The organism is Chryseobacterium sp. MFBS3-17 (assembly GCF_020687745.1).
GTDB lineage: Bacteria > Bacteroidota > Bacteroidia > Flavobacteriales > Weeksellaceae > Marnyiella.
The window spans coordinates 115,344-173,014 of the sequence record NZ_JAJEWK010000006.1; the positions used below are offsets into that span (position 1 = coordinate 115,344).

54 protein-coding genes and 1 riboswitch (1 of these 55 only partly in view) are annotated in these 57,671 nt (G+C 43.9%); of the genes, 40 read left to right on the plus strand and 14 right to left on the minus strand.

Translation table 11 applies throughout. The annotated features are described in order from the left end of the window. From LKO26_RS04100 to gldG, 20 genes are all read left to right on the plus strand, one after another. Positions 1-461, plus strand: partial view of an SDR family oxidoreductase gene (locus LKO26_RS04100; RefSeq protein WP_227586572.1) — the 3' portion only. The gene continues 250 nt to the left of window position 1, outside the view; the window shows 461 of its 711 coding nt (coding positions 251-711); its start codon lies beyond the left edge, outside the window; the stop codon is at positions 459-461. A 121-nt stretch (positions 462-582) separates the two neighbouring features. Next, positions 583-1,329, plus strand: coding sequence for an electron transfer flavoprotein subunit beta/FixA family protein (locus LKO26_RS04105; RefSeq protein WP_227586573.1), 747 nt, complete (start codon positions 583-585; stop codon positions 1,327-1,329). A 31-nt stretch (positions 1,330-1,360) separates the two neighbouring features. Beyond that, complete coding sequence (locus LKO26_RS04110; protein ID WP_227586574.1) at positions 1,361-2,308, plus strand: electron transfer flavoprotein subunit alpha/FixB family protein; 948 nt, start codon at positions 1,361-1,363, stop codon at positions 2,306-2,308. A 325-nt stretch (positions 2,309-2,633) separates the two neighbouring features. After that, positions 2,634-3,227, plus strand: a complete 594-nt coding sequence (locus LKO26_RS04115; protein ID WP_227586575.1) for a bifunctional nuclease family protein — start codon at positions 2,634-2,636, stop codon at positions 3,225-3,227. A gap of 17 nt (positions 3,228-3,244) precedes the next feature. Further along, a complete protein-coding gene (locus tag LKO26_RS04120) occupies positions 3,245-4,579 on the plus strand; it encodes an MFS transporter (RefSeq protein ID WP_227586576.1) in 1,335 nt (444 codons plus the stop codon). Positions 4,580-4,743: 164 nt separating this feature from the next. Beyond that, positions 4,744-5,268 carry an RNA polymerase sigma factor gene (locus tag LKO26_RS04125; protein WP_227586577.1) on the plus strand — a complete coding sequence of 175 codons (525 nt, stop codon included), beginning with the start codon at positions 4,744-4,746 and terminating at the stop codon, positions 5,266-5,268. Further along, positions 5,246-5,947 (plus strand): hypothetical protein, encoded by a 702-nt coding sequence (locus LKO26_RS04130; RefSeq protein WP_227586578.1) that lies wholly within the window; start codon positions 5,246-5,248, stop codon positions 5,945-5,947. The genes LKO26_RS04125 and LKO26_RS04130 overlap by 23 nt, the downstream gene beginning before the upstream one ends. Before the next feature lie 89 nt (positions 5,948-6,036). Then, positions 6,037-7,119, plus strand: coding sequence for a PorT family protein (locus tag LKO26_RS04135; RefSeq protein WP_227586579.1), 1,083 nt, complete (start codon positions 6,037-6,039; stop codon positions 7,117-7,119). A 90-nt stretch (positions 7,120-7,209) separates the two neighbouring features. Then, positions 7,210-8,391, plus strand: coding sequence for an acetyl-CoA C-acyltransferase (locus LKO26_RS04140; protein WP_227586580.1), 1,182 nt, complete (start codon positions 7,210-7,212; stop codon positions 8,389-8,391). A gap of 106 nt (positions 8,392-8,497) precedes the next feature. Further along, entirely contained in the window at positions 8,498-9,988 is a 1,491-nt protein-coding gene (locus LKO26_RS04145) for an MFS transporter (RefSeq protein WP_227586581.1), read from the plus strand. Between the two features lie 106 nt (positions 9,989-10,094). Next, positions 10,095-11,021 carry a mevalonate kinase gene (locus LKO26_RS04150; RefSeq protein ID WP_227586582.1) on the plus strand — a complete coding sequence of 309 codons (927 nt, stop codon included), beginning with the start codon at positions 10,095-10,097 and terminating at the stop codon, positions 11,019-11,021. Positions 11,022-11,065: 44 nt separating this feature from the next. After that, complete coding sequence (locus tag LKO26_RS04155; RefSeq protein ID WP_227586583.1) at positions 11,066-11,956, plus strand: UbiA family prenyltransferase; 891 nt, start codon at positions 11,066-11,068, stop codon at positions 11,954-11,956. 56 nt (positions 11,957-12,012) lie between these two features. After that, on the plus strand, positions 12,013-13,182 hold the full coding sequence (locus LKO26_RS04160) for a proline dehydrogenase family protein (protein WP_227586584.1): 1,170 nt from the start codon (positions 12,013-12,015) through the stop codon (positions 13,180-13,182). A gap of 98 nt (positions 13,183-13,280) precedes the next feature. Beyond that, positions 13,281-15,725, plus strand: a complete 2,445-nt coding sequence (priA, locus tag LKO26_RS04165) for a primosomal protein N' (RefSeq protein ID WP_227586585.1) — start codon at positions 13,281-13,283, stop codon at positions 15,723-15,725. A 162-nt stretch (positions 15,726-15,887) separates the two neighbouring features. Continuing rightward, positions 15,888-17,360, plus strand: coding sequence for a D-alanyl-D-alanine carboxypeptidase/D-alanyl-D-alanine-endopeptidase (gene dacB / locus LKO26_RS04170; RefSeq protein ID WP_227586694.1), 1,473 nt, complete (start codon positions 15,888-15,890; stop codon positions 17,358-17,360). Between the two features lie 92 nt (positions 17,361-17,452). Continuing rightward, on the plus strand, positions 17,453-19,375 hold the full coding sequence (locus tag LKO26_RS04175) for a M1 family aminopeptidase (RefSeq protein WP_227586586.1): 1,923 nt from the start codon (positions 17,453-17,455) through the stop codon (positions 19,373-19,375). A 63-nt stretch (positions 19,376-19,438) separates the two neighbouring features. Beyond that, positions 19,439-20,632 carry a glycine C-acetyltransferase gene (kbl, locus tag LKO26_RS04180; protein WP_227586587.1) on the plus strand — a complete coding sequence of 398 codons (1,194 nt, stop codon included), beginning with the start codon at positions 19,439-19,441 and terminating at the stop codon, positions 20,630-20,632. Positions 20,633-20,721: 89 nt separating this feature from the next. Next, positions 20,722-21,267 (plus strand): CopD family protein, encoded by a 546-nt coding sequence (locus LKO26_RS04185; protein WP_227586588.1) that lies wholly within the window; start codon positions 20,722-20,724, stop codon positions 21,265-21,267. A 39-nt stretch (positions 21,268-21,306) separates the two neighbouring features. After that, a complete protein-coding gene (locus LKO26_RS04190; protein WP_227586589.1) occupies positions 21,307-22,035 on the plus strand; it encodes an ABC transporter permease subunit in 729 nt (242 codons plus the stop codon). Positions 22,036-22,045: 10 nt separating this feature from the next. Next, positions 22,046-23,701 carry a gliding motility-associated ABC transporter substrate-binding protein GldG gene (gene gldG, locus LKO26_RS04195; protein ID WP_227586590.1) on the plus strand — a complete coding sequence of 552 codons (1,656 nt, stop codon included), beginning with the start codon at positions 22,046-22,048 and terminating at the stop codon, positions 23,699-23,701. Between the two features lie 6 nt (positions 23,702-23,707). Here the strand turns inward: gldG and LKO26_RS04200 are convergent, their stop codons facing one another. After that, positions 23,708-24,136, minus strand: coding sequence for a DUF4268 domain-containing protein (locus LKO26_RS04200; RefSeq protein WP_227586591.1), 429 nt, complete (start codon positions 24,134-24,136; stop codon positions 23,708-23,710). Positions 24,137-24,242: 106 nt separating this feature from the next. On the opposite strand from LKO26_RS04200, the gene LKO26_RS04205 reads away from it, so the two are divergent. Then, positions 24,243-24,536, plus strand: coding sequence for a putative quinol monooxygenase (locus LKO26_RS04205; protein ID WP_227586592.1), 294 nt, complete (start codon positions 24,243-24,245; stop codon positions 24,534-24,536). A gap of 19 nt (positions 24,537-24,555) precedes the next feature. On the opposite strand, the gene lipB is transcribed toward LKO26_RS04205, so the two are convergent. Continuing rightward, the gene (lipB, locus tag LKO26_RS04210) at positions 24,556-25,287 is read right to left on the minus strand and encodes a lipoyl(octanoyl) transferase LipB (protein ID WP_227586593.1); all 732 of its coding nucleotides are present in this window, start codon (positions 25,285-25,287) and stop codon (positions 24,556-24,558) included. 51 nt (positions 25,288-25,338) lie between these two features. Beyond that, on the minus strand, positions 25,339-25,905 hold the full coding sequence (locus LKO26_RS04215) for an anthranilate synthase component II (RefSeq protein WP_227586594.1): 567 nt from the start codon (positions 25,903-25,905) through the stop codon (positions 25,339-25,341). A gap of 169 nt (positions 25,906-26,074) precedes the next feature. Here LKO26_RS04215 and lysS point away from each other — a divergent pair, with 169 nt between their 5' ends. From lysS to LKO26_RS04235, 4 genes are all read left to right on the plus strand, one after another. Next, on the plus strand, positions 26,075-27,772 hold the full coding sequence (lysS, locus tag LKO26_RS04220; protein WP_227586595.1) for a lysine--tRNA ligase: 1,698 nt from the start codon (positions 26,075-26,077) through the stop codon (positions 27,770-27,772). 195 nt (positions 27,773-27,967) lie between these two features. Next, a complete protein-coding gene (gene gyrB / locus LKO26_RS04225) occupies positions 27,968-29,902 on the plus strand; it encodes a DNA topoisomerase (ATP-hydrolyzing) subunit B (protein WP_227586596.1) in 1,935 nt (644 codons plus the stop codon). Positions 29,903-29,977: 75 nt separating this feature from the next. Beyond that, entirely contained in the window at positions 29,978-30,787 is an 810-nt protein-coding gene (locus tag LKO26_RS04230) for an RsiV family protein (RefSeq protein ID WP_227586597.1), read from the plus strand. A gap of 36 nt (positions 30,788-30,823) precedes the next feature. Then, complete coding sequence (locus LKO26_RS04235; protein WP_227586598.1) at positions 30,824-31,681, plus strand: diacylglycerol/lipid kinase family protein; 858 nt, start codon at positions 30,824-30,826, stop codon at positions 31,679-31,681. Here LKO26_RS04235 and LKO26_RS04240 read toward each other — a convergent pair. The 5 genes from LKO26_RS04240 to LKO26_RS12805 all read right to left on the minus strand — a co-directional run bounded on the left by LKO26_RS04240 (position 31,678) and on the right by LKO26_RS12805 (position 36,320). Beyond that, on the minus strand, positions 31,678-32,172 hold the full coding sequence (locus LKO26_RS04240) for a DUF4199 domain-containing protein (RefSeq protein WP_227586599.1): 495 nt from the start codon (positions 32,170-32,172) through the stop codon (positions 31,678-31,680). The two genes, LKO26_RS04235 and LKO26_RS04240, sit on opposite strands and share 4 nt — an antisense overlap. A gap of 38 nt (positions 32,173-32,210) precedes the next feature. Continuing rightward, positions 32,211-32,567: a hypothetical protein gene (locus LKO26_RS04245; protein ID WP_227586600.1), complete on the minus strand. Its 357-nt coding sequence runs from the start codon at positions 32,565-32,567 to the stop codon at positions 32,211-32,213. Between the two features lie 120 nt (positions 32,568-32,687). After that, the gene (locus LKO26_RS04250; RefSeq protein WP_227586601.1) at positions 32,688-34,589 is read right to left on the minus strand and encodes a TonB-dependent receptor plug domain-containing protein; all 1,902 of its coding nucleotides are present in this window, start codon (positions 34,587-34,589) and stop codon (positions 32,688-32,690) included. A gap of 96 nt (positions 34,590-34,685) precedes the next feature. After that, a riboswitch (cobalamin riboswitch) is annotated at positions 34,686-34,872 on the minus strand. A 107-nt stretch (positions 34,873-34,979) separates the two neighbouring features. Then, the gene (locus LKO26_RS04255) at positions 34,980-35,459 is read right to left on the minus strand and encodes a cytidine deaminase (RefSeq protein WP_227586602.1); all 480 of its coding nucleotides are present in this window, start codon (positions 35,457-35,459) and stop codon (positions 34,980-34,982) included. 633 nt (positions 35,460-36,092) lie between these two features. Then, complete coding sequence (locus LKO26_RS12805; protein ID WP_410681498.1) at positions 36,093-36,320, minus strand: relaxase/mobilization nuclease domain-containing protein; 228 nt, start codon at positions 36,318-36,320, stop codon at positions 36,093-36,095. On the opposite strand from LKO26_RS12805, the gene LKO26_RS04260 reads away from it, so the two are divergent. The 3 genes from LKO26_RS04260 (at position 36,295) to LKO26_RS04270 (ending at position 38,060) form a co-directional block, all read left to right on the plus strand. Further along, positions 36,295-36,612 carry a hypothetical protein gene (locus LKO26_RS04260; protein WP_227586603.1) on the plus strand — a complete coding sequence of 106 codons (318 nt, stop codon included), beginning with the start codon at positions 36,295-36,297 and terminating at the stop codon, positions 36,610-36,612. The genes LKO26_RS12805 and LKO26_RS04260 overlap by 26 nt on opposite strands. Before the next feature lie 119 nt (positions 36,613-36,731). Beyond that, positions 36,732-37,778 carry an NADPH dehydrogenase NamA gene (namA, locus tag LKO26_RS04265; protein ID WP_227586604.1) on the plus strand — a complete coding sequence of 349 codons (1,047 nt, stop codon included), beginning with the start codon at positions 36,732-36,734 and terminating at the stop codon, positions 37,776-37,778. A gap of 12 nt (positions 37,779-37,790) precedes the next feature. Then, complete coding sequence (locus LKO26_RS04270; protein ID WP_227586605.1) at positions 37,791-38,060, plus strand: DUF2752 domain-containing protein; 270 nt, start codon at positions 37,791-37,793, stop codon at positions 38,058-38,060. Positions 38,061-38,108: 48 nt separating this feature from the next. On the opposite strand, the gene LKO26_RS04275 is transcribed toward LKO26_RS04270, so the two are convergent. Beyond that, positions 38,109-38,633 (minus strand): DUF4136 domain-containing protein, encoded by a 525-nt coding sequence (locus tag LKO26_RS04275; RefSeq protein ID WP_227586606.1) that lies wholly within the window; start codon positions 38,631-38,633, stop codon positions 38,109-38,111. Between the two features lie 7 nt (positions 38,634-38,640). Next, a complete protein-coding gene (locus LKO26_RS04280) occupies positions 38,641-38,817 on the minus strand; it encodes a DUF5522 domain-containing protein (protein ID WP_227586607.1) in 177 nt (58 codons plus the stop codon). 39 nt (positions 38,818-38,856) lie between these two features. Here LKO26_RS04280 and LKO26_RS04285 point away from each other — a divergent pair, with 39 nt between their 5' ends. The 4 genes from LKO26_RS04285 (at position 38,857) to hemL (ending at position 42,635) form a co-directional block, all read left to right on the plus strand. Beyond that, the gene (locus LKO26_RS04285; RefSeq protein ID WP_227586608.1) at positions 38,857-39,186 is read left to right on the plus strand and encodes a hypothetical protein; all 330 of its coding nucleotides are present in this window, start codon (positions 38,857-38,859) and stop codon (positions 39,184-39,186) included. A 135-nt stretch (positions 39,187-39,321) separates the two neighbouring features. Continuing rightward, entirely contained in the window at positions 39,322-40,236 is a 915-nt protein-coding gene (locus tag LKO26_RS04290) for a 1-aminocyclopropane-1-carboxylate deaminase/D-cysteine desulfhydrase (RefSeq protein ID WP_227586609.1), read from the plus strand. A 13-nt stretch (positions 40,237-40,249) separates the two neighbouring features. Further along, on the plus strand, positions 40,250-41,311 hold the full coding sequence (locus tag LKO26_RS04295) for a glucosaminidase domain-containing protein (RefSeq protein ID WP_227586610.1): 1,062 nt from the start codon (positions 40,250-40,252) through the stop codon (positions 41,309-41,311). A gap of 40 nt (positions 41,312-41,351) precedes the next feature. Then, a complete protein-coding gene (gene hemL / locus LKO26_RS04300; RefSeq protein ID WP_227586611.1) occupies positions 41,352-42,635 on the plus strand; it encodes a glutamate-1-semialdehyde 2,1-aminomutase in 1,284 nt (427 codons plus the stop codon). 176 nt (positions 42,636-42,811) lie between these two features. Here hemL and LKO26_RS04305 read toward each other — a convergent pair whose 3' ends face one another. From LKO26_RS04305 to LKO26_RS04315, 3 genes are all read right to left on the minus strand, one after another. Then, a complete protein-coding gene (locus LKO26_RS04305; protein WP_227586612.1) occupies positions 42,812-43,195 on the minus strand; it encodes a hypothetical protein in 384 nt (127 codons plus the stop codon). A gap of 189 nt (positions 43,196-43,384) precedes the next feature. Beyond that, a complete protein-coding gene (locus tag LKO26_RS04310) occupies positions 43,385-44,545 on the minus strand; it encodes a hypothetical protein (protein ID WP_227586613.1) in 1,161 nt (386 codons plus the stop codon). Positions 44,546-44,584: 39 nt separating this feature from the next. Continuing rightward, the gene (locus LKO26_RS04315; protein ID WP_227586614.1) at positions 44,585-47,125 is read right to left on the minus strand and encodes a TonB-dependent receptor domain-containing protein; all 2,541 of its coding nucleotides are present in this window, start codon (positions 47,123-47,125) and stop codon (positions 44,585-44,587) included. A gap of 192 nt (positions 47,126-47,317) precedes the next feature. On the opposite strand from LKO26_RS04315, the gene LKO26_RS04320 reads away from it, so the two are divergent. The 8 genes from LKO26_RS04320 (at position 47,318) to LKO26_RS04355 (ending at position 56,424) form a co-directional block, all read left to right on the plus strand. Next, complete coding sequence (locus tag LKO26_RS04320) at positions 47,318-47,995, plus strand: response regulator transcription factor (RefSeq protein ID WP_227586615.1); 678 nt, start codon at positions 47,318-47,320, stop codon at positions 47,993-47,995. 32 nt (positions 47,996-48,027) lie between these two features. Next, positions 48,028-49,092: a sensor histidine kinase gene (locus LKO26_RS04325; protein ID WP_227586616.1), complete on the plus strand. Its 1,065-nt coding sequence runs from the start codon at positions 48,028-48,030 to the stop codon at positions 49,090-49,092. Positions 49,093-49,185: 93 nt separating this feature from the next. After that, a complete protein-coding gene (locus tag LKO26_RS04330) occupies positions 49,186-49,770 on the plus strand; it encodes a plasmid pRiA4b ORF-3 family protein (RefSeq protein WP_227586617.1) in 585 nt (194 codons plus the stop codon). Positions 49,771-49,845: 75 nt separating this feature from the next. Then, entirely contained in the window at positions 49,846-51,201 is a 1,356-nt protein-coding gene (locus LKO26_RS04335; RefSeq protein ID WP_227586618.1) for an alpha-amylase family glycosyl hydrolase, read from the plus strand. 8 nt (positions 51,202-51,209) lie between these two features. Beyond that, positions 51,210-51,650, plus strand: coding sequence for a GreA/GreB family elongation factor (locus LKO26_RS04340; RefSeq protein ID WP_227586619.1), 441 nt, complete (start codon positions 51,210-51,212; stop codon positions 51,648-51,650). Between the two features lie 34 nt (positions 51,651-51,684). Continuing rightward, on the plus strand, positions 51,685-52,479 hold the full coding sequence (locus LKO26_RS04345) for a thymidylate synthase (RefSeq protein WP_227586620.1): 795 nt from the start codon (positions 51,685-51,687) through the stop codon (positions 52,477-52,479). Positions 52,480-52,554: 75 nt separating this feature from the next. Next, positions 52,555-53,871, plus strand: coding sequence for a serine hydrolase domain-containing protein (locus tag LKO26_RS04350; protein ID WP_227586621.1), 1,317 nt, complete (start codon positions 52,555-52,557; stop codon positions 53,869-53,871). Positions 53,872-53,913: 42 nt separating this feature from the next. Further along, the gene (locus LKO26_RS04355; protein WP_227586622.1) at positions 53,914-56,424 is read left to right on the plus strand and encodes a M1 family metallopeptidase; all 2,511 of its coding nucleotides are present in this window, start codon (positions 53,914-53,916) and stop codon (positions 56,422-56,424) included. Between the two features lie 183 nt (positions 56,425-56,607). On the opposite strand, the gene LKO26_RS04360 is transcribed toward LKO26_RS04355, so the two are convergent. Beyond that, positions 56,608-57,588, minus strand: coding sequence for a PLP-dependent cysteine synthase family protein (locus LKO26_RS04360; RefSeq protein WP_227586623.1), 981 nt, complete (start codon positions 57,586-57,588; stop codon positions 56,608-56,610). Between the last annotated feature and the right edge of the window lie 83 nt (positions 57,589-57,671).

The window sequence follows — 57,671 nt, forward strand, 5'->3', positions numbered from 1 at the left end:
TAATTGCCAATGCCGGTCTCGGAATATTTGCTCCGGTAGATGAGCTGAGCCTGGAAGACTGGAACACCATGATGGATACCAATGTCACCGGCGTCTTTCATTCGCTGAAAGCATCTGTAGAAGAACTGAAGAAAACCGAAGGCTACTACATCACCATCTCCAGTCTGGCCGGGACCAATTTTTTTGGAAACGGAAGCGGATACAACGCTACAAAATTTGCCGTTACCGGATTTACTCAGGCTGCGATGATTGATCTGCGTCCGTACAATATTAAAGTCACTACCATCATGCCCGGCTCCGTTGCAACCTATTTTAACGGGAATATTCCTTCTGATGATGATGCATGGAAAATTCAGCCGGAAGATATGGGAAATCTGGTACTGAATGTCCTGCAGATGAACCCGCGGGTTCTGCCCAGTAAAATAGAATTCCGTGCCACGCGCCCAGATTTAAAATCCTAGGAATTGCACACCTTTGAAGTTTTTCATAATTTTAATGCCTTAAATAGTAATTCCCTGTAATTATTATGCATGCATAGCACTTTTTGACTATCTTTAACAAAATTATAAACAATACATCAGAATGAAAATATTAGTTTGTATTAGTAGTGTTCCGGATACTACTTCCAAGATTAATTTCACAGCAGATAAATCTGCTTTTGACAAAAATGGAATCCAATGGGTAATCAATCCGCTGGATGAATTTGCCCTGACCAAAGCAGTAAAACTGCAGGAATCTGCTGGTGCTACAGTTACCGTGCTGAATGTGGGAGATGCCGCTACAGAACCGGTAATCCGCAAAGCACTGGCCATAGGTGCCAATGATGCCATCCGCATCAATACCGAAGCAAAAGACAGCTACACTGTGGCGCAGGAAATTGCAGCGGTAGCCAAAAACGGAGGATATGATTTAATTCTTTGTGGTAAAGAATCCATAGATTACAATGGTGGTGCTGTACCGGGAATGGTAGCACAATTGCTGGATCAGCCTTTTGTGAATGCTTGTGTAGGACTGGACGTAAACGGTGCAGAAGCAACAGCCGTACGTGAAATTGAAGGAGGTAAAGAAACCATTTCGGTGAAACTTCCTGCAGTCATTGCCGGCCAGAAAGGAATGGTAGATGAGAAAGACCTGATCATCCCGAATATGAGAGGAATTATGAGTGCCAGAACAAAACCGCTTCAGGTGCAGGAACCGGTAGCATCTGATGCCAGAGTGGTAGGAGTGTCTTATGATGCAGTGCCGCCAAGAGCAGCGGTAAAAATGGTTACCCCGGACAATCTGGACGAACTGGTAAGACTGCTTCACGAAGAGGCGAAAGTTATTTAATTTACAAATTAATATTTAAAATATTAGAAAAATGGCAATATTCGTATATGCAGAAAATATAAATGGTGTCTATAAAAAAGCAGCGTTCGAGGCTGTGTCTTATGCAAAAGTTATTGCAGATCAGGCCGGAGATACCGTAACCGCAATTTCCATCAACCCCACGGATTCATCAGATCTTTTGTACCAATATGGAGCAAATCACGTGATCCGAATAGAAGATGAGGGTCTGAAAACTTTTGGAGCAAAAGCATTTGCACAGGCAGTAAATGACGTGGCAACAGGCAATATTACTGTTTTTCCTCATACTACCGATGCATCTTCAGTAGCACCCATGCTGGCCGTTATGAAAAATGCATCGTTAATCACCAATGCCGTAGATGCACCGCAAAGTGTACATCCGTTTCAGGTAAAAAGAAAAGTTTTCTCAGGCAAAGGTTTTATGCATGCCAAAGCAACCGGTGATTCGGTAATTGTAACGGTATCACAAAACGCCTTCGGCCTTAAAAATAATCCGGTATCCGGAACAGAGGAAGTGAAAGCGCTTACCGTAGCCAATGAAGATACCAAAGTGATTTCTCACGAACAGAGTTCAGGAACACTGGATCTGAAAGAAGCTGAAGTAGTGGTTTCTGCAGGTCGCGGAATGAAAGGTCCTGAAAACTGGGGCATGATAGAAGAACTGGCTTCAGTACTGGGTGCTGCCACGGCGTGCAGTAAACCCGTTTCAGACATCGGGTGGAGACCGCACACAGAACACGTGGGACAGACCGGTAAAGCCATTGCTCCCAATCTGTACATTGCGGTAGGAATCTCGGGAGCTATACAACACCTGGCGGGGGTCAATTCATCAAAAACCATCGTGGTAATCAATAGTGATGCAGAAGCCCCTTTCTTTAAATCTGCAGATTACGGAGTGGTGGGAGATGCATTCCAGATTATTCCGGAACTTACTCAGAAAATCAAAGCCTTGAAAGGATAAGAAGGGCTGTTCATTAATGCTAAAGTCCGGATCATTCCGGACTTTTTCCATGGTGAATCCTTCCTGCGTCTTCAGTAAACAGGTCAATAAGGCTTATTTTTTTATTTTAAAACGTTAATCTTTCATTTAACTCCTGCTAAAATTTTTCAGTTGAAATTTTTTAATTATTTTTAGATACTGCTTAGGGGATTAATCAGGTTCACACGGTTACCATCGCCCTTCAAAAGAGCATTAAGAAAAATTAAAAGGAGGTTTTAAACTAAAAAAACAATCAAAAATTGGATTTCTGTGGAATAAAACCGGCTTTTAGTATATATTTGTCATTATGGATTTAAAGGAACTTGTCATTCGTGGTATTTCTTACAGCCAGACCCAGTCTGGTGCGTATGCACTGCTGTTGGAACACGAGGAGACCAATGTAAAACTTCCCGTAGTTATAGGAAATTTTGAGGCACAGTCTATTTCACTGGGACTGGAAAAAGATATTCATCCGCCGCGCCCGCTCACGCACGATTTGTTCTCCAAATTTATTCTGGAGGCAGGATATGCCATTGTGTCTGTGGTTATTTATCAGATTGTAGACGGTGTGTTTTTCTCTAATATTAATTTGGTTAATAACCAGAACGGCGCTACCCTGGCACTGGATGCCCGGACTTCTGATGCCGTGGCCATGGCCGTTCGTTTTGAAGCACCCATTTTTACCACCATGGACGTCCTGAACGAAGCTGGAATATTGCTGGAAATAGAGGAGAAAACAGATGCACAGAATTATGAAGAGTCAGATGCTGCACAGGGGATCAGCTCTCTCTCTATGGAAGAACTCACCAAGCTGCTGGATGATGCGGTACGGGACGAGGATTATGATACTGCCATGGAAATTCAGGAGGAAATCAAAAGGAGAAAAAAGAAGATAGACTAAACTAATTTAAATAAACGATGAATTTAAAATTCCGATTAATCATCCTTAATTTTCTGCAGTTTGCAGTTTGGGGTGCCTATTTAACCTCCATGGGGAATTACCTGAGCTCGATTGGTCTGGGACCAAAAATCGGGCTTTTCTACGCCATGCAGGGTATTGTTTCCATTTTTATGCCTGCAATTCTGGGTATTATAGCAGACCGCTGGGTGCCTGCACAGCGCCTGCTGGGCTTGTGTCATGCGCTTGCCGGGGTTTTCATCATCAGTGCCGGATATTACGGCATGACCGCGGGTACTTCTGTAGATTTTGGAACATTATTCAGTCTATACACACTGAGTGTCGCCTTTTATATGCCCACCATAGCCTTGTCTAATTCTGTGGCTTATGGAGTTCTGGTTAATAATGGTTATGATACCATCAGGCATTTTCCGCCCATCAGGACCATGGGAACAGTCGGGTTTATCTGCGCCATGTTGTTCGTTAACTTTGCCGGAATGCCGGACGGACAGCTGAGTTTTAATTTCGCTGCCCAGAATGGTTTTCCTAGTTTTCAGAACAGCTACAGCCAGTTTTTTGTGTCGGGAATTTTAGGTCTGCTCCTGTTCCTGTACTCCTTTACCTTGCCCAATGTGCCGGTGAATAAATCCGAAGAGAAACAAACCCTCTCAGATGCGCTCGGCCTGAAAGCCTTCAGCCTCTTTAAAGATAAGAAGATGGCGATTTTCTTTGTGTTTTCCATGTTTCTGGGCGTGTCGCTGCAGATTACCAACGGGTATGCCAATCCGTTTATTACCAGTTTTAAAGAAATCCCGGAGTATGCGGCAACATGGGGAGCCAATAATGCCAATGCGCTTATTTCACTGTCCCAGGTTTCAGAAACGCTTTGCATTTTGTTGATTCCTTTCTTCCTGAAGAAATTTGGAATAAAACAAGTAATGCTGATGGCCATGTTTGCATGGTTTCTGCGTTTTGCACTGTTTGGCGCCGGAAATCCCGGTACCGGTGTATGGATGTTCGTGTTGTCCATGATTGTATATGGAATCGCCTTCGATTTTTTCAATGTTTCAGGCTCTCTGTTTGTGGATAAGGAAACCGATAAAAGCATCCGCTCCAGTGCACAAGGGGTATTTATGATGATGACCAATGGTTTCGGAGCTACTATAGGAATGCTGGCCGCCGGTGCTGTGGTCAATCATTATGTGTATTCACAGACCGATCCGGCAGCACAACTGGAAGGCTGGACTACCTCCTGGTATATTTTTGCCGGTTATGCACTGGTTATTACCATTCTTTTCGCCATAGTGTTCAAATACAAACACCGGCCGGCAGATGTGGCTGAGATTAAACACTAAGATTGTTATTTTAATTGTGCTTTATTAGTTGAATATCAAACACATAAAATTACACTTTTGCCGAAAGTGTAATTTTTTTTTTATTTTGAGGCAACCCTTTCACAAAATGTGCGTCTTATTAATAGAAACTTACCATGCGAAAAGATTTTACACATATATTTTCTTTGGCCAAATCTCGGAACCGGCTGGCACAGAAAGATATTTACGAGCGCTTTTCCGGAAGAATGCTGGCGGTGGCTAAATCCTATGTGGGCCATACACCGGATGCCGAAGACGTAGTGGTCACTTCATTTTGCAAGGCATTTTCCAGAATTGAGGACTGCAGGGACGCAGCGGGGTTTGCATTTTGGTTAAGGAAAATTGTGGTCAATGATGCCATTTCTTTCATCAGAAAAAATAAAAATCTGCTGTACCATGATGCCGGAAGTATAGAAGAACTGAGTGCTGATCTTCTGGAGGAGGACGAAGAATTTTTTCCCGGATTTGAAGTGGAACATGTTCTGGCAGAAATGCCCATGGGGTATAAAGTAGTGTTTAATCTTTATGTTTTTGAAGATAAAAAGCATCATGAAATTGCAGAAATTCTGAACATTTCTGAAGGTACGAGCAAAAGTCAGCTCAGTAAATCCAAAAAATGGCTAGTGGAATACTTTAAACAGAAAAAAAATGAAAAACTCATTAAAAAATAAACTGAAAACAGAGTACGAACATCTCTCAGAAACGCCTGCTCCGGATCTTTGGGAAAGAATCGAAGCGGAAATGAACCAGCAGGAGGAAATCGGAACAGCTCCGGTAGTTCGAAGAAATAATGGCTTCTGGAAAGTTGCCGCAGTGATTTTGTTGCTCGTTTCGATAGGGTTGTTCACCAGAATGATGCTGGAAGGGGAGACGAATCTTGCAGCCGGCACAGAAAGTACCATAGCATCAATCGGGGAACCGGGAGCCGCCGGCACCTCACAGGTACCGGTGGGTCAGGAAGTACCGCAAATTGTAGCGGTGATTCCTGTGGACCGTCCTGAAAGAGAAACTGATCCGGAAATTGCACTCTCGCCAGCACCTGCAGTTGTCGTGTCCCAAAAACCGTTGCCAGCCATTCCTACGGAAAATAGTGCACTGCAATCACTTCCTGAAACGGTAAAAGAAGAGCAAACTATGGTGGCGGCGGTGAAAAATGTGATTCCGAAATCCAACTCCACATACATTACTGCAGATGAACTTTTGTTTGTGCGGGAAGTCCATCAACGGAGTGAGGTATTGCATAATGAAAGCCGTCTGGTAGAAATAGATCTGAGTAAACTGGAGCGCCGGCAAAGTACCGGTACTATTAAGATTTTTGGTATTACCGTTTTCGACGGAGAAGATCATTAACCAACCATCGCACCCGAAAATATCCCTCTGCCTTACGGGCAGAGAAGAAAGACAATATCTTAACCCGAAAAAATATAAAAATTATGAAAATGAAGAAGATTCTTGCAGCTGCGGCCTTTTCTGTGGCAGCGCTGACTTTCGCACAGGAAACTCCGGTGCTGGAAAAACAGATTAAGAATTATACTGGTAAAGTTGATAGTATCGTAATCGCCGAAAAGATTAAAATGAACGTAGAACTGGATGAAGTGGATTCTAAATTCAGCGATGGCAAAATCTCCGAAGCTGAAAAACAAAATCAGCGCACCCTGATCTCTGAGCGCTACGAACAATCCATTAATGAAAAAGTAAATGCTGAGAAAGATGAGCTGGACCAGATTACGAGAGACGCTGTAAAAGCTGCAGTGATGAATGCGGGGAATGAAGAAGGCCTGAAAGCTTCGTCTAAATCTGTGGTTACCGTGAAGTGGCCAAACGAGAAAAGCAAACATCCGAAAGATTTGCTGAATACTTCTGATCTGATGCTCAGTGCCGGTTTTCTTACATTAACCAATGAAGATGCCCCTTTTAATTTCTTTAACAATAAATCTGAAGTACGCCTGGGTCAAAGCATGTCCTGGAGTTTAACCTACCGCGGTGAAAAACAACTGGGAAAATTTAAAAGCCCTGTATTTTTCAATTACGGCCTGGGTTACAGGGGTGATGGGTATGATCTGGGAGCGGGAAGGGTTTTTGCCCAGACTCCGGATCATCTGTATATTGCGCCATTTGAAGCCGGCAATATAAAATATTCTACCCTGCAGGTACATTATCTGGAAGTTCCGGTGGGAATCAATTTTGTGTTGAATCCAAAGTATGTTGAATTTGAGGGAACCGAGTACCTGGATGCTACCAAAAACCAGTTGCGCGTAGGATTGGGAATTTATGGCGGTGTGAAAGTAGGAAACCGGATTAAATACCGGTATTCAAATGATGTCAGCAATAAAATTGTGGTTCAGGAAAGAGTGAGTGATGGTGTGAATCCTTTCCTTTTCGGTGGAAAATTCAGCGTGGGTTACGGTGGAATCAATCTTTTTCTGAAGAAAGATTTTACACCGGTCTTTGAAAAAAGTACACAACTTAATAACAAATACGGCCTGCAATTCGGGATTGAACTCGTGAATTTCAGCTTCTGATTTCTCAACCATAGCCAACAGCAACACACTTTGATTAAAGTGTGTTTTTTTTCGTAATTTGCCGTACTGAAAAAAATATAAAATATACACATGAAAGAAGTATTCATCGTATCGGCAGCCAGAACGCCAATGGGCAGTTTTTTAGGAAGTTTATCCACCGTTCCGGCTACTCAATTGGGTGCAACCGCCATCAAGGGCGCTTTAGACAAGATTAATCTGGATCCAGTTCAGGTTCAGGAAGTTTATATGGGAAATGTTCTGCAGGCCGGTGAAGGCCAGGCTCCTGCACGCCAGGCAGCTCTGGGAGCTGGTTTGTCCAATGAAACCCCATCTACCACAGTCAATAAAGTATGTGCCTCCGGTATGAAAGCCGTGATGATGGCCACACAATCCATTAAAGCGGGAGATCAGGAAGTGATTGTTGCCGGGGGAATGGAAAATATGTCTCAGGTTCCGCATTATTATAATGCCAGAAATGCGACCAAACTGGGCGATGTAAAAATGCAGGACGGTATGGTGCTGGATGGGCTTACCGATGTGTACAATAAAGTACATATGGGTGTTTGTGCAGAAAAATGTGCAGCAGAACACACCATCAGCAGAGAAGATCAGGACAATTTCGCCATAGAATCCTACAAACGTTCGGCTAAAGCGTGGAGCGAAGGGAAGTTCAATGAGGAAATAGTGCCCGTATCAATTCCGCAGAAAAAAGGAGAGCCGGTTATTTTTGCAGAAGACGAAGAGTATAAAACCGTAAATTTTGACAGAATCGGAACATTGCCTACCGTATTCCAGCGGGAAAATGGTACCGTAACCGCAGCCAATGCTTCCACACTGAATGACGGAGCTTCTGCTTTGGTACTGATGTCCAAAGAGAAAATGGAAGAACTGGGTCTTAAACCTCTGGCCAGAATCGTATCGTATGCAGATGCTTCTCATGAGCCGGAATGGTTTACTACAGCGCCTTCAAAAGCACTGCCGATTGCACTGAAAAAAGCCGGTCTGGAGGTCTCAGATATTGACTTTTTTGAGTTTAATGAGGCATTCTCTGTTGTGGGACTGGTCAATAATAAGATTTTGGGTCTGGATGCTGCTAAAGTAAATGTAAACGGAGGCGCAGTATCTCTGGGGCACCCGCTGGGAAGTTCCGGTTCCAGAATTATTGTTTCACTGATCAATATCCTGAAACAAAACAATGGTAAATACGGGGCAGCAGCCATCTGTAACGGTGGAGGCGGTGCCAGTGCCATTGTCATTGAAAACATGAACTAAGACGCCGGTTTTGTACCGCAATCTGTTTTATCATCCATTAAGAATTCAAAAAATAAGTTGAGTTCTTAATGGATTTTATATTTTTGTCTAAACTATACTCTATATAATGTCTGATTCTGAAAACCTGAAGCCGCAGTTTGTGAAGAATAATCCGAAAATTATGAAAGCGTGGGCCACGTATGACTGGGCCAATTCGGTGTATTCTCTGGTGATTACCTCCACCATATTTCCCATTTATTACGCTATTCTGACCACCATTACAGAGAAAAAAGAGTTTGTAGAAAAGACGGGCGAATGGATCAGTGTGCCGGTACGTCACAAAATTCAGCTTTTCGGGGAGACGTATCACCCCGATGCCATCTACGGGTATTCCCTTACCATATCGTTTTTTATTGTAGTCTTATTATCTCCGTTCCTGTCTTCACTGGCAGATACCATCGGAAATAAAAAATCCTTCCTGCAGTTTTTCTGTTATCTGGGTGCCACTTCATGTATGGGTTTGGCTATGTTTACGGGAATGCAGAATGTATTCCTTGGGTTGCTGTTCAGCATTATGGCGAGTGTGGGATTCTGGGGCAGTCTGGTTTTTTATAATTCGTTTTTGCCGGATATTGCCACCCGCGACAAACAGGATGCCCTTTCGGCCAGAGGTTACGTGTACGGCTATATAGGTTCTGTGGTGTTGGTGGTTATTTGTCTTATCCTGATTATGGTGGTGGCAAAGGATGAGGAACAACGTCTGATCTATACCCGCATGAGTTTTCTGCTGACCGGAGCCTGGTGGTTTGGATTTTCGCAGTACACCTTCCGTCATCTTCCGCAGTTCGGCATGGTGAAGGATCAGTTGCCGAAAGATCTGGTTTTGCTCAATTATAAAAATATCTTTAAAAAGCATGAGGAACTGGGTGGTTTCTGGGTGGTTTTGAAAGATAATATCCGTTTTTATCTGGATGTAGCCAAAGAAAGTTTCCGGGAGCTGTTCAAAGTAGGTAAAACCTTATTTGAAGATACCAACCTGAAGTTCTTCCTCTCCAGTTTTTTCTTTTACAGCGTGGGGATGCAGACCATTTTCCTCATGGCTACGCTCTTTGGCAAAAGTGAAATCAACCTGGATCAGGGCAAACTCATTGGTACTTTGCTGGTCATTCAGATTGAGGCCATCATCGGGGCGATTATTTTTTCCAGATTATCCCGCAGAATCGGTAACAAAAATGTGATTTCCATAGCCATTGTATTATGGATTGTGGCGTGCCTTTCTGCCTATTTCCTGAATAAAGAGAATCCGTATGTAGAATATCAGTTTTATGGAGTGGCAGCCATTGTAGGCTTGGTGATGGGAGGATTGCAGGCCATGTCCCGGTCCACCTATTCCAAATTATTACCGGAAGAGAGTAATGATAATACCACCTATTTCAGTTTTTATGATGTGCTGGAGAAACTGGCGATTATACTGGGAACCTTCATTTTTGCCACATTGATCGAGAAATTCAACAATATGAGGTACGCAGCATTGTCCATGAGTGTTTTCTTTGCTGTGGGGTTGGTTTTAATCCGTTTCCTGAAAGTGAAAATGACCAGCAACCGTGATGTACTGTAATTTGAAAAATTAATAATTTTATGGCCCGGTTTATGCTGATATGTTAATGAAGATTTGAATCTGTTTTCGTATCTTTGCCGCAACACACAACCAGACCAGACACAAGATGACCAACCCTTTATTTTACGCGAAAATTCTGCTCTTCGGAGAGTACGGGATTATTGAAGATTCTCAGGGATTGACGGTACCCTACAGTTTTTACAAAGGAACACTGAAGTTTTCTGAATCACAATCGGAATTTGAAGTGAAGTCTAATGGGCATCTGAATAAATATCTGACCTATCTGAAACAGCTGGAACTGCCCGCAGATTATACTTTGGATGTGGCTGCTTTTGAGCAGGATATCGCCGCCGGACTCTTTTTTGATTCCAATATTCCGCAGGGATATGGCGTGGGAAGCTCCGGGGCACTGGTGGCTGCTGTGTTTTCAAAATATTCACTGAAAAAATACAATCCGGAAACCATCTCCAAGGATGAACTGAAAGAACTGAAAAAAGTTTTCGGTTTGCTGGAAAGCTATTTTCATGGCAGGAGTTCCGGCATAGATCCGCTGATTTGCTTTATGAACCTTCCCATTCTCATAGAAAATAAAGAGAATGTAGATAAAGTTTCCATCCCAAAGGGCGAAACCGGAAAAGGAGCCATCTTCCTTATTGATTCCGGAATAACCGGCGAAACCGGACCTATGGTTCAGATTTTCTTTGAAAAAATGAAGACCGAAGGTTTCCGCAAAACATTGAAGGAAGAGTTCATCCGTTATAACAATGCCTGTATTGATGCCTTTCTGAAAAAAGAAATGAATCCGTTTTTCCGCAACCTGAAGAATCTTTCTGTCTGGGCTTATGAACATTTTAAACCCATGATTCCGGAAGGGATTTACAATGCCTGGAAAAAAGGACTGGATACCAATGCATATTATCTGAAACTCTGCGGCAGCGGTGGTGGCGGGTATATTTTGGGGTTTACCAGAGATTACGCCAAAGCAGAGAAAATGCTCGATGGTTTTCAGAAAGAAGTAATTTACAGGTTTTAGACCGTTCCAATCCATAATTTCCGCCAAAAAATGACCGGCTGTTTATGAAAAATCCCATCTTTTACAGAATTGTACAGTTGGTGGGCTTCATTGTAGGAGCGCGGGTTCTGGTGACGCTTTTATTGACCTTCGCACTCTATGTTTCCATTTTTTTTCTGTTTAATCAGGAAGAAAGTCTACGGCAGTTTGCTTTCGATTTCCGCATCCATGGCATTGTATTCTGCACGGTGCTCAGTATTCTGGCCGGTGGCATCATCAATCAGTTTTATGACCGGGAGAAGGATCAGTTGGCCAAACCTTTCCGCTCCCGGGTACAAAGTTTCCTGAAGCAAAAGTATTTTCTCTATGCCTATCTGCTTCTGAACGTGGTGTCCCTGGGCATTGCCGGACTCATTTCCTGGCGGGTTCTGGTATTTTTCCTCATCTATCAGTTTATGATGTGGTTTTATAGTCACAAGCTCAGCAAAATACTGATTGTAAATAACTTTACATTCGTAGCGCTTACCCTCTATCCGTTTTTCGGGATGCTGGTCTATTACCGTACGTTTTCCCTGAAAGTATTCATGATGGCAGCCTTTCTGTTCATCATGCTTTTACTGATAGATATCATAAAAGACATGCTCACCAAACGGGTGGATTTCATCTTCGGGTACCGCACACTGCCCAATTTTTTCGGGGATCAGGTAAGCCGGAATATCGTGTTTTTTCTGCTGGCTACAGCATTTGGAGTTTCACTCGTAATTGCTGAATGGCTGGGCATCAGACGTATTTTGGGCTGGTATTTTCTGGGCGCTTTACCGTTATTTGTGACTGCAGTATTTCTCCTGAAAGACGGCAAAAGGAAATCTAAATTTATTGTACTCAATATATTCCGCCTTTGGATTTTTGCCGGTATTCTGGCCATGCTTGCAGACGGGATTATGATGAAGTACTGAAACCTCTTTTTTATAACGCCAACAATTATTAAATTTGGCAAATAATTCCCGATATCATGTCAATCTTTAACGATACTCAAATAGCATTTCAGGACAAATCTACGGAGCAACTGAAAAAAGCGTACTGGATGTTTAAAACCATCGAACAGCCGGTTATTACCGATCTTGGAATCAAGATACTGAACTTCACCGTTCATAATAAATTTCCTTTTGTAGAAGGCATTGTCCGCAAGACTTTGTTTGAACAGTTTGTAGGAGGCGAGACCCGGGAAAAGAGCATGGAAGTGGTGAAACAACTCTTCAAAAGTCATATAGGCAGCATTTTTGATTATGCCATAGAAGGAAAAGAAGATGAAGTAACCTTTAACCATACCTGCGAAGAAATCAAGCAGAACATTAAGTTTGCTCAGGGAAATCCAGCAATTCCATTTGTGGTTTTCAAACCCACCGGCTTCGGGAGGTTTAAGCTTTATCAGGAAGTACAGGCCGGTGCGGCATTGACTACTTCAGAGAAAGAAGAATGGAGCCGCGTGCGCAACCGTTATTATGAAGTATGCAAACTGGCTCATGAGCGCAATGTGGTCATCATGATTGATGCGGAAGAATCCTGGATTCAGACGGCTGTAGATGACCTGGTGAATGAAATGATGGCCGAATTCAATAAAGAAAAAGCGATCGTGTGGAATACCATACAAATGTACCGTACCGGCCGGCTGGAGTATATGGCAGAAGATCTGAAGCGTGCCGAAAACGGAAATTACTTTATTGGTTATAAATTCGTAAGGGGAGCGTACATGGAAAAAGAAAGAGAGCGCGCCGCCGAAATGAAATACCCGGATCCCATACAACCTACAAAAGAAGCCACAGATCAGAATTTTAATGCAGCCATAGATTTTGTAATGGCGCATCTGGACAAAGTTGCCGCGTTCTTCGGAACCCACAATGAAAAATCTACCGAACTGGTGATGGATAAGATGAAGGAAAAAGGTCTGGTGAATGATGACCCGCGTATACACTTCGGTCAGCTGTACGGAATGAGCGATAATATCACTTATTTTCTGGGCGCACAGAAATATAATGCATCCAAGTATCTGCCGTACGGACCGGTAAAGGATGTGGTGCCTTACCTTACCCGCAGAGCACAGGAAAATACTTCTGTGGCAGGGCAGACAGGGCGCGAACTAATCTTAATCAGCAAAGAATTGCAGAGAAGAAAAAACAGATAATACTCTGTTGAAATCCAAAGGAAGCGTTTCACGAATGGGGAACGCTTTCTTTATTTTAATTAAATTTGTAAATTCCAATCTTTTCAAGACCATCAAAATTGAATTTCGCCCAGATCATTCTTCCCCTCAATCTGAAAGGAACCTTCACCTATGCTGTTCCGGCCGAACTGATGCCTCAGATTCAGCCTGGGATGCGGGTATTGGTGACTTTCCGGGGCAATAAAATTTTTACAGGAATTGTCTTCAGTCTGCATCAGGATGAACCGGAAGGATTTATACCCAAAGAGATCATCAGCATTTTGGATGAAATGCCCATTGTCCCTGCGGAACAACTGGACTTCTGGGTCTGGATTTCAGATTACTATCTCTGTAACCTGGGAGAAATATACCGTTTTTCATTTCCCGGATCTCTGAAACTGGAGAGCGAAACCTATCTGAAACAGAAAGCGAATGTGATGGTGGATTTTCAGATTCTGGATGCCAATGAAATGTATGTGATGCAGGCGCTGGAAGTACGGCAACTGATTAACCTCACTGAAATAGAAGCCTTTATACCGAAAAAGGAAATCATCAGAACTATATCGTCACTCATTGATCTTCAATATATTGAGATAGATGAAAAAGTGGCCGAGAAGTATAAAGCCAAAGAAGTAGCGTATGTCCGCCTGAAGAACGAGGTCTTGAGCCACCAGCTGCCCGAAATTCTGACCCGGCTGAAACGCTCGCCAAAACAACAGGAACTTTTTTTATTGTTGCTGGAAAAACAAACCGAAGAACCGGATGTGCCCATCAGGAAATCACAGTTATTTGCAGAAGGGAATTTTGCTCTGGGACAGTTGAAATCGTTAATTGAAAAAGGTCTTGCAGAAGAATACTATCTTCAGCAGGATCGTTTGCAGAGTTATGAGGGCGAAAGGGAAGCACTGGAGGAACTCACCGAAGAACAGAAGAATGCCGTACAGTCCATAGATGAAGCCTTTGCAGAGCAAAAAAATGTTTTGTTGCATGGCGTAACCGGTTCGGGTAAAACCCATGTATACCTGGAAAAAATACAAGATACCATTGCTCAGGGCAGGAATGTACTTTTACTGTTGCCGGAAATATCACTTACCAAACAGATTGCACAGCGGCTGGAGAAAAAATATGGAACACAACTCGGCTACTATCATCAGAAACTGACCGATTTCGAAAGGGTGGAAGTCTGGCGCAACGTGAAAAGCGGCAAAATCAGAATCCTGATTGGCACACGGGCAGCGCTTTTTCTTCCGTATCAGAATCTGGGTTTAGTGATTGTGGACGAAGAGCATGATGCAGCATACCGGTCAAAAGATACAGCGCCTTATTTCAATGCGAAAGATTCCAGTCTGATGCTGGGCAGTTTGTATAATGCTCCCGTTATTTTAGGTTCGGCCACGCCTTCTGTAGAGAGCTACTGGCTGGCACAGAAAGGCAAACTGAAGTGGGTTCCGCTTACGCGGCGTTTCGGGGATGTTGCATTACCCAATTTTCTGATTATAGACCTGAAGGAGGCCCAGATGACCAAGAAACTCTACGGTAACTTCTCTCAGGAACTACTGGAACTGCTGCAGCAAAATCTGGATCGTAAAAAACAAACCATGGTTCTGCATAACCGCCGTGGCTATGCCAACGTGGTGGAATGTGAAACCTGCGGATATGTTTCTTACTGCAGTAACTGTGATGTGGTCATGACCTATCATAAATATGACAATCAGTTGAAATGCCATTATTGTGGTCACAAAACTTCAAGGCCGAAGGTATGTCCCAAGTGTACCTCAGAGAATCTGAACACCAAAGGTATAGGCGTAGAACAAATGCATGAGGAAATAGCTGCGCGGCTGCCTGAGGCAGAGACTGACCGGATGGATGTGGATTCCATGCGACGGAAATTTGCCTACGAACGACTGTACGAAAAAATAGAAAACGGCGACACCGATATTGTAGTCGGCACGCAGATGATTGCCAAAGGCCTGGATTTCGATGATATAGAACTGGTGGCCATTCCGCGGGCAGATCACATGCTGTATGTTCAGGATTTCCGGGCAGAAGAAAGGGCGTATCAGTTAATCACTCAGGTTTCCGGCAGGGCAGGCCGTGTTTCGGGAGAAGGATTGGTGGTCATTCAGACGTTTAATCCTCAGCATTTTATTTTTCAGTTGGTCAGGGAATCCAGTCCGCATAAAATTTATGAATATCTTCTTCAGGAACGAAAGAAATTTCACTATCCGCCGTTCACCAAAACCATACTCATAGAATTAAAGCACCGGCGCGAAGATAAGGTGGAACGGGCATCCCGATTTCTGGGTTCGGTGCTGCGCAAATTTTTGCCTCCGGAATGTGTGCTGGGGCCAGAAAAATCTCCTGTAGCCAGAATCAATCTCCTATATCAGTATCAGATTCTGCTCAAGTTTCCACGTGGTAAAAAGTATAATGAATTCAAAAATTATATAACGAAAAGTCTGGAAGAATTCCAGGAAATCACCGCTTACCGAAGCATAAAACTCAGCATAATCGTTGATTTTTAACAATTTTTAACAAAGGTTAAAGTCTTTTACCAGTTTCAATTCATTGATTTTCAACAATAATTTCTACTTTTGGCCCGTTACGTATTTGGTCATTCAGATGTTTTATGTAATTTTAACCATAGAACATCAGAATAATCAAACAGAAAAGTAGTAAAATTTATGATGATTAACCTGAAAAAATATATAGCCGCGACCGCTTTTGCGATTTCGGGGTTTATTGCTGCGCAAATGACCAACACTTCTGTGAAGCAATACCCGGTGATGTATGAAAACCAGTCCGGCAGTTTACCTTCGAGCAGTACCGCAACCGCAGAAAAAGTTGTACTTTCTGCCCGGGAACTGATTGATATTAACCTGAATACCATGATGAATGACCCTGTGCTGAAAAATGCGCACTGGGGATTCGTTATTTATGACCCGAAGACCAAAAAAGTAATTTCTTCATACAACGAAACTGATTCTTTTATCCCTGCATCCACTACAAAATTGCTTACTACAGAGACTGCTCTGAGTCTGCTGGGTGAGAAATTCAGATGGATTACCCAGCTGGAGCATTCCGGTGAGGTGGATGAAGACGGGGTGCTGAACGGTAATATCTACATTGTGGGAAGCGGCGATCCCTCCATCGGAACGGGCAAAGCGGGCTCCAGCACTTATGGAACGATCAGTTCGGACTTTGTAGCGGCTATGAAGAACAGAGGCATCAAAAAAGTGAACGGTAATGTGATTGTTCAGAATGCGGTCTTCAAAGAAAACAAAATGGACTTTCTGCCGCAGAATATAGTATGGCTGGAACATCAGAATTACTATCTGCCGGTAGGAACCACAGCCAACATTAACCCGGCAAATGAAAAGCTGATTGCCAAAAAAGCCAGCCCGTTTGATAAGAAAAATACGCGTTATTTCTATATCTCGCCTTATATCAATAAAATGGTCTATGCTGAAAAATTTGACGGTGGCGCAATGACAACCAAACTTCCTAATGCACCGGTTTCTCTGGCCAATACCTTCCGTACAGCGCTGGTGAAAAATGGAATTGCCGTGAGCGGAAAAGTAGAAACCAAAATGACTGACTCCGATCCGGAACCAAGAAATTTCATTACCTTTTATAAATCGCCCACACTGGCAGAAATTGTACATGATACCAACCAGAGAAGTGACAATGCCTTGTCTGAATCACTGCTCAGAATGGTGGGATTCCAGAAAAAAGGCGATCAGTCGCTGGAATCGGGCAGAGAAGTAGTGGAAAATCATCTGCAAACCATCGGGTTTGATATGGAAGGACTCCATTATTTTGATGGAAGCGGATTGTCCCGCAACAATAAAGTAACCCCTATTGCTCAGGTAAAATACCTGACCGGAATTATGGGAACCAAATTCTATAAAACATTCTTTGATTCCCTGCCCATTGCGGGACAGACCGGAACCCTGAAGCGTTCTTTCCCCGGAGCCGGAAACGGACAGGTATTTGCCAAAACAGGTACCCTGAACAAAGTGAAAACCCTGGCCGGATACTTAAAAACCAATTCCGGGAAAACCCTGGTTTTCTCTTTGATGGTCAATAACTATTCTGGTTCTGTAGATCAGGTCAAAAACCGGATGGAACGGATTCTGGAACCGGTATATAATCTATAGGTTGAACGTCCGTTATTAAATGTAAATTAAAATGAAGCCCTTCATATCGTGAAGGGTTTTTTTGTATCTTTATTCTCTATAAATTTTTCTGAATGAAGCAAATATTTTTATGCTGTTTAACATTTATTTCGGCCGCTGTTTTTGCCCAAAATGCCCATGCAGACCACAGTCAGCTCGTGGCAAAGGAAGCAAAATCGCATGCGTATAAAATGCCTATCGGAAATGTGAATCCTAACACGCTTAACTATGATTTACGTTATCAGCGGCTGGATCTGATGCTGAATCCCGAAATGTACCAGATCAGCGGGAGTGTGACCTCGCATTTTATTCCCAATGCACCTGCGGCCGATATTTATTTTGACCTCACTACACAACTTACCGTCTCCCAGGTCACCCATCATGGAAATCCCGTAGGGTTTCAGCAGTTGCCCGGAAATGAAGTCCGGGTATTATTTCATGCGCCGCTGGCGCCCAATGTGCTGGACTCGCTGACCATTCACTACTCCGGAGCACCGGCTATGGGTCAGAACGCATTTACCACCACTACACAGAATTCCGTCGCAGTACTTTCTACGCTTTCGGAACCCTATGGTGCACAAGACTGGTTTCCCACCAAGCAAAGCCTTAATGATAAAATAGAAAAGTTTGATTTTAAAATCAATACTCCGGCGCAATATCATGTGGCAGCAAATGGTACCCTGATGTCTGAAACCAACCTGCCCAACAACCGAAAACTTACCTTCTGGCGTACCCAGTATCCTATGGCAGCGTATCTGGCCGCTCTGGCCATCACCAATTTTGACAAGACCACGGACGCGATTGGCAATCCGCCTTTTCCCTTTATCAACTATGTGTACCCGTCCACTACGGCAGACGCGGCAGAGATGGCCAATATAGAATGGACAAAACAAGCCATGACGTTATTCGAAACGCATTTTGGTCCTTATCCCTTCCGGAATGAGAAGTACGGGCACATGCAGTTTAGTTATGGCGGCGGCATGGAACATCAGACCATGTCCTCCATGGGATTCTTTTCCAGACAACTCATTGCTCATGAACTGGCTCACCAGTGGTTTGGAGACAAGGTGACCTGCGGCGCCTGGAATGATATCTGGCTGAATGAAGGTTTTGCCACTTTCGGCGAACATCTGGTCAATGAAAAATTGCTGATGAATCACAATCAGTTCATGAATTATCTGATGGGCCAGAAAGATTTCATTACCACGCTCCCTGGCGGAAGTTCTTATGTGGCCGATGCCAATCTTACCAGTGTAAATGCAATCTTCAACAGCAGACTGAGTTATGCAAAAGGCGGATACATTGTCCGGATGATGAAGTGGGTGCTCACAGACCCCGTGTTTTATCAGGCCATACAGGATTATCATCAAAGACCGGAACTGGCCTATAATTATGTGCGCACGGCAGATCTTCAGACCTCACTGATGACTTCTACCGGCGTGGATTTTACTGAATTCTTCAATGACTGGGTGTATGGCCAGGGCTATCCTACCTATGACATCCGCTGGAAACAGGCTCCCGATCAAACGCTTATTCTGAAAGCGTCTCAGACCCAGAGTCACGCATCTGTTTCCTTTTTTGAAATGCCACTGCCGATCAGGGTGAATGGTGCTGGCGGACAGGTGGTATATCTGCGTCCGCAGCATACGGCAAATGATCAGTATTTCACGGCTCCGGTGAATTTCCAGGTGACCTCGGTTGAGTTCAATTACAATCATGATATTCTGGAAAAAAATTCCACAGTAACTCTTGACAATACCCTTGCTGCACAGGAAATAAGTGCTGATGCAGTAAGTCTCTATCCTGTTCCTGCAGGGAATGAATTGTTCTTCCGCGGTGTGAGCAGAAAAGCAGATTTCCGCATCTATTCTGCAGATGGTAAACTGGTAAAAGCCGGGACTTATATTCCAGAAAAAGCCATTCCGGTTTCAGAACTGACGCCCGGGAATTATGTGATTTCCATCACAGGGCGCAACTTTAAATTTACAAAGAAGTAAACCAAATACACCCATTTAGACAAGGTTTTTTCTTATTTTAGCAATTCTAAAAATTAAGTAATAATGATTTCTAAAAATTATCTGGAACAACTTCAGAACGAGCTGAATAATATTAAAAACGACGGCCTGTATAAAACAGAGCGCATCATTACCTCACAGCAATCTGCAGAGATTGAAGCGAACGGTAAAAAACTTCTGAATTTTTGTGCCAATAATTACCTGGGTCTGTCAAATGATCCGGAAGTAATCAAAGCATCCCAGGATATGATAGCCAGTCATGGCTACGGAATGTCTTCTGTTCGTTTTATTTGTGGAACTCAGGATATTCACAAAGAACTGGAAGAGAAAATTTCCAAATTTTTGGGTATGGAAGATACCATTTTGTATGCCGCATGTTTTGATGCCAATGGCGGGGTTTTCGAACCGTTGTTCGGCGAGCAGGATGCCATTATTTCAGATGAACTGAATCATGCATCCATTATAGACGGGGTGCGGTTATGCAAAGCGGCGCGCTACAGATATAAAAATAACAATATGGCGGATCTGGAGGCTCAGCTGATTGCTGCTTCAGAAAAGAACCACCGTTTTAAAATCATCGTGACCGATGGTGTTTTTTCCATGGACGGAATCGTAGCAGACCTGAAAGGCGTTTGTGACCTTGCCGATAAGTATGATGCACTGGTCATGGTAGATGATTCCCATGCTACAGGTTTCATCGGGAAAACCGGTCGCGGAACCCATGAAGCCAGTGGCGTGATGGGCAGAGTGGATATCATCACTTCTACGCTGGGCAAGGCCTTGGGTGGTGCTCTGGGTGGATTTACCTCTGGTAAGAAAGAAATTATTGAGATGTTGAGACAGCGGTCCAGACCCTATCTGTTTTCCAACTCGCTTGCTCCCGGTATTGTAGGTGCAGCCATCAAAGTGCTGGATATGATTTCTGATGATACCACGAAACGTGACCGTGTCATGGAAAATGCAGAATATTTCAGAACCCAGATGAAAGCAAAAGGATTTGATATTCCTGATGGCGATGCGGCCATTGTTCCGGTAATGCTATACGATGCCAAACTCTCTCAGCAGATGGCAGAAAAACTGATGGATGAAGGGATTTACGTTATCGGATTCTTCTACCCGGTAGTGCCGAAGGAAAAAGCACGGATCAGAGTTCAGCTTTCCGCAGCACATACCCGCGCGCATCTGGATCAGGCCATCGCGGCATTTGAAAAAGTAGGAAAGGAATTAGGCGTGATTTAATTTTTTTACCGTTAAAACCAACAGAAGTTGGCCGGATGACAAACATTCAGCCAACTTTTTTTAATTATATTTGCAGCTAAAATTTTAGGATGCTTTACCTGATTTTAAAGGCCGTTCACATTATTTTTATGGTCAGCTATTTTGCCGGACTTTTCTATCTGGTGAGGTTGTTTGTCTATTATAAAGATACAGATGATTTTGCCAATGAAAAACAAATCATCCTCCGTGAGCAGTATGTTTTCATGCTCCGCAGATTGTGGAACATCATCCTGGCACCGGCGGGTATCATCATGCTTCTGAGCGGGATTACACTCATTATCCTGAATCCCGGGCTGCTGAAATCTCCCTGGTTTCATCTGAAACTGACTTTCCTGTTGGGGCTTGCGGCGTACCACTTATGGTCATGGAAGAAGGTTTTGCAAATCAGGAACCTGAGCGGATTGTCTTTGCCCATTGCCAATATCAAACTCAGACAAGCCAATGAAATTGCAACATTCATCTTGTTCTTGGTGGTCTTTACGGTAATTCTGAAGGCCTCCGTACTCACATACTGGTGGCAACTCGTGGCCGGATTTGTGATTCTGGTGGTTTTGATTATGATGATTGTAAAAATTGTGAATAAAAACAAAAAATAACCGGAGAACCCTCAGTGGTATTTCCGGATCCCTTGAACTATGACAGCAATATTTAAAAAAGAACTGTGGAATTTTTTTGGAAACTGGAGTGCATGGATCATCATTGCGGCCTTTGGTTTGATCGGGACGCTGTTCCTGTTCTTCTTTGAAAATGATTTTAATATTTTCGACATCGGAAGTGCTACTTTGCAAAGCTACTTTGTACTGGCTCCCTGGTTGCTCATGTTCATCATACCTGCTATTTCCATGCGGTCACTGGCAGAGGAACAACAGGCCGGGACTTTGCAATGGCTTTTTGCGCAGCCGGTACGGATTTCAGAGATTGTGCTGGGCAAGTTTTTTGCCGTATGGGTAGTGGGGATTTTGTGTCTGCTGCCATCACTGATCTATCTGTACACCGTTTACGTTTTGGGTGTTCCGGCAGGAAACATTGATCTGGGTGCCACCCTGGGGAGTTATTTCGGAATGGTGATTCTGATTGCCGTATTTGCTGCGGTAGGTATTCTGGCGTCTTCATTATCTCAGAATCAGATTATGGCCTATTTGCTGGGTGTTTTTATGTGCTTTATTCTGTATTTTGGTATTGAACAGCTGGCAAGTTATAAATTACTTGGCGGTGCAGATTATATCTTGTCGGGTCTCGGGTTTTATCAGCATTTTATCGGATTTACGCGGGGACTTATTGATCTTCGGGATGTGTGTTATTTCCTTCTGGTTATTGGCATAAGCTTGTATTTATCGGTCACTTTTGTTAAACGTAAAAAGTAATTTGAATCCCATGAAAAAGAAGAATATTCTCTATGTTATTTTGGCTGTTATTCTGGTGCTGGGAGTAGCCGGTATATTCTCATTCCGGTTAGACCTCACTCAGGAAAAACGGTACACACTGTCAGAATCTTCAGAAAAAGTCATCCGTTCTGTGAAGAAACCGTTGATGGTAGAAGTGTACCTGGACGGTGATTTTCCGGCCAGTTTCAAGCAATTACAAAACGAAACCCGCTTTATGCTGCAGGAATTCCGGAAGATGAATTCTAATATTGACTTTAAATTTATAGACCCCGTCAAAACCAAAATGCCCCAGGACACGCTGATGGCGATGGGCATGGAACCCTCTGTTCTGCCGGATTTTAAAGACGGCGAAGTGCGGCAGATTGTCATGTATCCCTATGCAGTGCTGAAATATGAAGATTTTGGCAGTTCTATACCGCTCATCATTAACCAATCCGGGATTGATGCGGGAGAACAGTTGCAGAAATCTATTGAAAGTCTGGAATACAGCCTGGTGTCGAATATAAAGGATATTATTCAGGATGAAAGAAAAAATGTAGGTATTCTGGTCAATCATGATGAACTGAGACCGGAAGCGTTTCAGGGATTCATGCAGATGACCATGGAGAATTATAACACCGGACCGGTTATTCCTGAACTGGGAGATGAACTGTCTGAAGCAGATTTGCCGAAACTGAAACAGATGCAGGCGCTGGTAATTGCCAAACCGCGCAAGCCTTTTACCGACCAGGAAAAAGTGGTGCTGGATCAGTATATGATGAACGGCGGCCGTACACTGTGGATGATTGATGCAGTGAATGCAGAGATGGACACGCTTTTTCAGTCCAGAAAAATCATGGCTTATCCGATGGAGAATAATCTGAATGATTTTTTCTTCAATTACGGAATCCGGATCAACCCGGGACTGGTGAAGGACATGAAAAAATCTGCACTCATCCGTATTGTTTCCGGAGAAGTGGCCGGTAACCCCCAGTATAGCTCCTTTTTATGGCCTTATTTTCCATTGGGCATCGCCGAAACCAACCATGCGATTACGAAAAATATCAACCCTGTAAAATTTGAGTTCCCTACCGCTATTGACACCCTGGGAAGACCCGGCCTCAAAACTCACGTGCTGTTTGAAAGCAGTGACCGAACCTCAGTAAAACAGGTTCCGAATTACGTTTCCCTTTCAGAAATCGTGCGTACAGATTCTGTGGCCGCAGATGAAAAGCCTTCGGCACCCAAAATTTTTGCAGTAGCGGTGGAAGGAAAGTTCAAATCTGCATACGCCACCAGAAGTGAGGCAAATAGCTTCCCGGATTTCAAAAAAGAAAGTGAGCACAACAGAATGATTGTAATCTCCGACGGCGACATAGGCCGGAATCAGATCGTGAAAGGCCAGCCTTTGCCCCTTGGCGAGGATTTACTCACCGGACAAACCTATGGCAATGAACAGTTTCTGCGTAATGCACTGGATTATTTGCTGGATGATGCTAATCTGATTGAACTGCGAAACCGCAACATAGAAGCCAGATTGCTGGACAGACAGCGCGTAAATGACGAAAGAACCAATTGGCAATGGTTCAATCTGCTGTTGCCACTGGGCATTACCGCCGCATTCGGAGGCTTGTTTTTCTGGCTCAGAAAGCGGAAGTTTTCCTGATGATCATTAAACATCTTTGATGAAGTCTTCGTACTCGTAATAAAAGAGTTCGAAGGCTTCCATTTTTTGGACAAAAAATTCAAAGATTTCCTGCCACGTATTCTTATTGAAGACGGAGACGTTTTCCAGAGTCACCCAGATTCTTGAAATGACTTTCCCGTTTTCCAGCGTGTAGAATTCATCTTTAGAAAACTCACCAATGTACGCTTGAAGCATATCTTCCAGCGACCAGATTTTTTCATAATAGGCGTTCCGGAACAGTTCATCTTTCATTTCAATGTCCAGGGAAACCTCGGCTTTTTTGTGGTCTGCCGAGAATTTAAATGCCATATCCTTGATTTTTGTGTTGTACAGCAGCCATTTTCGGGGAAAGCTTTTGCCGAAAGCCGTCCAGAATTCCTGTTTGATTTGTCGTGCTTCTTCTTTTGAAAACATAGAAATGAATTTGGTTCTCTGCGACGAACTTACGCATTATTTTGATGCACCGTCCGGTTTTTTCTGCTGATTTTGTATTTTTGCCCACAAATAAACTGTTGGCCTTATGAAAAATCTGCACATAGTTGCGCTGTTCCGGTTCAAAGAAAATGATCTGATGGATGCGCTTGAACTTTTAAAGAAACTGGTGATAGAAACCCGCAGGGAAGAAGGTTGTCTGCAGTATGATCTGGTGGAAGACAATGAGAATAAAGGCGTGTTTTTTATTACCGAACTTTGGGAGAGTGATGAATTACATTACCGCCACAGCACTTCTGAGCATCTGCAATATTTCCGTATTCAGGCTCAGCCTATGATGGCCCGGCAAACAGAAGTCTATAAGGGCTATAAGACATTTTAAACCAAAAAAGAGCAGATTTCTACTGCTCTTTTTCTATTGTTGCTTCAAAAACTTCGGTGAAGTGTTTCTGAATTGTAAGTTTCAGTTCTTCTGTTTCTTCTGAGGTAAATTCCCGTTCCAGTTCACGTTTCAGGGAAGTTACAGATTTATCCCGGATTCCGCAGGGAATGATATATTCAAAATACCGAAGATCGGTGTTTACATTCAGTGCAAAACCGTGCATGGTGACCCATTTGGATGTTTTCACGCCCATGGCACAGATTTTCCGGGCGTAAGGTTTGCCCACATCCAGCCAGACTCCGGTTTCCCCTTCGCTGCGTTCGCCCTGTAGACCGTATTCTGCAATGGTGCGGATGATCACTTCTTCCAGGTTCCGCATGTACAGGTGAATGTCTGATTTGAAATTGTCCAGATCCAGTACCGGATAACCCACAATCTGCCCGAATCCGTGATAGGTAATGTCGCCCCCGCGGTTGGTTTTTACAAATGTAGCGTTGATGTCTTTTAGCTTCTGCTCATTGGCCAGCATATTTTGCTCATCTCCGGATTTTCCCAGCGTGTACACATGCGGATGCTCCACAAAGAGAAGGTAATTAGGTGTTTCTTCATAGATCCCGTCGGTACGGTCACGGTTATTCAGCTTCAGGTCTATGATTTCCTGCATCAGCTTCTGTTGATATTCAAATGCCGGCATATAGTCCATAAGGCCAAGGTCGCGGAAAAGCAGGGTTTTATTTTGTGTAGTAGTCATGTGATATTTTTGAAGGTCAAATTTAAGCATAATTTACCATGCAATGAATAGCTAATAGCACAGAAAGTTAGCCAGGATCTGTTTTCCTGCCGGTGTGAGGACGCTTTCCGGATGATATTGTACGCCGTGTACATCGTATATTTTATGTTGCAAAGACATGATCATACCCTCGTCATCTACCGAAGTTACTTCCAGAACATCAGGGAAACCGGCCGTATTCACCGCCCAGCTGTGGTACCGCCCGGCTTCAATCGTTTCCGGCAGGCCACGCAGCAGTTTACAATCTTTGATCCGGTGTGTGGGGGTGGCCACGCCATGATAGATTTTCCTGAGGTTCACCAGGCTGCCACCGAAAGCCTCGGCAATGGCCTGCTGTCCCAGACACACACCCAGAATGGATTTTACCGGGGCATACCTTTTAATTACATCCAATAAAATTCCTGCTTCAGAAGGCACTCCGGGCCCCGGCGACAGAATAATCTTCTGAAAAGCACCGGCCTCTTCCAGAGAGATTTCATCATTCTTGGCCACCACTACATGATCTCCGGCAATTTCCCGGGTAAGTTGCACCAGATTGTAGGTGAAACTGTCGTAATTATCCAGAATCAGAATTTTCATTCCGCAAAAGTATAAAAAAGAACTGCTCAGAATGCGGATTTGATTCCGGAAGACACAAATTGTGCCATGCGCTGCGCCTCAGGATTTATATTCCTGCTTAAAGCTTGATTTTTACCACCTTGGTATGGTGAAAATTCATTAAATTTGCAATCTTAAAAAAAGCTACAAAATGCAGTTATCAGAACAGGAAATAATCCGGAGAGAGAAGTTGGAAACCCTTCAGAAAATGGGAATAAATGCATTTCCTGCAGAAGAATTCAAGGTGAGTGACACCACCGCATCCATTAAAAAAGATTTTCAGGAGCATAAAACCGTACGCGTTGCCGGCCGTCTGATGAGCCGCCGTATTCAGGGAAAAGCGAGCTTCGCTGAACTTCAGGATTCCGAAGGCAGAATACAGGTGTACTTTAACCGCGATGAGATCTGTTCGGGTGAAGATAAGACGTTGTATAACGAGGTTTACAAGCACCTTCTGGATATAGGCGATATCATAGGGATAGACGGGGAACTGTTTACCACGCAGGTGGGAGAACCTACGATTATGGTGAAAAGTTTCACATTGCTTTCCAAAGCACTTCGTCCACTGCCACAGCCCAGAACCGATGAAAACGGAGTGGTGCATGATGCCTTTAATGATCCGGAGCAGAGATACAGACAACGTTATGTAGATCTTACTGTAAATCCGCATGTGAAGGAGGTTTTTGTAAAAAGAACCAAATTGTTTAATGCGATGCGGACGTTCTTTAATGATGCCGGATATTTCGAAGTGGAAACACCGATTTTGCAAGCGATTCCGGGCGGTGCTGCAGCCAGACCGTTTGTGACGCATCACAATGCGCTGGATATTCCTCTGTATCTGAGAATTGCCAATGAATTATACCTGAAAAGACTTATTGTAGGTGGATTTGACGGCGTATATGAATTTTCCAAAAACTTCCGAAACGAGGGGATGGACCGCACGCATAATCCGGAATTTACAGCGATGGAAATTTACGTTGCCTACAAAGATTATCACTGGATGATGGATTTTACCGAGCAATTACTGGAGTTCTGCGCGGTACAGGTAAACGGAACTGCAGAATCTCAGTTCGGGGAGCATACCATCAACTGGAAAGCGCCATATCCGCGGATTTCTATGACGGAAGCGATTCAGAAATTTACCGGTTTTGATATCACCGGGAAAACGGAGCAGGAACTGTATGATTTTGCCAAATCGATAGGAATTGATGTAGATGAAACCATGGGTAAAGGCAAACTGATAGATGAAATATTCGGTGAAAAATGTGAAGGCAATTTTATTCAGCCTACATTTATCACGGATTATCCCATAGAAATGTCACCATTAACGAAAAAACACCGCAGCAAAGAAGGGCTCACAGAGCGTTTTGAACTGATGGTTTGCGGTAAAGAAATTGCCAATGCATATTCTGAGCTCAATGATCCCATTGACCAACGCGAGCGTTTCGAGGAGCAACTGAAACTTTCTGAAAAAGGCGATGACGAGGCCATGTTCATTGACCACGATTTCCTCAGAGCACTGGAGTATGGCATGCCGCCTACATCCGGACTGGGAATCGGCATGGACCGGTTGATCATGTTCCTTACCAATATTGCCAGCATACAGGAGGTGTTATTCTTCCCGCAGATGAAACCGGAGAAACAAACTCCACAGGTAGAGCTGGGCGAAGATGAAAAAGTGATTCTCGAAATTCTGAATGCGCAGTCCGAACCCATGTTGTTGTCCGAAGTGAAGGAGAGAAGCCAGCTTTCAGGAAAGAAATGGGATAAGGCTTCGAAGAATTTATCCAAAAACAACCTGGTGAAAGTGGAAAAAACCGACGATGCTCTGCTGATGAAGCTCGCATAAACCCAAAAAATAAACCCGTAAAGACCACCCCGGAAAGCTTTAACTTTTCAGGGGTGTTTTTTTGTGGAAAACTTTGATTTCTTTAGCATTCGTTAACTTTCTAATCTCGAAAAAAATCACGATATTTGTAAGTCTTTTTACGAAAAATAATTATAAAAAAGTTCCCGGTCACAAGCCGGGAGCCACAGTTAAAATATGAGTCAGAAACAATATACAGCAAGCAGTATTCAGGCCCTGGAAGGGATAGAGCACGTGAGGATGAGACCCTCTATGTACATTGGTGATGTGGGAACCCGCGGGTTGCACCATCTGGTGTATGAGGTGGTGGATAATTCCATAGATGAGGCGCTGGCAGGGCACTGTGATACCATCAGTGTGACCATTCATGAAGGAAATGCCATTACGGTGCAGGATAACGGTAGAGGAATCCCGGTAGATTACCACGAAAAAGAAAAGAAATCTGCTCTGGAAGTGGTCATGACCAAAATCGGAGCCGGAGGTAAGTTCGACAAGGATTCTTATAAAGTTTCCGGTGGTCTGCACGGTGTGGGCGTATCCTGTGTGAATGCCCTTTCGGTATCCCTCATTGCTACCGTGAAGCGTGACGGGGTGGTATATGAACAAAAATATTCCAAAGGTGCGGCACTGGAAGATGTGCAGGAAATCGGTACCACAGACGGCCGCGGAACTCAGGTGTTTTTTCAGCCGGACGATACGATTTTTCAGGAACTGGAGTACAATTATGACACGTTGGCTACCCGTTTGCGTGAACTGGCATTCCTGAATAAAGGTATTACCATTTCGCTTGCAGATGAGCGTCAGAAAGAAGAAGACGGCTCTTTCAAACAGGAAGTATTCCATTCGGAAGGTGGACTGAAGGAATTTGTAGAGTTTATAGACGGTAACCGTGAGGCCATTATGGATAATGTGATTTTCATGGAAGGCGAGCGGGACAGTATTCCGGTAGAAGTAGCCATGCGCTATAACACGTCTTTCAATGAAAACCTGCATTCATATGTAAATAATATCAATACCCATGAAGGAGGTACACACCTGGCCGGTTTCAGAAGAGCACTTACCAGAACATTGAAGAAATTTGCAGATGAACTGGGACTTCCTCAGAAAGAAAAGGTAGAGGTGACCGGTGATGACTTCCGGGAAGGACTTACCGCCATTATTTCTGTGAAAGTAATGGAGCCTCAGTTTGAAGGACAGACCAAAACCAAACTTGGGAACTCCGAAGTTTCCGGCGCGGTAGATAAAATTGTGGGCGAAATGCTGACCAATTTCCTGGAAGAAAACCCCAATGAAGCCAAACAGATTGTACAGAAAGTGGTATTGGCCGCCAAAGCAAGGCAGGCAGCGAAAAAAGCCCGCGAACTGGTGCAGCGTAAATCACCCATGGGTGGTGCAGGACTTCCGGGAAAACTCGCCGACTGTTCTTCCAAAGATCCGGCGATCTCAGAATTGTTTCTGGTAGAGGGAGATTCTGCAGGTGGTACGGCAAAACAAGGTCGTGACCGGCATTTTCAGGCAATTTTGCCATTAAGAGGTAAAATACTGAATGTGGAAAAATCCATGATTCATAAGGTGTATGACAATGATGAGATTAAAAATATTTACACCGCTCTGGGCGTTTCTGTAGGGACAGAAGAAGACAGTAAGGCGCTGAACCTTGCTAAATTAAGATATCATAAAGTAGTCATCATGACCGATGCCGATGTGGATGGTTCCCATATTTCTACATTGATTCTTACCTTTTTCTTCCGCTATATGAAGGAACTCATTGAGCAGGGATATGTGTATATTGCATCGCCACCATTGTATTTACTGAAGAAAGGGAATAAGAAAATTTATGCATGGAACGAAAAAGAACGTGAAGAAAAAACCCTGGAAATGGCTGCAGATGGTAAAGGAGTAGAGGTACAGCGGTACAAAGGTTTGGGGGAGATGAATGCCGAACAGCTCTGGGAAACGACCCTGAACCCGGACAACAGAACACTGAAGCAGGTGACCATAGATAATGCCGGCGAAGCAGACCGTATTTTCTCTATGTTAATGGGCGATGAAGTGCCACCTAGAAGAGAATTTATAGAAAAGAATGCGAAATATGCACGCATCGACGTGTAATTTCTTTGCATGATACATCATCAACCGTCCGCTTTTGGACGGTTTTTTGCTTTTTACCCTTAAAATTTTTTTAACATGAGAATTTTTCTGATATTTTTCTTTTTTTCGCTCACAATCCTTACGGGGTGCAAAAAATCTGCATCCGAAAATGCACAGTTGCTCGCCGCCGACAGTTCAGCAATCGCTCATAATCAGTCGGAAATTGTTACCGTAGATTCCCTCATTGTACATGATTCTTCACGTGTGGCTCCCACGCTCATGCTGGAATACCGTAAGAAAGTATTGCTGTTCAGCGGACTGGACAAACCGGTACAGGATAGTTTGTATCAATTTGAACTTTTTCAGGAAATACCGTACCCCGGTGAGTATAATGCAGCAATTATAGGAGGTCTGGTGCGGGAACGGATGCAGTCCTACTTCCGTCAGGATCAGGATGAGACAGATCCGTACATTTCTGACTATCCTCAGACCTGGAATGAAAATTCGGAGATGAATGTATTTTCAGACCGCAACGGATTTCTCACCATTATCTATACCGGTCACGGATACAGTGGCGGTGCCCACGGATACGCCTATGAGCAGTACAAAGTTGCCGATTACCGCAATCAAAAAATGGTACAAATTCATGATATTGCAGATGTTTCGAAGGTCAACTGGAATGATTTGCTTCTGAAAAACATCGGAAGCAGAAAGGAAGAACTTTTTGAACCGGCCACGCTCACCTATACAGAAAACTTCTATTTTGATGACAAGTCCCTGAATTTTGTGTACGGCCAATACGAGATTGCACCCTATGTTTCCGGAATTATCGAGATTAAAATTCCCTATTCGCAACTGGGAGACGCATTAAAGCCGGAATTTAAACAAAGAATGCAAATTAAATAATGGTTCACACGTGGCTGAAACTTTTTGCTTAGTTTTATGGCCGTGCAACAAGTCGCTTTCATCATCAATCCGAAGTCTGCCCGTGGTAATCACGGGGAATTTCTCCGTAAACTGAATCTCTTCTGGGAAAATCCGCTATGCTGTATTTCCCAAAGCAAGGAGGAAACCGCAGATTTTATACAAACTCACTGGGAACGCGTCAATATTTTTGTAGCTGTAGGTGGTGACGGTACCATATCTTCAGTGGCTGAAAATCTGGTTCATTCAGAAAAAATTCTGGCGGTATATCCTGCGGGCTCCGGAAATGGTTTTGCCCGGGAAGCCGGATTCAGTAAGAATCTGAATCAACTTTTGCGTAAAATAAAACAAAGGAATTTCCAGAGGGTAGATACGCTTTTGGTGAATGATTTTTTCTTTGTGAATATGGCCGGCGCCGGATATGTGGGGACCGTAGTGAAGGAGTTTGAGAAAACCAACCGGGGTTTCCGGAATTATATCAAAGTGTGCCTGCAGACGTACTTTTCATTTAACCCCGTTACCGTCACTTTTGACAAAGATACGCACCCGGAATGGAGCGGAGATTATCTTATGGTCAATATAGCCAACACCCGGCAATACGGCAATAATGCTTTTATAGCGCCACATGCAGATTTTGCAGACGGTCTGGCCACCATTGTGCTGGTGAAGAAGTTTCCGCTGTGGTATGCGCCGATATTTGCCGGTCGTCTGTTCCGTAAAAAATTAAAAGATGACCGTTTTGTCAAGTCTTTTCATTCCGCAGATATTCAGCTCAGCGTAACATCTTCGGCCTGGCATACCGATGGTGAGTTCCGGCATATTGAATCGCCGGTTCATATTAAAGTTTTGCCGGCAAGTCTGAAAATACTGGTTTAAATCACCGACGATTTTTTGCTTCTTAAAAAAATCATCACGATCGCAGTGGTTACTATTCCCATCAGCAAAGCTCCGATGGCGCCCTGTTTTGCATAATTATCATAATTGAACTGGGCTTCGGCCTCGGCTGTCGTCTGGAAATAGCCTATTTCTACAGACCGTTTAATGACATTGGTGAAATATTCCGGTGAAATCACAAAAGAGGTAATCCACTGCGCTCCCGGACTCAGTATCGCAATGAAAACGGATAAGATGATTCCACAGATCAGTCCTTGCTTGTAAGTCATATGACCCTTATAGAAATTTTTCTTCTTGTCTTTCAGTGCCAGTACCATCATCAGAATAGCCGGAATGGCAAACAGATTGGTAAGGTACATGTGGTAATCCAGGTAGTGGTCATGCAGGCCTGTGGCTTTTTCCAGGACCATCCACAATAAGCCTGCTGCTGTAAAGATAATGGCCCATTTCAGTTCAACAGATAGATTTTTCATCGTTAATAGATTTTGATTTTTTGATAAAATTATTGCACTCATCCGCCATTAAACGGATCAAAAGGAGCAATTTCTGTCTTAAAAGTTTTGTGAATAATGGCAGCGTCTGCATGAATCAATTCTGAAGCAGCGGTCTCATGATCTGCTTTCAGAATAAGCATTCCAGTATCCGAAAATCTGCCACCAATCAGAATAATTTGTTTCTTTCTGAGTTCCGAAAGATGCTGAGAATGCTCCCGGAAGAATGCTTGTTCATGGGTGGGTTTGCTGTGATTCCACGCTTCACCGGTGGTGTAGTGTACAAGGAAGTACTGCGGTTCAGATGACTGTTTTTTTTCCTGTGCATAGCTTATGCTGCAGATGGTGGTAAAGAGAAAAATCAAGATGGTTTTCATAAACATAATCTACAATGCATTCAATAGCAAAGGTACGACAGTTTTGACTGTTTTCACTTTTCCTGTGTAAAGAAAAACTCAACTTTTCAGTGTGAAAAGTTGAGTTCTTAATGGTCAGATTCAGAAACGATAACTGAATCCTGCGGTATAGTTCCGCTTTTTGGTGTTGAACCCGGCAATGTCTGTATAGGATTCATTAAAAAGGTTTCCCACATTGGCAAAAAGTTCAAAGGAACTCCAAAATTTCTGATTGATATTCAGATTGAAGAGGTGATAGGGTGCCAGTTCCACATCCACGCGCTCAAACATTTCATTGAAGTAATAATCTGCACGTTTGGATGTAAACATGTGGCTCAGCGTAATTCTGGTGTTTTCTGCCGGCAGGATTTCCAGATAGGAATTCACGCGTTGTTTTGGCTGACGCAAGCGGGTGTCTTCATTTTCCTTTTCCACAAAACTGAAATTTCCACCTAGTTTCAGAAAGGGCAGCACCTGATAATCCGCACTGATTTCGAATCCTTTAATCTCGTTTTCATCCACATTGACGAAACTTCCGGTGTAATCCGGATTCAGGACATAGGCAAAGGCATCTTCCTCACTGGTGATAAATACACTGGCATTGACCACGATGCTGCGGTCTTTTTTGCCGGCACTCAGCTCAATTTCGTGAGTGGCATTGGTTTCGGGCTTCAGGTCAAAATTAGGCAGCGTGTAGGGTAGGGTTCCGAAATTCTGGTAAAGGGTAGGCGCTATTAAGGCTGTGGCAAATGAATAGCCGGCTTTAAAATAGAGATTGGCAGTCTCGTGCAGATAATAAGGATGTATGCTGTACACCAGATGGTTGCCTGCTTTGGAATGCTCAGTCATTCTGGCGCCGGCGTTCAGGTGTAATCCTTTGTAACGGGCATTCATCTGTGCAAAAACATCTGCATTATGAACTGCAGTTTCGTCTTTCAGTAAACCGTCTTCCATTTCCGTTCCACCCCAGGGCAATGCTTTGGAACCCATTTTCCGGCTTTCATACTGTACACCGGCTGTAAAAGTCAGATATGGATTTATCGTGTATTGATTATAAAGTTCGGCAAAAAAATCCTGTCCTTCATAGAAATATTCGTTGCGGTAATTTCCGCCTGCGAACCCCTGAATCAACCGTTCATTGGTGCTGTAGCGCGTATTCAGGATTACCTGGCCTTGTTTGTATCTGAACTCAGCATGCGCACCGGTGTAGAATTGTTCATCATCTCCGCGTTCCAGTCCGTCGGTATACGCGCCATAATCGTAATTAAAAAAATGATGATTCCACCCGGTTTGCACATGGGCTTTAAACTGTTCGCCACGATAGCCGAGGACCGCACCCACATTTTGTTTTTCAAAACCGTCTTTTTCAAAATTATCGCCGGTGGCTGCAGACATCCCTTCGGATTTCTCATTAAATCCGGTAATTTGGTAGGTAAAACCCTTAATATTTCCGTTTATACGGGCATTTTGGGCATAAGTCCCGTATGAGCCTGCCCGGGCAGCAACCACTCCTTCAATTTTTTTGGTGGCGTTGTTCAGCGTTTTGATATTGATGACCGCTTGGGTAGCGTTAGAGCCATAAAGTACCGAAGATGCACCGGATAACATCTCGATGCTTTCTATGTTTTCCAGAGCCATGAGTCTTAGGTCCATGGCATTGTAATCATTGCCGGTGGCGTCTTTCAGCGGGATGCCGTCTATGAGAATCAGAATATTGGCCAGTTTACCCCCACGGATTTTGGCAGATTTGGGCTCGGGTCCGTTGTTGAAATTGCCTACAATATGCACCCCCGAAATTTGTTGCAGGACTTCAGGGAGAGGTTGACCTTTGAATTTTTCCAGATCTTTGCGGGTCAGGAGTTTTACATTTTTTCCGGTTTTGTACAGTTCTTCGGAAACTTTAGAGGCTACAGTAACCTCTTCAATCAGGGCTTCTTGCTGTTGGGCATGCATTTGTGAATAAACGACAAGCAGGGCTCCAACCAAAATGACTTTTCTGTTCATTAGAAATTGAGTTAAAGTTTGCTTACCGGAAAAATAAAGCAGGGGGATCTGAAATACAGCGTGTTTCAGAATCCGACTTTTCCTCCGAAAGCGATTCATAATTAATGTATTTCAGTAAGGTCTCCTGACTTTCACACTTTCTGCGCCTTCCCGCCGTTGGGCAGTGACATTCTGCAGAAAATACAGTGGTGATTTACAGTTGCGGGGACAGTTCACGATTTTCACGCGATTCCCTTTTCTGAAACTTCGGCAAAGATAAGGTTTCCGCTCTTATGTACAATCACTTTCTCCGGAGAGATTTTTAATTCCTTCGGAATGCAGTTTTGTAAGAGGCAACTGCAGTTTTGGATTAATGAAAAGTATTCTTCTCGGATGTAGAAAGATGGAATGTTACAGAAAACTCGAATCAAAAGAAAAAGGCAGTAAATCCCGTACGGAACCGGTCCTGAAAATTTTTCCTTTTACGGCTGCAAAATACAGTTCAATGGGTTCCGTTTGCCGGTTTTCATACTCCAGTACAGATTGCCTGCAGGCTCCACAAGGCGGCGTAGCCACAGATTGTTCACCGTTTTCCGGACCACCGATAACGAACATTTTTTTGATCTGTGCATCGGGATAATTGGCCGAACTCCAGAAGATTGTGGTCCGCTCAGCACAAAGGCCGGAAGGGTAGGCGGCATTTTCCTGATTGCTTCCGGTGATGATTTCCCCATTGTCCAAAAGCAGGGCACAGCCTACCAGAAATTTGGAATATGGTGCATATGCTTTCAGCCTTGCCTTTGCAGCTGCCTCATACAGGCGTCGGGTTTCTGCATCAAGAGCATCATGATTTTCGAACACATGGTAATGAATGTGAAGTTCTTTCTCCATTTTTTAAATTGGAAAGTAAAGATAAACTTTTATTTTAAAGTTTTCTAGAAAAAGCTGTGTCGTTTGAATACAAAGCTTTTATAGAGCTAATCAAAGAAGTCCGGTAACAGTGTTTATTAGTTTGCTTTTCAAGGTGTTTACGTTCGTAGAGGATATATCCAAAATTTAAATTTCATAACCTAATATTTATGTAATACCTATTCTTTATATGTGCTTTGAATAGTCCTAGCTGTTGATTTTAAATCATCAATCAATGCTTGAGGTTTTAGTACTTTAAGATTTTCACCAAAGGATAAAAGTTCCTACCCATACCATCTGTTTTTGAATTCTTTCAGCGCATACGGTACTACTAATCATTCAGTTAATTCATCTTCCCGTCCAGTGTATTGGCTATATCCCAGAGCTGTAGCCTTACTATTTTTTCTGTTCTTCTGATATTAAAATAAGCATTATTTGATTAGGGATTTAATATCCTTTATGATCTATTAAAATAGCAAACTTTTCGATTCTAAACATTATGCTTGCTATAAAAATGATGGATATTTAGATTGGTAAACTTACTGTACAATTTGTATGTACATTTCTTTATTGAGAATGATGTCATTTGTTATAACTTTCTACCTTTCTTATTCCTCATCCAAATAGCAAACTGTTCTTCCTCGTAGTCTTCGCCTTGTCGAAATTGTACATCGTTTCCAAATCCCGACAGATTGCCATGGAACGTGGATGGTCGTCATCATCGAGTATTTTCTTACCGTCAATGCCTGCGCAGATTAAAATGATGTATATATGTGTGCGGTCAATATCCGTATGTTTGAAAATAATATCCGTCTGCTTGCCGAAACTCATTACCGGGGACATTCCTGCAGATGGAAATCCTGAGGATGATCATTCCTTGAAACCGGTGTTTCCTATGGATGAAGCTCCATCAGTAAGTATGGTTCACAAATTTCCCAATCATGTCAAAGCTAAAAGGATTGCCATTTTGGTGGTTGATGGTATGAATGATGAAGTGTTGACTGATCTGCAAAAATTTCTTTGCGAAAAAGACGCTATGGTACAGATAATCGGAATACCGCAATGCTTTGTGAAATTCCGTTCCTGTGATCAATATCCGGTAGATCGCAGTATGTTCACCGCTTCTTTGGCATAGTGTGATGCCATTACCTGCTTACGCCATAAATAGTAGTATCAAAGGGGTTTCTGTACAGAAATCCCTTTTTTTATGCAGGTTGTTTCGTACCTTTGTGTGATTCCATAAAAAATAGTTAGATGCTGTATACTCCTGTTCAGTTCAGAAATTTAGAAATAGTAAACCGCTGGGTCATGTCGCCCATGTGTATGTATTCTGCCGAAAGTGGCGTGCCAACTGATTTTCACTATGTGCATTACGGAAGCCGGGCACAGGGTGGTACCGGACTTTTAATGGTGGAAGCTACGGGTGTGGTGCCGGCAGGCCGCATTACCCATGGCTGTACAGGATTATGGAATGAGGAGCAAACTTCCTCATTCAGAAAGATTGTAGATTTTATACATACCCGTTCTGAAAGTAAAATCGGAATTCAGCTGGCGCATGCCGGCCGTAAAGCATCAACTTGGAACGGAAAGCAACTCCCGCTGAATGAAGGCTGGGAAACAGTGGCAGCTTCTGCAATTCCCTATATGGAAGGCGAACGGATTCCTCATGAACTGAGTCTGACAGAAATTGCTGCTCTTGTTCAAAGTTTTCAGGATGCAGCAGTGCGTGCGCTTGAAGCCGGATTTGACGTGATTGAAATTCATGCGGCACATGGTTATCTGTTGCATCAGTTCTTGTCGCCATTATCCAATATCCGTACAGATGATTATGGCGGCAGTTTTGAAAACAGATGTCGGTTTCTGTTGGAGGTGGTAGATGCAGTGAATGAAGTGCTGGATGATGACCATCCTTTGTTTGTGCGGATCTCTGCTACCGAATATGCCGAAAACGGTTGGGATCTGGAGGAGAGCGTACGGCTGGCAAATTTGCTTAAAGAAAGGAAAGTAGATTTGGTGGATGTATCCAGTGGCGGGAATATTCATGGTGCCAGAATTTCGGTGTTCGATGGGTACCAGGTACCATTTGCGGCAAGAATCCGGAAAGAGGCCGGCATTGCGACCGGTGCAGTGGGGCTGATTACTGATGCCAAACAGGCCGAAGAAATACTGCAGGCCGGAGATGCCGATCTTATTTTTGTGGCCCGCGAAATCCTGCGCAATCCTTACCTGGCGATACAGGGTGCCTTTCAGATGGATGCAGAATGCCCGTTTCCCGAGCAGTACAGCAGAGCAAGGAAATAAAAATTTGTGATAATGGATCTGGAAGCATATATGTGGACTTGTCCAAGCAAAAAGTATCTGGGCATTGAATGTTTCGGGTGTGGAGCGCAGCGGGCATTGGTCTTGTTGCTGGAAGGGGAGTTTGCAGCGGCGTTTCAGTTGTTTCCAGCCATTTACACGCTGATTCCGTTGCTGGCTGTTTTTATCATCAATATTTTCAGTAAGAAAAATTATACCCGGATCATTCTGATTCTGATTGCGGTGAACCTGGCCGTCATCTTTATTTCTTATTTTCTGAGGTGAAAAAAACCGCAACTTAGAAAGTTGCGGCTGAATTTTGTGCAAAAATATTTATCGTTTCGGCGGATAATCTGCCATAATTTCTGATACGATTTTCGGAATCTGTTTTTGCTTGGCTTTCGGTGAGTCTACAGAAATTCCGCTCCCGATTCCCTGCCATACCAGCTTGTTGGATGAAGCTTCTATCAGATCCACAATCAGCGCACCTTCATTGTAATTGGAAGACCAGGTTCTGCTCATTCCTACTCCCCAGCCAAAAGGTCCGCCCCAGCCATACATGCCGTAAGGACTACTTCTGTTAATGTCCCGTATTTTTTTATGATTGGCTTTCACATTCACGATCAGATCCGGATTATCGGCAACAGTAAGACCTTTGAGCTGAAGTTGTCTGGAAACTTCATTCAGCACGCGGTCCTTGTCAATATCGTTCAGCTTTAAATCATCAATGCGCAGTTTGTAGGTTTTATAATTGCTGAAACTGGCCGTTTCGGCATAGTCTGAGCGGACATTAAATGCGCTGCAGGATGTGAGACCAAGCGTGGCAGATGCCAAAAGGAGAAAAAATACTTTTTTCATGATCTTTTTATTTTTTAACGTTTTTTATAAAAGTGTCTGTTTTTTTATCATATCCGTACGGGCAGTGTTTGCATCCGCTTTTGCAGCAATAACCCCGTTTCAGATGGAATTTTTCTGTGAAAACTTTATATCCCTGTTCGTTATAATAAAAGTCCTCATTTTCTTTGATTTTATTTTGGTTCATTGGTTAAATGCAAATGACTGAAAATTTTATCTTTGCCCTATGATTATTGTCTGGCAATGGCTTCTCAAAAGTACGAAAATTTCGGGCATTACGCTCTTTCCCTTTATTATTCTGCGGAAAGTTCAGGACCGGGACAATGAAGTTCTGCTCAATCACGAGCGGATACACCTCCGCCAGCAACTGGAACTTCTGGTGGTTTTTTTCTACCTGTGGTATGTAATTGAGTACTATTACTGGTTTTTCCGCTTACGGGATTCCTATATGGCCTACCGGTATATTTCTTTTGAGCGCGAAGCATTTGCCAAAGAAACCGAGCTCAGTTACCTGAAAAAGCGAAAACTTTGGAGCTTCTGGAAGTATATAGGTTGAACAGCCACAGTGAGCATCTCTTTTTATTGTGAAAACATTCGTGTTCATGGTAAAAATCACTGATATCCCACAGTTTTTATTCAATTTTTGGCCGAAACCGGGTGTTTAATAAAAATATTTTCCCAAATTTGTCTCATGAGAATTCCGGAAATTGAAATACCGGTCGTTCAGATTCCTGTGCCGGGAACTGTGAAACTCTTTATGAAAAGGGAAGACCTCATTCACCCCGAAATTTCAGGAAATAAGTTCTGGAAACTCTTCTACAACATCAGTCAGTACCAGCCTCAGCATCGTGAAAATCCTTTGCTGATTACCTTTGGCGGTGCCTATTCCAATCATATTGCTGCTGTATCTGCCCTGGGCCGGCTTGCCGGGATTCCAGCATTAGGTATCATCCGCGGCGAGGAGCTGGAGTACCGGTGGTTCCATAATCCCACGCTGCAGTACGCGCACGAAAACGAAATGAAGTTCCGCTTTGTGACGCGGGCAGAATACCGGGATAAGGAAACGCTGACCCTTCTGCTGCAAGAGCAGTTCCCGGAGGCGCTCATTATTCCCGAAGGAGGCACTAATGAAGCGGCGGTACAGGGGGTGCAACATATGCTGAATGAGCAAACGAAAAGATTTGATTATCTTTGCACCGCTGTCGGAACAGGCGGAACAGTGGCCGGACTGGCGAAATTTGCAGCGGCCGGGCAGCGGGTTATCGGTTATAAAACAGTAGCAGATCAGTCACTGGAAAGGAAAGTGCAGAGTCTTGCTGGCACAGACCGTTTTGAACTGATTGATGCCACTTTTGGAGGTTATGGTAAAATATCTGACGAAATTATCCGTTTTATCAATGATTTTGATGAAGAATACGGGATTCTTATGGATCCGGTGTACACTGGGAAAATGATGGCCATAATTTTTAAGCAAATAGAAAGTGGTTATTTCCCGGATGGCAGCAGCGTTCTGGCATTTCATACCGGCGGTCTTCAGGGTATAGAAGGCGCAAATGAGTTGCTGAGGAAACAGAAAAGACAAGAAATAAAAGTAGTAAAAAGTTGAAAAACAATTAAATATGATCAGGATATTTTATGCTTTTGCATTAATGATTTCATCAAATTTTTTTGCACAGACATGGTCAACAGACGAACAGTATATCCAGAGATTTGCTCCGCTGGCGGTAGAGGAAATGGAAAAATATAAAATTCCTGCTTCTATAAAACTGGCGCAGGGACTGCTGGAAACCGGCGGCGGACAAAGCAGGCTGGCCCGGGAAGGTAAAAACCATTTCGGCATTAAATGTAAGGAAGAATGGACGGGAAAAACCATGCGTCATAATGATGATGCACCCAATGAATGCTTCCGCGTGTATGATGACCCCAGACAAAGCTACGAAGATCACTCCAGGTTTCTGGCAGAGCGCAAATATTACGTGAATCTTTTCAAACTGGACATCAAGGATTATAAAGGATGGGCGCACGGTCTGAAGAAAGCCGGTTACGCAACCAATCCCCGTTATGCCTATATTCTGATTTCCCTTATAGAGCGACACCAGCTGTATGAGTTCGATCATGTGGATTCTAAAACGGTGCGGTATGCTCTAATGAAGAAGTACCCGGAACTGGAAAATGACCGTGAGTTTATGGCATCTGCCAATCCGGTGAAAGAACGTGCCGGAAAAGCGGAAAGCAAAACCATAAAAGTCCGCAATGATGTGGCAGCCTACGTGGCACAGCAAAGAAAAGAAGATGACCGACAGTCCGGTACCCGGGCCGATATGCTGAGTACAGTTTTGATGAAAAATCACCCGAACGGAGGAATTAAATATCTGGTGGTGCCGGCAGACATGTCGCTGCAACTGATTGCAGACAAATATGGAATTCCGGAAAACCGTCTGCAGAAGTGGAATGACCTGCGGACTGCGCGGGTAAAGAAAAATGACATTATTTTCCTGGAGCCTAAAGGCAATGAAGGAAGTATCCCGGCATATAAAGCAGAAAGAGGTGAGGATATGCACTCCATCTCTCAGAAATTCGGGATCCGCCTGGATAAACTGTACGCCAAAAACCGTATGGAAGAAGGCAAACAGCCCAAGGCCGGAGATCTGATCTTCCTGCAGGGACGAAAGCCAAGATAAACACCCATCCCGAGAATCAAACTAAAAAAATTACAATCCAATGACCTATCAAAGAAGTTCTGCGCTGTTTACGGAAGCGCAGCGCTATATTCCCGGTGGTGTAAACTCACCGGTTCGTGCGTTTAAATCTGTGGGCGGAGTGCCCGTATTTATGAAATCTGCAAATGGTGCTTACCTTACAGACGAAGATGACCGTACGTATGTAGACTATATTAACTCCTGGGGACCGGCCATTTTGGGACACACTCATCCCGCAGTGCTGGAAGCGATTCAGAAGCAGGCCGAAAAAGGTTTTTCCTTTGGAACTCCTACCGAACTGGAAACTGAAATTGCAAAATTCATTGTAGAGAATGTTCCCAATATAGACCAGATCCGGATGGTGTCTTCCGGTACAGAAGCCTGCATGAGCTCCATACGACTGGCACGAGGTTATACCCGCCGCGATAAAATCATCAAATTTGAAGGATGCTACCACGGACATTCCGATTCATTTCTGATTAAAGCAGGAAGTGGTGCGGCCACTTTTGGAAATCCCAATTCACCGGGCGTCACGCAAGGAACTGCCAAGGATACCCTCCTGGCACGCTATAACGATATAGAGCAGGTGCAGGATTTATTCCGTCATAACACCGGCGAGATTGCGGCCGTCATCATTGAGCCGGTAGCCGGGAATATGGGCTGTGTGCTGCCGGAACATCATTTTCTGCAGAAACTCCGTGAATTATGTGATGAAAATGGTGCACTGCTGATATTTGATGAGGTGATGACCGGTTTCAGGCTTGCTTTTGGCGGTGCACAGGAGCTTTTCGGTGTACAGGCAGATCTGGTCACTTACGGAAAAGTAATAGGCGGAGGACTGCCGGTGGGTGCGTTTGCCGGACGAAACGAAATTATGGATCATCTGGCTCCCAAAGGCGCCGTATATCAGGCCGGTACCCTCAGTGGAAATCCGCTGGCCATGCGCGCCGGACTGGAAACGCTGAAACTCATCAAAGAAGATGCGAATTTCTTTCAGAAAATCAATAAGACCACTGAAACGCTTGATTTCGAAATCGGGAAGATTTTAAATGAAAAAGGCATTCAGCACCGCATCAACAGAAAAGGTTCTATGATGAGTGTGTTTTTCCACATCAGCGCAGTTTCCGATTTTGATCAGGCTCAGCAGGCGAACCATTCATTGTTCAACAATTTCTTTCATCAACTGCTGAAAAACGGAATCTACCTGCCGCCTAGCGGTTATGAAACCTGGTTCATCAGCGCTGCCATTACGGAGACGGAAATGGACAAAACACTGGATGCTGTCCGTAAGTTTGAGTATTCCTGATGAGGCTGTTTATGCTTAAATAAAATGAATAAAACCCCGGACTTAATGAAGTTTGGGGTTTCTTTTTGCTTGCAGCTTATTATTTCATGATGTAATGCGATTATTCCTGAAATGTGATGATGAACACAAAAAAACGCCCGGTTTTGCCGGACAGTTGAAAGTTTGTATGCGGGTATTTACCTCGCTGCAATGGCAATTTTTACGGGCATTACATAAGTGTACGGAAGTTCGCGCTCGTCATCAAAACGGTACATCAGTCCGGTAAGGATGGAGGTAAGTTCCTCACGGATGAGTTTGCATTTTCCTTCGGCATGTACATTGGTTATTTTTCCGTCTTTGCTTACGTTAAATTTAACCAGATTATCAGTGATGCCTTCTGCCATACCATCCTGAGTATAGTCAAACTGTGCAGCAATCAGTTGTCTGAGGTCTGCAAAGCCATCGTTCTGATAAATCTGAACCTCCTGAATCAGGTTTTTCTGTTGTGCATTGAGGTTGGTAAGTCCCATAAGCAGCATAACTGCGAGGGCTCCAAGGGTTTTTATGGCTGAATTTTTCATGTGATGTTTGTTAAAGGTTTAATAAATTATATTGAATATAAGAACAAATGTAATGAATTTACATTGAATTAACAAACTGTTCACATTAAGTTAACATTGGAAATTTCTATATCAACAATCGTTACAAAAAAGCACCGGATTTCTCCGGCGCTCTCGTTAATATAAATAAAAGTAAGATATGGTTTTCTGTTAGAAGATTCCGGACCATCCTGTTGCCCAAGATGGCAGGCTAACTCCTTCTCCGGCACCGGTAGCAGCTGCATTTTCTGTAAAGGTATTCGGAAGCACAGCTACAGAAGCGCCTGCAGAATTCTTCGCAGAAGCCTGGTTGGTCACATTGATGAATCTTACATTGTTGATTTTTCCACCACCGTTAAAATAGTTTACGGTTGCATCATGCTCCAGGTTGATTCCTGTAGTCCATCCTGAAAGTACGATATTGTCAAAGTTTCCGTGAGATCCTACGCGGATTTTCATCCCGTCTGCTTCACCTGTGGTAGCTCCAATGAATGTTGCATTCTTGATGGTTGGGTTGGATCTTGGATTGGCATCGTTGTCATTGGAATTATTGTCAGCTTCAATTCCTCTGTTTCCGGTATTGTCTGCTCTTCTTTTGGTATAGATTCCGCTTACGGTTCCGTTCCATCCTTCAGTCCAGTCGAATGCATCATCTTCGTTTCCTACAGATACAATATTGGTAGCGTTTACTGTTCCACCGAAGAATTCAATTCCGTCATCAGATCCGTTTACCAGGGCCACGTTGTTGATTACGGTTCCGTTTCCTACTCCGAACAGAGAAAGACCATTAAATTCTTTGTCTGCAGTGAAGATGGCACCGGCATATTCCACTCTCAGGAATTCCAGTTTTCCGGAGTTGTCATCCACAATGTTTCCACCATATGTAGCATTACCCACTTCAGAAGAAGCGGTAGTTCCTTTGTTGATCGGTGCACGTCCGCAGATTACCAAACCGCCCCATGCTCCCGGAGTTGCATTGGTAGCTGTCATTACTACAGGTGCAGATGCGGTACCGTTTACAAAGATCTGTCCGCCTTGTTCTACGGTGATGAACGCCGAAGTTCCGCCTGTAGCTTCAATTCTGGTTCCTGCAGGAATAATCAGTTTACCGCCGTTTTTTACAGAAAGAGCACCGGTAAGTTTATACACTTTGGCAGGGTCTAATGTAAGGGTAGTTCCGTTGGTAATGTCTCCCTTGAAGTTTGCAGGGTCAAAAGTTCCGTTGGGTGTTTCAATGATCGGGTCGTCTGTACTTCCGCAAGATTGTACGGTGAAAACTGTAGTAGCTACTGTTAATGCTAATGCCAATACTTTCAGTTGGTTCTTTTTCATAATTCAATTTTTAGATTGTTAATTAGATTTATTTTAGTGTTAAAATTCATAAGAAAAGCCGAGTCCGGCATTCAGTCCTTTTTTATATTGTTTTACAATGACATCGCCATTGGTGTTTTGCTGTGTTCTGGTAAAGCTGGGATTCAGCAGGTTTTTACCGCTTACGGAAATGCCCAGTCCGTTGCTCAGTTTATAGCGGAAGGTCGCATCCAGCAGGTTGATGGCTTCATCTACCAGATTTCCCTTGCTGTCATATCCCAGTGCGTAGATGTTATCTGAAATATGGGAATAAGACATCACGAAGTCTATAGAATTGCGGTCCCATTTCTGCTCCCAGCCCAGGTTGATGTTGGCCAGGAAGTCTGATGCGCCCTGCATTTTGTCTTCGGATTTAATGAAGGATACAGATACCTGGGAGTTCGGGTTCTCATTCAGGACTTTGTCTGCATCCAGCTTCTGGCTCGTATTGAGGTAGGTGGCGTTCAGGAAGGTGTAGATTCTGGAATTTCCGGCGTTATACAGGTCTTTTCTGATTTCTGCTTCCACACCATAGATCGCCCCGGAGTCGCCTGCGTTTACAAAGGATACTGTATTGGCAGATGAATTCACGGTGACTCTGGATATAGGATTCTGGATGTATTTCCCAAAAGCGGTAATGGAGATGAGTTCATTCCTTTTCGGGAACCATTCCCATTTCAGGTCTGCATTATAGTTGTCTGAAGGATTCAGATCCACGTTTCCGAAACTTGCTTCGTCTACTTCTTCATATTCAAACGGTGCCAGTTCCAGCAGCAGCGGTGTCGTATAGGTCTTGGATGCGGAAAATCTGAAGTTCTGGCGGTCATTCAGGCTGTATTTCATATTCAGCGCCGGCAGAATTTTGGCATAGGACTTTTCTACTTTTCCACTTTTAATATTGGTGTCGTAGAGAATGTTCTGCTTCAGGTGATCATATCTCACACCCAACTGAGCCGTGAAACGGTCGCCTGCTTTATAGTCCACATTGGCAAATCCCGCATGATTGTTTACTTCAGATTCATAATACATGGGATTAAGGGCCATGGCATCCGATCCTACGATACCGCGGAAGGTTCTGATGTCAAAGAATGACCCTGACTGGTAATTCTGATAATTGAAGAATGTTCCGTAGTCATCCGGCGTTACGAAATAGTTGCCCTGCGCCAGTTTTACGCGGAAGTTGTATTGTGTGGCTTTGAAATCTGAATTTTTATAGCGTCCCTGGTAGCCAAGGGTGACTTTAAACTGATCATTGATCTGGTAATCTCCGTGAAGGTCGCCCACGAAGTCATTTTCCAGGAGCTGGTCATAATATCTGTGGTTAGCCCCCGCGTTACTCGCTACAAAGTGGTGGATACCGGTCTGGTTATTGTATACAGAGATATTCTGCTGTCGGTCTGGTCTGCGGCTGTCCAGTCTGTTGTAGCCGGCGTTCCAGTACAGTGTGAAAGGATCAGAAATGCTGTGTTCGCCGCTCAGCTGGTTGATCCAGAGGTCATTGGTTTTATAACCTGCCCGGCGCAGAAATGCAGTTTCATTTTCTCGGTCTTCATTGGTATCGCGTACATAGCCTTCAAAGAAGGTGAGTTTTTGCTCGGTAGTATGAATGAAATTGGTGGTGGCCTTTACCGTATGATTTGGGTTGATGCGGTAGTTCAGGTTCAGCAATCCTGTACTATTGGTATCATACGAGTATTCCTGTACATAAAGGTCCTTTAACAAAGATCCGCCACTGTCTGCCGAACGTACCGGTCCTTCCACGAAATTATAGTCATTGTCAAAGCTTCCGAATCCGAACAAGCTCAGTTTTCCCTGCTCACCAACGTTAAAGCTGCGTCCGAAGTCTATTCCCAGCGAAGAATTGATGGGCGTATTCACATCTTCATTTCTCCATGTGGTAGGGAAGGCGTAGCCGTATTGTGCAATGGCTGCATTAGATGGCTTGTTAATCTGTTTTGATCCTAAAAAGTTGGGACCGTTTTGCAGATAGAAATTGGGTTTCTGAAACGCATTGAAATTTACAGAAGATCCCAGATTTACTTTGAAATAAGGTTTTCCGGTATATACCTTGGATACAATATTGACATTGGCTCCGGACATATCTCCCCACAGGTTAGGGTTGTACACTTTTTCCAGACCTACATAGTCTATCATATCTGTTTTAATGATACTGAGGTCTATATTTTTAAAGAGGGGATCATTAGACGGAATCGGAAGCCCGTTCATGGTAGTAGAGTTGCTGCGGTCTCCCAGTCCGCGGATGAATACCTGGCCGCTGCCTTCTTGTTTCTGGGCGCCTGTGGCCTTGGTTACGGCTACGGAAACATCGCCCACACCTTGTTTTTCCAGTTGTACAGAACCTACACGTTCTATGACTTCTACCGCTCTGCGCTGCAGGCTGATGATGTTGCTTTCTGAACCCTTATTGGTACTTCCCTGCAGAACCACACCTTCTATTACTTTCTCTTTCTTGATGGTGTCCTGGTCTGTGGTTTGCGAGTAAAACATTGATGTTGAGCCTGTTAAAAACAACACGGCAATGCTTAATTTCGTTCTTTTCATTACTTTTCTTTGCTTGATTTCTTTCAGTGCAAAGGTTGGAAGATTGGCTGTAATTGCTGTTTCGGGAGTTTTAATTTTGTTTTAACTTTAAATGAACCAATCACGCCGTATATTAAGTTTATGTAAATAATCTGTTCTATGCAGTGCAATGCATTAATTTTCCTTAATTTTGAAAGGATATTCATATAGATAATGACTGGTAAGAAAATTTTATTGATTGATGATGAACAGGATATTCTGGAAATCCTGTCCTACAATTTGGAAAAAGAAGGGTATGAAGTGCATACCGCAAATAACGGTAATGACGGCATTAAACTGGCAAAGGAAATCATTCCGGATTTGATTTTGCTGGACGTGATGATGCCCGAAAAAGACGGTATAGAAACCTGCCAGGAAATGAGGCAAAGCAAATCCCTGCAAAAAACCCTCATTGTATTCCTTTCGGCCAGAAGCGAAGAGTTTTCCCAGCTTGCAGGCTATCAGGCCGGTGGCAATGATTATATTGTAAAGGTCATCAAGCCGAAAGTGCTCATCTCTAAGGTAAATGCCTTGCTGCAATTGACATCTCAGGTCAATGACAGTTCCAAACTGATTGAAATAGGAGACCTTATTATAGACCGGGATAATTTTAAAGTATCCAAGAACGGACAGCCGTTCCTGCTCCCCAAGAAAGAATTTGATTTGCTGTATCTGCTGGCATCTAATACTGACAAAGTGTTTAAAAGAGAAGAAATTCTGGAGAAAGTCTGGGGAAATGATGTGATTGTGGGTGAAAGAACCATAGATGTCCACATCCGGAGGCTTCGGGAAAAACTGGGCATTAACGCCATACAAACCCTGAAGGGAATTGGTTACAAACTCATTGTTTAAGGACATATCTTCATTAACAGAAAATACATCCTTTGAAATTTCAGATTCTTAGTTTCCTGGCCTCACTGTTCATTACAGTGTTGATGATTCTGGTGGTTATGATTTTTAACATATCACAGGAACATCTGCGTACCAATACCCTTACCTTTTATTTTGCTGTCGGGTTTGCTGTACTCATTATGCTGGTGGTCAATTATTTCGTGCTGGAGTACCTCCTTGGCTATTACAAAAGAAAACAGATCCGCCACATCAGTACACGGCTGCCGGATGAGGTAATGCCGGTAGATGAAAGCGCCATGAGCTTCAGTCAGCTGGGTGAGATTGTTTCTGAACTGTCTCAGAAAAACGCCATAGAAATCGATACCATGAAGGACATGGAGACTTACCGGAAGGAATACATTGGCAATATCTCTCACGAACTGAAGACGCCCCTGTTTTCCATTCAGGGGTATGTGGAAACACTGCTGGACGGCGGGGTAGAGAATCTGGCCATCCGGGACAAGTATCTGGAACGCATTGATAAGTCGGTAGAGCGGTTGCTGGATATTGTGAAAGATCTGGATATGCTGAATCAGTTCGAAACTGGTGAAATCAGCCTCCATATTTCCAGGTTCGACATCAACGCGCTGGTGCGGGAAATTATGGATATGCTGGAAATGGATGCCGAGCGCAGCGGTGCAAAACTGCAGTTACAGACCACCCACCAAATGCTTTTTGTGAATGCCGACGTGCAGAAAATAGCGCAGGTACTCATTAACCTTATTTCCAATGCCATCCATTATTCCAACCGGGACCATGCGCAGATCACCGTAAAAACAAGTGTGCTTCGCCGGAAAGTGCTGGTGGAAGTCATCGATAACGGAATGGGCATCAAGGCAGAAGTTCTGCCCAGAATTTTCGAACGTTTTTACCGGGTAGAAACCTCACGCAGCAGGAGGGAAGGTGGCTCCGGTCTGGGACTGTCTATTGTGAAGCATATTCTGGAAGCTCATAATGAAACCATTATCGTAAACAGCGTCTATCTGGAAGGAACTACCTTCTCTTTTATGCTGGAAAAACATGCAAGCCAGGCGGGCAATTTAGCAAAAACTTTTTAATAAAAAAGATTTTAAAAATTTTTGAAGATACTTACAATTGCTATCTTTGTACGGAATTTTTAACCCCATTAACAGCATTCAATAATAAGTAAAATGGTTTATAAGATCCGTGTTATTTTAGACGCCAAAGACAATATCTTCCGCGATATTGAAATCAAAGGAAAACAAACCCTCTGGAACCTTCATTTGGGAATCAAAAGTGCATTCAGTTTGCAGGGAGATGAGTTGTCTGCGTTCAATATTCTGGAAAGCGACGGCACCATCGTAAAATCTGTTCCCCTGGAAGACATGTCTGATGACGGCGACGGAGAAATTATGTCTGATGTGTACATTGATGAAGCTTTCGAAGCAGAAGGAGACCGCTCCCAGTTTCAGTACGGACTCCTGGATTTATGGGAGTTTTTCTGTGAACTGGTGGAAATTCATGATGATAAACCGGCTGTAAATTATCCCATTACGGTATTCCGCTTTGGCAATGCACCGCTGAAAGCGCCCGGAAAAAGTGGTGGCAGCGGCAATGGAAGAAAAGCAACACTTCTAATGGCAGATGGGGTAGATGATTTTGCTTTTGATGGCGGTTTTGACGATGATGAGTTTCTGGATGCAGATGATGACTTTGATGACGGAACTGATGATTACGCCGATGATGCTTATGATGACGGCGACGATGATTTATAAATTTTACCCTGAAATTTCAGGGTTTTTTTATGGCCGGGATTCAAGCCAAATCATTAAGTTTGTAAAAATTTTAAAATGAAAAAAGGCATTTTTATCGCTTTGCTGGGTCTCGGAATTCTGGCAGCGTGCACCTCTCCTTCAAGAAAGAATACCATGAAATCACCCGAAGACTGGAAACATACCACCAATATTTACGAAGTTAACATCCGTCAGTACACCCCCGAAGGAACTTTCCGTGCTTTTGAGGCCCACCTGCCGCGTTTGCGGGATATGGGCGTGGAAACCCTATGGCTGATGCCGGTGACGCCCATTGCCCAGAAGAATAAAAAAGGGACACTGGGAAGTCAGTATGCCGCGCAGGATTATACCAGCATCAATCCGGAATTCGGGACCATGGAAGATTTTAAGCATCTGGTGAGCGAGGCTCACAAACTGGGCTTTAATGTCATCATAGACTGGGTGGCCAATCATACGGGCTGGGATCATACCTGGACCAGAACCAATCCGGATTTCTATCTGAAAGATCCGGAGACCAATGACTTTCAGATCGCCTCGGGCATGGATGATATTATAGAACTGGATTACAGCAATCCCAAAATGCGTGCGGCCATGATTGATGCCATGAAATTTTGGGTCCGGGAGACCAATATAGACGGTTTCCGCTGCGATCTCGCTGCATGGGTAGAAGTGGATTTCTGGGAAGAAGCGCGTCCGAAGGTTGAAGAACTGAAACCTTTGTTCTGGCTGGGTGAGTTTGATGAGCTGGACCAACCGGAATACGGCAAAGTATTCGATGCCAGCTATATCTGGAACTGGATGCACAAAACCCGGGATTTTAATGAAGGCAAAGCGTCACTGGCAGACCTTAAGTCATTGCTTCAGCGGTATTCTGACATTGGAGATGAGTCCATGCGTGCCTGGTTTACCTCTAATCATGATGAAAATACATGGAACGGTACCGAATACGAAAAGTATGGAATTTATGCCAGATCTCTGGCCGTATTTTCGGTGACCTGGAATGGGGTGCCTCTTATCTATAACGGGCAGGAGCTGCCACTGGAAAATAAAAGACTGGAATTTTTTGAAAAAGATCCCATTCCGTGGACAGAAAAAACGGATTTGCATGATTTCTATAAAACGCTGCTGAACTTAAAATCCACCAATTCCGCATTACGCGGCGGGGATCCGCAGGTGACTACATTTTTGGTAAAGACGACTGCAGATGACCAACTTCTGATTTACCTTCGCAAAAATGGCAAAGATGAGGTGCTCACCATCCTCAATATGTCTAAAGAGGCTGTGCAATTCAACATTACCGATGCACAGGTGGCCGGCACATTTAAAGATATTTTCACGAAATCGGAACGGGATTTTTCTGCAGATAAATCGTTCAGCCTGCAGCCTGGCGGCTATGCGGTATATGCTAAATAATGGTCCGTATGGATAAATCTGAATTGCTGAATCACGTCCGCAATCATTTAGATGCGAAAGCGGGCAAGTTACAGTCACTCATTCACGAAACCCGTATGTCCAACAATGATACGAAGTCGTCTATGGGCGATAAATACGAGACCGGACGTGAAATGCTGCAGCAGGAAATCAATCATCTGCAACTTCAGCTGAATGAAATACTGAGGCAGTGTGAATCCCTGAAAGGAATTACAGACAAGCCTTCAGCAGAAGCCGGCAGAGGGACATTGGTACAAACCGGACAAGGCTGGTTTTACATTGCAGTCTCTTTAGGTGAAATACGTTTTCAGGAGCATAAAATATTTGTAATTTCCGCTGAAAGTCCTTTGGCAATGGCCATGCTGGGGAAAAAACAGGGAGATCAGTTCTCCGTAAACGGAATCAGTCACCGGCTCTTATCAGTCATTTAATTTTCGTTAATTTGCATTTAGAAATTGCCCCCTCATGAAAAACTATTTGGATCTCCTTCAGCACATCAAAGACCACGGAACAGATAAAACCGACCGCACCGGTACCGGTACACGAAGTATTTTCGGGTATCAGCTCCGGTTCGATCTCAGCAAGGGATTTCCACTGGTAACGACTAAAAAAGTGCATCTGAAGTCCATTATTCACGAGCTTTTATGGTTCATTAAGGGCGATACCAATGTCAAATATCTCAATGATCACGGCGTGTCCATCTGGGATGAGTGGGCAGATGAACGGGGAGATCTGGGTCCTGTGTACGGCGCACAATGGCGCAGCTGGCGCGGGGCAGATAATCAGGTGGTAGATCAGTTCAGGGATGTAATAGAACAGATTAAAACCAATCCGGATTCCCGCCGTCTCATTGTTTCCGCCTGGAATGCTGCCGAGATTCCCAATATGGCACTGGCCCCCTGCCATGCGATGTTTCAGTTTTATGTAGCCGGTGGAAAATTGTCCCTGCAACTGTACCAGCGCAGCGCCGATGTTTTTCTGGGCGTTCCTTTTAATATTGCCAGCTACGCATTACTGCTGATGATGGTAGCCCAGGTCTGTGATCTGGAAGTGGGCGATTATGTACACAGTTTCGGCGATGTTCACATTTACAACAACCATTTCGAGCAGGTAGAAAGACAGCTGGCCCGCGATCCGCGTCCGCTTCCGGAAATGAAACTGAATCCGGATATCAGAAATATCTTTGATTTCACCTTTGAAGACTTCACGCTGGAAGGCTACGACCCGCATCCCGGAATCAAAGCGCCGGTGGCGGTGTAAAACTACTTTTGTTGCTGCTTTCTGTAACGATTATCTGCTTTTTAATACTTATTTTTGAAAGCTTAAGATTACGTTATGAAGAAAATGACCTCTGCACTCGCATTGTTTATGCTGATTTTTTCAGCGGCCCAGTCTTTTGATACCACCAAAATGAACGCCTTTATGAAGGCACTGGATGATCATCAGAAATTTATGGGAGCAGTGGCTGTAGCCAAAGACGGCAATGTCATCTACCAGAATGCCATTGGCTTTGCTGATGCAGAAACGCAGCTTAAGAACAAACCGGATACTAAATTCCGCATCGGCTCCATCAGCAAAACCTTTACTGCCGTATTGGTTCTGAAAGCCGCCGAAAATCAGAAACTCAGCCTGACCGATCCGCTTTCTAAATTTTTCCCCCAAGTGAAAAATTCAGAGAAAATAACCATCGAACAACTCCTGAATCACCGCAGCGGAATTTTTAATGTGACCAATCGCCCGGATTATCTGATGTGGAATCAGAAACCCGCCACAGAAGCGGAAATGGTAAACCGTATCGTGGAATCCGGCAGCGCTTCTGAGCCCGGAACAAAAACCGATTACAGCAATTCCAACTACATACTGCTTACCTATATCCTGGAAAAAGTTCACGGAAAGCCTTTTGCAAAAATCCTGGAGCAGCAGATTACCAAACCGCTGAAACTTAACAATACCTATTACGGGGGCAAGATTAACCCTGCAAAAAATGAGGCACATTCTTACAGCCTTTCTGGAACACTAACGAAAGAGAGCCAGACCGATATGTCTGTTCCTGCAGGAGCAGGAGCTCTGGTGTCCAGTACCCATGATCTTGTGAAATTTGCCGGCGCTTTGTTTGAGGGTAAACTGCTGAAACCTGAAACACTGGCAGCCATGATGAAGATGACTGACGGTTATGGCTACGGACTTTTTATGGTTCCCTTTAACGGCCATATCGGCTACGGACACAATGGCGGTATCGACGGGTTTCAGTCTGCTTTATACTACTTTGCGGACAGCAAAACTGCATTTGTAATGCTCTCCAACGGATCTATTTTTGATAATAACAAAATTTCCGTCGCTGCACTCAGCGGTGCTTACGGACAAGATATCACTGTTCCGGACTTTACATCGGTCAGTGTAAGCCAAGAAGATTTGCAGAAACTTACCGGTGTCTATGCGTCCGCTCAGATTCCTTTGAAAATAGAGGTTCGTGCCAAAGACGGCCAACTCTTTGCACAGGCCACCGGCCAAAACGAGTTTCCGCTGGATGCAAAAAGTGCCACGGTATTTGGTTTTGATACCGCCGGAATTGAACTCGTATTCAAACCGGAAAAAGGGGAAATGACTCTGAACCAGTCCGGCATGTCGTTTCTCTTTACCAAAGAAAAATAAGTCTGAAATTTCCATTTAGTTGCTTAATAATACAATCTCAATATGAAGAAACTCATTCTTTCCATCAGTTTACTGGGCATTCTTTTCACAGGTCAGATCGGTGCACAGACCGAGACCAGCGGAAGGGAAACCGTGTACAGGCAGTCTCATACCAAAACTACCGAACTGAAACATACCAAACTGAAGGTTAATTTTGACTATCAGAAAGAGCAGATGAACGGCGAAGCGTGGCTCACGGCTGCTCCCTATTTTTATCCTACAGATTCGCTGGTGCTGAACGCCAAAGCGATGTTGATTCATGAAGTATCCCTGGATAAAAACGGGTTGAAATCTCCCCTGAAATATGACTACACCCGTGATATTTTGAAAATTCATCTGGATAAAACCTATAACCGCAATCAGGATTACACGGTGTACATTAAATATACCGCCCGTCCCAATGAAGTAAAACAAGAGGGAAGCGCCGCCATTACCGATGCCAAAGGCCTCTATTTCATCAATGCTCAGGGAAAAGATCCCGATAAACCGACACAAATCTGGACTCAGGGAGAAACGGAATCCAGTTCGGTATGGTTTCCTACTATCGATAAACCCAATATGAAAACCACACAGGAAATTTATATGACGGTACCCGACAAATACGTCACGCTTTCCAACGGTTATCTGAAATCTTCAGTGAAGGAATCCGGCGGGCTGCGCACAGACCACTGGGTGCTGGACAAAAAACACGCCCCTTATCTCTTTTTTATGGGGGTGGGTGAGTATGCTGTTGTAAAAGACAAATGGAGAAATATTCCGGTGGATTATTATGTGGAAAAAGAATACGAGCCGTATGCGAAGGAAATTTTCGGGAACACCCCGGAAATGATTGAGTTCTTTTCCAAAATTCTGAAATACGATTATCCGTGGAATAAGTATGCCCAGATTACCGCCAGAGATTATGTAAGTGGTGCAATGGAAAATACCACAGCGGTTCTTCATATGGAACGGGCACAGCAGAAACCCGGTGATCTGATTGATGAAAACAAATGGGAAGATGTGATTGCCCACGAAGCTTTTCACCACTGGTTTGGCAATATTGTGACTGCTGAAAGCTGGAGCAATCTTACCGTAAACGAGTCTTTTGCCAATTATTCCGAATACCTGTGGAACGAACACAAGTATGGGAGAGATCATGCTGATTATACCCTGATGCGGGCCCGCGAAACCTATTTTCGTGATCCGCTGAATGTCTCCAAAGATCTGGTGCGTTTCCAGTATCATTCCCGTGAAGATATGTTTGATGGGGTTTCCTATAACAAAGGCGGATCTATTTTGCACATGTTGCGGCACTACCTGGGAGATGAAGCCTTCTACGGCGGACTTCATGATTATCTGAAGACCAATGAATACGGAACCGGCGAAGCACATCAGCTGAGACTCTCACTGGAAAAAGTCTCCGGAAAGGATCTGAACTGGTTCTTCAATCAATGGTTTTTTGGCAGCGGTCATCCGAAACTGTCTTATACAACGACTTATGAACCGGTGAAAAAAGAAGTGACGGTCACCATCAGCCAGACCCAGTCCGGAGCTAAATTTCAGTTTCCGCTGGCCATGGATCTTTATGAAAACGGGAAGCCCCTCAGAAAAAATGTCTGGGTAAATGCTCAGGATAAAAATTACTTTACATTCCCGGCGGGCAAAAATCCGGAATTCATCAATATCAATCCGGATGGACTGTTGCTGGGAGAGTTTACAGATCAGAAAACGCCCGAGCAGCTTTTCACCCAATATAGCCAGTCTAAAGAGTTTTACAGCCGCTATGGTGCTGTAGAGAAGGCTGCAGAAGATAAAACCGGCAATGCTGCCTCGCTGAAAGTGCTGACCGCAGCCTTGAAGGACAGCCATTTCAGAATCCGGATGAAAGCCCTCAGCGGACTGGATCTGACACGGCAGGATCATGCGAAGGCCACACTTAGCGAAGTAGAAAAGCTGGCATCTTCAGACCCGAAAACTTTGGTACAGTCGGCGGCAATTGCGGCACTGGCCAAAATGAAGGATAAGAAGTATATTCCGTTATTTGAGAAAGGAATGAATGCGGTATCCAATTCGGTGAAAGGGAGTTCACTACTGGGTCTGGCACAGGCCGATCCGTCAAAAGTTCCTGCAATGGCCGATAAAGTAGAGCTCGAGAATGCAGATGAGGAGCTGCTGAATCTGTTGCTCCCGGTTATTGTAAAAAATAAAATTGAAAAACAGATGCCTGCTATTGCGCAGATTGCTGCATTTTATCCGTTTGTGAAGTTTCAGGATCCTGCGCTGGGTGCGGTAGCAGAGGAAGGTTTCAACTGGATTATGAATTCGGATCATCTGAAAGCGACTCAGAATGTGACGCAGATTCTTACCCAGGTAAAAAGCCAGCTGGGTGATAATCCGCAGGCCAAAATGATGATTGTGCAAATGCTTCGCGATGGTCTGGCCAAAAAAATGGCCGTGCTGAAAGCCAACCCGTCGTCTACGACCATAAATATGCAGATAGACGCTATTAACCAGGCGATTGAAGCGTATAAATAAGACTTGAAAACAAGAATGAAAGCTGCCGCAGAAAGGCAGCTTTTTTTTTAGCGTGGCAACTTACAGTGGGGAAGCATAGTTGTACAGCGTTACAGTGATTTTTTGTGTTCATCACGCATCTGACGTCCATAAAAAAAGGAATTTCCGAAGAAACTCCTTTTAAAGATAATGAAGTGAGAGGTTTTACAACCATCCCATTTCCTCCATCCATTCATCGTTATAGATTTTTCCCACATACCGGGAACCGTGGTCATGCAGCAGTACGATAATGATGTCGTCCTTTTTAAACTGATCTTTCATTTGAACCAGGGCAGAAATGGCACTTCCGGCCGAATATCCGCAGAATATTCCTTCTTCTTTGGCAAGTTTGCGGGCATAGATGGCGCCGTCCTTATCGGTTACTTTTTCAAAGTGGTCAATGACATCCATGTCGTAGTTTTCCGGTAGAATATCTTCGCCGATGCCCTCTGTAATGTAGGTGTAGGCATTTTCCAGGTTTACCTCTCCGGTTTCATGGACTTCTTTCAGAATAGAACCATAAGTATCCACGCCGATTACCTGTATTTCCGGATTTTTTTCTTTAAAGAATTTTCCACAACCTGTGATGGTTCCTCCGGTGCCGGCACCCACCATGAAATGGGTCAGTTTTCCTTCGGTTTGTTCCCAGATTTCAGGTGCGGTTTGTTCGTAATGTGCCTGGCGGTTAGACAGATTGTCATACTGGTTTACATACCATGCATTGGGTGTTTCTTCGGTCAGGCGTTTTGCGGTCTGGTAATAGGAGCGCGGGTCGGTAGGCTTTACATCAGTTGGGCATACAATTACTTCGGCGCCCACAGCTCTCAGGATGTCGCATTTTTCTTTGGACTGCTTGGAGTTGGTTACGAAAATACATTTATAGCCTTTTACGATAGCGGCCAGTGCCAGACCCATACCGGTGTTGCCGGATGTTCCTTCTATAATGGTCCCGCCCGGTTTCAGCCGTCCGTCTTGTTCGGCATCCTCAATCATCTTCAGCGCCATACGGTCTTTTACGGAATTTCCGGGGTTGAAGGTTTCTACTTTGGCCAGTACCAGAGCAGGGAAGTCTTCTCCCAACACTTTGTTCAGTTTTACAAGCGGCGTGTTGCCGATGGTTTCCAGAATATTTTCTGCGTATTTCATTATTGTATATTTATGGTTCAGCAGTTTGCCTGTGCTTCCTGCCGTTTTGTTTTAAAAATTAAATTGTTCTTACTATTGCATGC

Bases quoted from the DNA above. Each gene is read 5' to 3' on its own strand.
- LKO26_RS04105 (WP_227586573.1), top strand. From the start codon at position 583: ATGAAAATATTAGTTTGTATTAGTAGTGTTCCGGATACTACTTCCAAG.
- LKO26_RS04110 (WP_227586574.1), top strand. From the start codon at position 1,361: ATGGCAATATTCGTATATGCAGAAAATATAAATGGTGTCTATAAAAAA.
- LKO26_RS04115 (WP_227586575.1), top strand. From the start codon at position 2,634: ATGGATTTAAAGGAACTTGTCATTCGTGGTATTTCTTACAGCCAGACC.
- LKO26_RS04120 (WP_227586576.1), top strand. From the start codon at position 3,245: ATGAATTTAAAATTCCGATTAATCATCCTTAATTTTCTGCAGTTTGCA.
- LKO26_RS04130 (WP_227586578.1), top strand. From the start codon at position 5,246: ATGAAAAACTCATTAAAAAATAAACTGAAAACAGAGTACGAACATCTC.
- LKO26_RS04135 (WP_227586579.1), top strand. From the start codon at position 6,037: ATGAAGAAGATTCTTGCAGCTGCGGCCTTTTCTGTGGCAGCGCTGACT.
- LKO26_RS04140 (WP_227586580.1), top strand. From the start codon at position 7,210: ATGAAAGAAGTATTCATCGTATCGGCAGCCAGAACGCCAATGGGCAGT.
- LKO26_RS04145 (WP_227586581.1), top strand. From the start codon at position 8,498: ATGTCTGATTCTGAAAACCTGAAGCCGCAGTTTGTGAAGAATAATCCG.
- LKO26_RS04150 (WP_227586582.1), top strand. From the start codon at position 10,095: ATGACCAACCCTTTATTTTACGCGAAAATTCTGCTCTTCGGAGAGTAC.
- LKO26_RS04155 (WP_227586583.1), top strand. From the start codon at position 11,066: ATGAAAAATCCCATCTTTTACAGAATTGTACAGTTGGTGGGCTTCATT.
- LKO26_RS04160 (WP_227586584.1), top strand. From the start codon at position 12,013: ATGTCAATCTTTAACGATACTCAAATAGCATTTCAGGACAAATCTACG.
- dacB (WP_227586694.1), top strand. From the start codon at position 15,888: ATGATTAACCTGAAAAAATATATAGCCGCGACCGCTTTTGCGATTTCG.
- LKO26_RS04175 (WP_227586586.1), top strand. From the start codon at position 17,453: ATGAAGCAAATATTTTTATGCTGTTTAACATTTATTTCGGCCGCTGTT.
- kbl (WP_227586587.1), top strand. From the start codon at position 19,439: ATGATTTCTAAAAATTATCTGGAACAACTTCAGAACGAGCTGAATAAT.
- LKO26_RS04185 (WP_227586588.1), top strand. From the start codon at position 20,722: ATGCTTTACCTGATTTTAAAGGCCGTTCACATTATTTTTATGGTCAGC.
- LKO26_RS04190 (WP_227586589.1), top strand. From the start codon at position 21,307: ATGACAGCAATATTTAAAAAAGAACTGTGGAATTTTTTTGGAAACTGG.
- gldG (WP_227586590.1), top strand. From the start codon at position 22,046: ATGAAAAAGAAGAATATTCTCTATGTTATTTTGGCTGTTATTCTGGTG.
- LKO26_RS04200 (WP_227586591.1), bottom strand. From the start codon at position 24,136: ATGTTTTCAAAAGAAGAAGCACGACAAATCAAACAGGAATTCTGGACG.
- LKO26_RS04205 (WP_227586592.1), top strand. From the start codon at position 24,243: ATGAAAAATCTGCACATAGTTGCGCTGTTCCGGTTCAAAGAAAATGAT.
- lipB (WP_227586593.1), bottom strand. From the start codon at position 25,287: ATGACTACTACACAAAATAAAACCCTGCTTTTCCGCGACCTTGGCCTT.
- LKO26_RS04215 (WP_227586594.1), bottom strand. From the start codon at position 25,905: ATGAAAATTCTGATTCTGGATAATTACGACAGTTTCACCTACAATCTG.
- lysS (WP_227586595.1), top strand. From the start codon at position 26,075: ATGCAGTTATCAGAACAGGAAATAATCCGGAGAGAGAAGTTGGAAACC.
- gyrB (WP_227586596.1), top strand. From the start codon at position 27,968: ATGAGTCAGAAACAATATACAGCAAGCAGTATTCAGGCCCTGGAAGGG.
- LKO26_RS04230 (WP_227586597.1), top strand. From the start codon at position 29,978: ATGAGAATTTTTCTGATATTTTTCTTTTTTTCGCTCACAATCCTTACG.
- LKO26_RS04235 (WP_227586598.1), top strand. From the start codon at position 30,824: ATGGCCGTGCAACAAGTCGCTTTCATCATCAATCCGAAGTCTGCCCGT.
- LKO26_RS04240 (WP_227586599.1), bottom strand. From the start codon at position 32,172: ATGAAAAATCTATCTGTTGAACTGAAATGGGCCATTATCTTTACAGCA.
- LKO26_RS04245 (WP_227586600.1), bottom strand. From the start codon at position 32,567: ATGAAAACCATCTTGATTTTTCTCTTTACCACCATCTGCAGCATAAGC.
- LKO26_RS04250 (WP_227586601.1), bottom strand. From the start codon at position 34,589: ATGAACAGAAAAGTCATTTTGGTTGGAGCCCTGCTTGTCGTTTATTCA.
- LKO26_RS04255 (WP_227586602.1), bottom strand. From the start codon at position 35,459: ATGGAGAAAGAACTTCACATTCATTACCATGTGTTCGAAAATCATGAT.
- LKO26_RS12805 (WP_410681498.1), bottom strand. From the start codon at position 36,320: ATGTCCCCGGTAATGAGTTTCGGCAAGCAGACGGATATTATTTTCAAA.
- namA (WP_227586604.1), top strand. From the start codon at position 36,732: ATGCTGTATACTCCTGTTCAGTTCAGAAATTTAGAAATAGTAAACCGC.
- LKO26_RS04270 (WP_227586605.1), top strand. From the start codon at position 37,791: ATGGATCTGGAAGCATATATGTGGACTTGTCCAAGCAAAAAGTATCTG.
- LKO26_RS04275 (WP_227586606.1), bottom strand. From the start codon at position 38,633: ATGAAAAAAGTATTTTTTCTCCTTTTGGCATCTGCCACGCTTGGTCTC.
- LKO26_RS04280 (WP_227586607.1), bottom strand. From the start codon at position 38,817: ATGAACCAAAATAAAATCAAAGAAAATGAGGACTTTTATTATAACGAA.
- LKO26_RS04285 (WP_227586608.1), top strand. From the start codon at position 38,857: ATGATTATTGTCTGGCAATGGCTTCTCAAAAGTACGAAAATTTCGGGC.
- LKO26_RS04290 (WP_227586609.1), top strand. From the start codon at position 39,322: ATGAGAATTCCGGAAATTGAAATACCGGTCGTTCAGATTCCTGTGCCG.
- LKO26_RS04295 (WP_227586610.1), top strand. From the start codon at position 40,250: ATGATCAGGATATTTTATGCTTTTGCATTAATGATTTCATCAAATTTT.
- hemL (WP_227586611.1), top strand. From the start codon at position 41,352: ATGACCTATCAAAGAAGTTCTGCGCTGTTTACGGAAGCGCAGCGCTAT.
- LKO26_RS04305 (WP_227586612.1), bottom strand. From the start codon at position 43,195: ATGAAAAATTCAGCCATAAAAACCCTTGGAGCCCTCGCAGTTATGCTG.
- LKO26_RS04310 (WP_227586613.1), bottom strand. From the start codon at position 44,545: ATGAAAAAGAACCAACTGAAAGTATTGGCATTAGCATTAACAGTAGCT.
- LKO26_RS04315 (WP_227586614.1), bottom strand. From the start codon at position 47,125: ATGAAAAGAACGAAATTAAGCATTGCCGTGTTGTTTTTAACAGGCTCA.
- LKO26_RS04320 (WP_227586615.1), top strand. From the start codon at position 47,318: ATGACTGGTAAGAAAATTTTATTGATTGATGATGAACAGGATATTCTG.
- LKO26_RS04330 (WP_227586617.1), top strand. From the start codon at position 49,186: ATGGTTTATAAGATCCGTGTTATTTTAGACGCCAAAGACAATATCTTC.
- LKO26_RS04335 (WP_227586618.1), top strand. From the start codon at position 49,846: ATGAAAAAAGGCATTTTTATCGCTTTGCTGGGTCTCGGAATTCTGGCA.
- LKO26_RS04340 (WP_227586619.1), top strand. From the start codon at position 51,210: ATGGATAAATCTGAATTGCTGAATCACGTCCGCAATCATTTAGATGCG.
- LKO26_RS04345 (WP_227586620.1), top strand. From the start codon at position 51,685: ATGAAAAACTATTTGGATCTCCTTCAGCACATCAAAGACCACGGAACA.
- LKO26_RS04350 (WP_227586621.1), top strand. From the start codon at position 52,555: ATGAAGAAAATGACCTCTGCACTCGCATTGTTTATGCTGATTTTTTCA.
- LKO26_RS04355 (WP_227586622.1), top strand. From the start codon at position 53,914: ATGAAGAAACTCATTCTTTCCATCAGTTTACTGGGCATTCTTTTCACA.
- LKO26_RS04360 (WP_227586623.1), bottom strand. From the start codon at position 57,588: ATGAAATACGCAGAAAATATTCTGGAAACCATCGGCAACACGCCGCTT.